Below are 54,770 nucleotides of genomic sequence, written 5' to 3' on the forward strand. Positions count from 1 at the left end.
GCGCATCCGGGGATGGTCGCCGGGGCCGGGCGCGATGTCACCGCGCTGATGGAGGCGGTGCCCGGACTGCTGGCCAAGGACGGGTTCGAAGGCGTGCAGATCGCCGCGCTGCCCGACGGCCACGCGGTGGCGGTGAAGATCGCCGCCGGTACGGACCGGGCCAGGATGCCGGCGACGGCCGCCGCCCTGCTGCGCTGCGGAATCGATTCCGCGGTGCTGGAACCGTTCGCCGAGGCACCGGTGTACGGGGGCACGCGCGTGGTCGGACGGCTGCGGGCGGCGACCGGTGAGGAACAGCTGTCCCGAGTGGCGTCCTCGCATTGGGCATGACATTCACCGGGCCGTCGCCTTCCACGACGTGCCGGCGAGGGGCCGTACCGCTGCCGCACGCGTGAGCGCGCGGCTCGGCCCCGCGCAGCCGGCGGGCGGCGACCCGCGGCCGTCCGGTTTGGCCTACGCTGCACCCGCATCATCATCAATGAGCACGCCGACGAGAGGTCTGCATTCATGGCGCAGGAAGTACGCGGTGTCATCGCACCGGGCAAGGACCAGCCGGTGCGGGTCGAGACCATCGTGATCCCCGACCCCGGCCCCGGTGAGGCTGTGGTGCGGGTGCAGGCGTGCGGCGTGTGTCACACCGACCTGCACTACAAGCAGGGCGGCATCAACGACGAGTTCCCCTTCCTGCTGGGGCACGAGGCGGCGGGTGTCGTGGAGTCGGTCGGCGAGGGGGTGAGCGAGGTCGCGCCCGGCGACTTCGTCGTCCTGAACTGGCGTGCGGTGTGCGGCCAGTGCCGGGCGTGTGAGCGCGGCCGGCCCTGGTACTGCTTCAACACCCACAACGCCAAGCAGAAGATGACCCTGACCGACGGCACCGAGCTGTCGCCGGCGCTGGGCATCGGGGCGTTCGCCGAGAAGACGCTGGTGGCCGCCGGGCAGTGCACCAAGGTGGATCCGGCCGTCTCCCCCGCCGTGGCCGGGCTGCTGGGCTGCGGGGTGATGGCCGGCATCGGCGCGGCCATCAACACCGGCCAGGTGGGCCGGGGCGACAGCGTGGCGGTCATCGGCTGCGGCGGGGTGGGGGACGCGGCCGTCGCCGGTTCCCTGCTGGCGGGCGCGGCGAAGATCATCGCGGTGGACATCGACGACCGCAAGCTGGAGACCGCCCGCACGCTGGGCGCCACCCACACCGTCAACTCCCGCGAGAGCGACCCGGTGGAGGCCATCCGGGAGCTGACCGGCGGGCACGGCGCCGATGTGGTGATCGAGGCGGTGGGCCGCCCCGAGACGTACCGGCAGGCGTTCTACGCCCGCGACCTGGCCGGCACCGTGGTGCTGGTCGGGGTGCCCACCCCGGAGATGAAGCTGGAGCTGCCGCTGCTGGACGTCTTCGGGCGCGGCGGCGCGCTGAAGTCCTCCTGGTACGGCGACTGCCTGCCCTCGCGGGACTTCCCGATGCTCGTCGATCTGCATCTGCAGGGCCGGCTGCCGCTGGACGCGTTCGTCACCGAGACCATCGCGCTGGACCAGGTCGAGGCGGCGTTCGACCGGATGCACGCGGGCGACGTGCTGCGTTCCGTGGTGGTGCTGTGATGGCGGCGCGGATCGACCACCTCGTCACCTCGGGCACGTTCTCGCTGGACGGCGGCACCTGGGACGTCGACAACAACGTGTGGATCGTGGGCGATGACCACGAGGCGATCGTCATCGACGCCGCCCATGACGCGGACGCGATCCGGGCGGCGCTCGGTGACCGGACGCTGCGCGCCATCGTGTGCACCCACGCGCACAACGACCACATCGACGCGGCACCGGCCCTGGCCGCCGCCACCGGAGCGCCGATCCTGCTGCATCCGGAAGATCTGCCGCTGTGGAAGCAGACCCACCCCGACCGGCTGCCGGACGGCGAGCTGGCGGACGGCGAGCGGATCGCGGTGGCCGGTACGGAGCTGACGGTGCTGCACACGCCGGGGCACGCGCCCGGCGCGGTGTGTCTGTACGCGCCGGAGCTGGGCACCGTCTTCACCGGTGACACGCTCTTCGCGGGCGGTCCCGGCGCCACCGGACGGTCGTTCTCGCACTTCCCGACCATCATCGACTCGATCCGGGACCGGCTGCTGCCCCTGCCGGCCGACACGGCGGTGCGCACCGGCCACGGGGACGGGACCACCGTCGGCGCCGAGGCCCCCCAGCTGGCGGAGTGGATCGCCCGGGGACACTGAGCGCACCGCCCGCGCCTGCGCCCGTACCGGTGCCCGCCGTGCGAGCCTTCCGCCATGAACGCACCTGCGGAGGGCCTGAGCACGTCGAGCCCCGGCGGGCGCCGGGTGCTGGCGGCCGCCGTGCTCGGGTCCGGGATGGCGATGCTGGACGGCACCATCGTCGCGGTGGCGCTGCCCCGGATCGGTGAGGGGCTCGGCGCCCCGCTGGCCACCCTCCAGTGGACGCTGAACGCGTACATGCTCACCCTGGCCGGGCTGATCCTGCTGGGCGGCGGGCTCGGGGACCGCTACGGGCGGCGCCGGGTGTTCGTGTGGGGGGTGGTGTGGTTCACGGTGGCCTCGCTGCTGTGCGGGATCGCGCCCAACGGTGGCTCGCTGGTGCTGGCGCGGGGCTTGCAGGGGGTGGGCGGGGCACTGCTGACGCCGGGTTCGCTGGCGCTGATCCAGTCCTCGTTCCGGCCAGAGGAGCGGGCGAAGGCGGTGGGGCTGTGGTCGGGTCTGGGCGGGGTGGCGATCGCCTTCGGCCCGTTCCTGGGCGGCTGGCTGGTGGACGGTCCGGGGTGGCGGTGGATCTTCCTGATCAATCTGCCCCTCTCGCTGGTGGTGCTGGTGCTGGCCAAGGGCGTCCCGGAGAGCCGGGACTGGGAGGCGGCGGGGCGCTTCGACGTGCTGGGCGCGGGCCTGGCGGCGGTGGCGCTGGGGGCGGTGGCCTACGCGCTGATCGCCGCGCCGTCGGCGGGGGCGGCCACGGCGCTGGCGGTGGCGGCCGGCGGGGTGCTGGTGGGGGTGGCGTTCGTGGTGCGGGAGCGGCGCGCGGCGCGTCCGATGCTGCCGCTGGGGATCTTCCGCTCCCGGCTGTTCACCGCCACCAACGGGGTGACGCTGTGTCTGTACGGGGCGATCGGCGGGGTGTTCTTCCTGCTGCCGGTGCAGTTGCAGAACGGTCTCGGCTACGACGCGTTCGCGGCGGGGATCGCCACCTTGCCCATCACGCTGCTGATGACGGCGCTGTCGGGGCCGGCCGGGGCGCTGGCGCAGCGGATCGGGCCGCGGCTGCCGCTGACGGTGGGGCCGCTGGTGGCGGCGGTGGGGCTGCTGTTGCTGCACCGGGTGGAGCCGGGCAGCGGCTACTGGCACGACGTGTTTCCGGCCGTGCTGGTGCAGGGCCTGGGGATGAGCCTGTTCGTGGCGCCGCTGACCGCGACCGTGCTGGCCTCGCTGGAGGTGCGGCGGGCGGGCATCGCCAGCGGGGTGAACAACGCGGCGGCGCGGGTGGCGCAGTTGCTGGCGGTGGCGGCGCTGCCGCTGGCGATCGGTCTGTCCACCGATGAGTACCGGTCGGCCACCGAGGTGAACGCCGCGTTCGGCAGGGCGGCGTGGATCTGCGCGGGGCTGATGGCGGTGGGCGGCGTGGTGTCCTGGCTGCTGATGCCGGCCACGCTTCAGGCGCTGCCCGGCGGTGCTCCGGTGCGCCGTCCCGAGTGCACCACGCACTGCGCGATCACCTCGCCGCCGCTGGAGCCGGGAGACGGCCGCCACCGGGGACGGCGGCCGTCTGCGCCGGCGTGAAGCGTCCCGGCCGCCCGGGTCAGTGGGCGGTCAGGGTGTCCTGGTACTGGAAGGCGAGCAGCGCGGCCTCGATCCGGGTCGGGATGCCGAGTTTCCGGGTGAGGCTGGTGATGTGGGCCCGTACGGTGCGTTCCGAGATGCCGAGTTGTCTGGCCAGGGCGCGGTTGGGCTGACCGCTGGCGAGCAGGGCCATGACCTCGGCCTCACGCTTCGTCAGTAACGCGAAGTCGGGTTGTCGGGTGCCACTCTCCTGAAGGTCCCCCGCGGATGATGGGTACACGTGCTCTCCTCTTGGGATTCATGGGCCGGTGCGGTGCACCGTATCCAAACACCTGTTCATCTCCCCTGTTCCGGGTCGCCTCTCCCCGTGACGCACATCACGTCCCTTCCGTGCCCGGCGGACTTGTTCTAGCATGATGCGAACAAATTGTTCGCCCGTGTTCCGCACTGGAGGCACCATGAGCGCGATGACATCCGCGGCCCCTCCCGCCCAGAACCGACGCGGCTACCCGCTGCTCGCCGGCGGACCGCCGTTCCTCGCGGCCGTGGTGATCGCCGCCGTGTCCGCCGCCGTGTGGTCCCGGCTGCCGGAACGGGTCGTCACCCACCTCAGCGGCGGCGAACCGGACGGCTTCGCCCACCCCGCCGTCCTGGTCGGCGTGGCCATAGCGGTGCTGGCCGGCTGGGCGGGGGTCAGCGCCTGGCTCGCCCGCACCGCCACCCTCTCCGCCCGCGCCCTGTACGCGACCTCGCTGTCCTCCACCGTCGCGCTCGGCTATCTGTTCACCGCACTGCTGCTGGCCAACGCCGCCGCCGACCGGGCCGACGACGTACGGTTCCCGATGTGGCACCTGGCCGTCGCGGCCGGCGGCGCGCTGCTGGCCGCCGCGCTGGGAGTGCTGCTCCCCAGCCGGGAGCCGGCCCCCGGCGGCCCCGGCTCCGACACCTCGCCGCGTACCAGCACCCTGGGACTGCGCCCCGGCGAGCGCGTGGTGTGGCAGCGCACCGTGCACTCGTGGCTGCTGACCGGCCTGCAGGCGGCGTTGCTGGTCTCCGCCGTGGTCACCGCGGTCAGCGGTTCGAGCCCCGGGGCGTGGATCGCCCTGCTGGCGAGCGCGGTGCTGCTGTCCCTGATGACCCGGGTACGGGTGAGCGCCGGCGCGGCCGGCCTCTTCATCCGCCCCGCGCTGCTCGGCGTTCCCCGGCTGGGCGTTCCGCTGGAGCGCATCCGGTCCGTGGAGGTACGGCACACCAGCCCGCTCAAGGACCTGGGCGGCTGGGGCTACCGGGTCTCGGCCGGACGCCGCGGCTTCGCGGTGCGCTCCGGCGAGGGGCTGTGGGTGCGGCAGACCAACGACAAGTGGTTCGTCGTGGTGGTGGACGACGCGCACACCGCCGCGGCGCTGCTCGGCGATCTGATCGCCCAACGCGCCGGACGCGAAGGCTGACCATGTTGATCCGCATCGATCCGGCGTCCTCCCGGCCGCTGTCCGCGCAGATCGCGGCCTCGGTACGGCGGGCCCTGACCGCCGGTGAACTGCGCACCGGCGACCGGCTCCCGGCGGCCCGGGACGTGGCCCGCTCACTGGGCATCAATATGCACACGGTGCTCAAGGGCTACCAGGAGCTGAAGGCCGAGGGGCTGATCGACCTGCGGCCGGGACGCGGCGCGGTGGTGACCGTCGCCGCCCCCCGGTCCCGGGCCCGGCTGCTGGAGGCGGGGCATCACCTGGTGGCGCTGGCCCGCGAGTCGGGGATGTCGGACGAGGAGACGCTGGCGCTGGTGCGGGAGTGCCTGGCACCGGCGGCGCCCCCTTCGTCCTCCGCCACCGGCTCCTCCACCGGCTCCACGGGGCCCGCCTGACGACGGTACAGCCGCGCACCGAGCGGGGCGCAGAGCAGCAGCACCCCGCCCCACATCGCCAGGGCGAAGCTCCACAGGCCCATCAGCACGGCGATGGAGGCGTGGAAGCCGAGGCCGGCGGCCAGCAGCCCCCAGCGCACCCGCTGCGGGAGCAGCAGGGCCACCGCGAGCGTGATCTCGATCGCCAGCGGCACCCAGGTGAGCAGCGCCGTTCCCAGCGGGGAGGAGACCAGCGGGTGCACGAGCGGCTGGAGCCAGCCGGGGGCGCCGAAGTTGAGGCTGTGGCCCCAGTAGTACATCGCGGATCCGTCGGCCCACTCGGTGTGCGGGAGCTTGGCGACCGCCGCCTGGAAGTAGAGGAAGGACATCTGGAGGCGGACCATCACCAGGGCGCCGGCCCCGGCCAGTACCCAGCCGGTGCGTTCCGCGTCCCCCTCCAGCGGCGGCTGCCAGTGCCAGCGGCGGCGATCGCCCAGCGTGGGGAGCACCAGCAGCAGGGCCAGGACGGCGGCGATCTGGTCCCCGCCGTCGCCGATCGCGATGCCGGTGTACACGCTGAAGGCGACGTAGGCGTGCGGCAGTCCGGTGAACCGGGGGCGCCAGCCGGAGGCCACCACCAGCAGGACGGCCACGGCGGCCCACTGGATCCAGCCGAGTTGCTCGCGCGGCACCAGGCAGAACGCCCCCGCCGCGGAGACGCCTTGGCACACGGGGTGGTCGCCGGTGCCGACCACCGGCCGGAACAGGGTGTCGGTGCCGGAGAAGAGCAGGGTGCCGGCCATCCCGGCGGCGATGAGGGTACGGGCGAGACCGTACAGATTGGTCCAGGGAACGGGTACGCGGCTCAGCATGTGACGTCCAGGACGGTGAGTCGGTCCGGGGTGTGGGACCCCGCGAGGAGGTCCCGCCAGGCGAACGGGACGGGCTTCTGCTGGATGACGGCGACCGTGCCGCACAAGGTGGGGGCGGGGGTGCGGTTGACGGCGGGGCCGGGCGGGGCCGCCGAGGCCAGGCACCCGTCCAGGGTGCCGCGCTCGCAGTCGGTCCAGGTCAGGCCCGGTGCCTCGTTGATGAGCAGGGCCATCTCGATGCCCTGGGAGCGGGAGCGCCGGTCGAAGCCGAGCCAGTGGCGTGGCTCGCCGTGCGGGGCGAGGGAGGCGTTGACCCACGCGCCGTCGCGCAGGACGTACGGCTGGAGCTCGATCTCGCGCGGCGACTTGGTGAAGAAGCCCCATCCCTGCGGTGCGATCGAGCGGACGGCGGGGGTCACGGTGTGCTGGCCCGGCAGGGTGATGACGTTGCCGGGGAGGTGGGCCTGCGCCACGTACAGGACGGCCAGCGCCCACGCGGCGGCCACCGCCCACAGCCGCTGCCGGGGAACGCGGGTGGTCAGCGGCCCGTCGACGCCGAGGGGCAGCCGTCGCTTCCACGCGTCGGGGGTGCGTCGCATCGCCAACTCTCATCCTGGGAAGCCGGTGGGGGGGAGGATCGGAAGGGTGCGGGGCACCCCCGGGTGGCTGCCGGGGGTGCCCCGCCGGGGCCGCGGAGGTCAGGCCGCGAGCTGCGCGGTGAGCAGCGCGACGGCCTCCTCCTGGGAGAGGCCGGCGCCGTTGGCCGGCGGGGCCTCGATCCAGAAGTTGACCTGGGTCAGGACGTTGGCGACGCTGGCCACGTTCAGGGCCACCGCGACGTTCGCGGCGGCGGCGACGTTCACGATGCACAGCGCGCCGGAGCCGAAGTCCTCGCTCCGCTCGACCTCGACGACCGCGGTCAGTTCCTCGGCGGCCTCGGCGACGGCCGCTTCCACCAGGCGCGGGTCACCGCTGCGGACGTCGGAGGCGAAGCCCGCGAAGAACTCCGGGGACGCCTCCTCGACCAGGGCGACGATCTCCGCGATCGCGGCGCGGCCCTCGGCGGTCGCGTTGTGGGCGAACTCACCGGTGTCGTCACCGGCGAACAGGCCGCCGGCCACGAGATCGTCCGCCACCGGGCCGATCCCGAAGAACAGGCCGGTGAACAGGTCCTGACCATCGGTGGCGGCGTCCTGCGCGACGGCCACCAGGGGGGCCGGGGACGGGGTCGCGGAGGCGGAGGCCACGCCGATGCCACCGGCGACGATCGCGGCGGCTGCGGCAGCGGCTATGAAGCGCTTTCTCACGGAGAACACCTTTCTCGGTGTGATGTGGGGCCGGACGCGTGGTGCGCGTCCGGTGTTCACGGGAAAGGCCTTTTCCCTTTCGGGCAACCGGTTGTACGGCACGACCGCCCGCTTTGTCCGGTCACGGTGCGATCGCCGGACCATTGTGCGGCGCGAAGCCGGTCTCCACCATTGCCCAATCGGGCATCGCCGGGACGGGCATTGCCCAGCTGGGCAGCGTCCGGAGGCGCGGAAGGATTCACCCGCGCAACTGGCGTACGCCGTACGCCCTCTGATGCGCTGGCAAGCGGACGGGTGGCGGACCGGGAGTGCGGGCGCTCAGGCGCACACCGCGCACGGCCGATAACCCTGACGACGCACGCCCCATCCCATCGAACCCGAGGAGCCCGTCATGTCCCCTCCCGTGAGCCGCCGCGGTCTGCTGGCCGGCACGGCGGCGGTGGCCGCCGCCCCCGCCCTGATGGGCGCCGCCGGGGCGCCGCACACCGAGGCCACCGGGGGGAGGCGCCCGGGCGGGCGGCTGGTGGAGGTGACCATCGACTCCCCCGCCCTGGGCGGCCCGGGGGAGATCGCGCTGCTCACCCCGCGCGGCTGGGACCGGCGCCGCCCCGGCGACCGCTGGCCGACCCTCTACCTGCTGCCGGGCGGAGACGGCGACCACCACGTGTGGACCGGGGAGTTCGCGATCCAGGACATCCCCGAGCTGGCCGAGGTGCTGGTGGTGATGCCCTCGATGCCGCTGTTCGGCTTCTGCACCGACTGGTGGAACCACGGCGCCGGCGGCCCGCCGGCCGTCGAGACCTTCCATCTGCGCGAGGTGATCCCCCTCATGGAGCGGGAGTACGGGGCGGGCCCGGTCCGCGCGCTGGCCGGCGAATCGCAGGGCGGGTACGGCGCGCTGTCGTACGCGTCCCGCCACCCCGGGATGTTCGGCGCGGTGGCGGCATTCAGCAGCCCCGTCCATCCGCTGGCCCACCCGGAGGTGTGGCTGGCGGGGGCCCGGCTGGTGGGCGTGGACCCCCTCGCGATCTGGGGCGACCCCGTCGCCCAGCGCCGCAACTGGATCGCGCGCGACCCGTACCACCACGTGCGGGGGCTGCTGGGGACGCCGGTGTATCTGTCGGCGGGCGACGGGACCCGGGGCGAACGGGAGGGCCCGGACTGGGAGGACGAGACCTTCATCCCCGGCACCGAGGAGTGGATCGAACGCCTCCCGGACACCGTGGTGTCCGTGACCGAGGCCATCATCGGCAGGGAGACCCGGGCCCTGACCGACCGGCTGATCTCGGTGGGGGTCCAGGTCGAGGCGCACTTCCACCCCGGCACCCACACCGGCGGCTACGGACCGGGCGAGCTGCGCCGGGCCCTGCCGGTACTGCTGGGCGCTCTGTAGGCAGCGCCCCGAGCGGCACGGCCCGGGGTCAGCGGGCGGGCGGCAGACCGTGGGGTATCGGGGTGCCGTCCCGGGGGTCGCTGCGCGCGGTGCCGCCGGACCGGGGCCCCGGGGCGGGCCTCACCGGACGGTCTCCCGGAGCCGGCGGGCTCCCCGCCGGCCCCTGGGGCGGCGCGGGCCCGTCGCTCTCGCGCCCTCCCGCGCCGTTCACCGGGGGCTTCGGCAACTCCATGGTGATCTCCGAGGACAGCCCCGCGCCCTGGTGGGCGGTGGACGGCGGCGAGCCCGTCACCGGGTCCCCCGGCTGCCGTGCGGGCGCCGCGGGCAGCCCCGGCGCCCCGTCCGGCGGTTGGCGCAGCCGGGCCAGTTCGGCGTTGAACTGGGCTCCCGCCAGCAGCGACAGATTGGTCAGCCACAGCCACACCAGGAAGACGATCACCCCGGCCAGAGGTCCGTACAGCCGGTTGTAGGTACTCACGTGCGAGGCGTACAGCGCGAAGCCGGCCGAGGCCACCAGCCACAGCAGCATCGCCAGCACCCCGCCCGCCACACCGCGCCCCGGCGCGCGCCCGGCCGGTGGCCCGGTGTGGAAGAGAATCATCACCAGGCCGGCCACCAGCAGCATCAGCAGCGGCCACTTCAGGGCGCTCCAGCCGGCCGCGACCGCCTCCCCGGTGCCCAGCGCCCGCCCTATGGTGCGCACCGCCCCGCCGGTGAGGATCAGCGCCGTGGCGGAGACCACCAGCAGTCCCAGCAGGCCGAGCGCGGTGAGCAGCGTGCGGTGGATGTGCCGCCAGGCCGGCCGGTTGTCCTGCACCCCGTGCATGGCGTGCTGCACCCGCCGGAAGACGCTCAGATAGTTGTACGCCGAGACGACGGCGCTGACCGTGGCCACCACGATCAGTACGGAGGCCGCGCCGCGCTGGTCGGCCAGGTCGCGCAGCGCGTCGTGCACGTCCGCCCGCGAGTTGGCCGGCACCAGCGCCGTGACGTGGCCGATCAGTTCGGGCGCGGCGCCGGGCCAGGTGAGGCTCATCACCGACAGCGCGACCAGCAGCCCGGGAAAGAGCGCGAGCACCGTGTAGTACGTGAGGGCCGCCGCCCAGTGGTCGATGTCGTCGCGCCACAGTGACACCGGCGTGCGCCGCAGCGCCTTGCGCCAGTGTGTGGGCGGACGCCGGTGGATGAGCCGCCTGATCCGTGCTCCCCGCATCGCGTTCACCCTGCCTGTCGTACGGCCTCGATCAGGGCGCCGAACGCCCACTGTACGCAGGATAGGACCAGCTCAGCGGTACTGCCGCTGCCGGTTACCCCTCCGCTTGAGTGTTCTGCCGGCAGCGCCGGGCGGGCCGCCGCCTGGACCATGTGCAGGGTCCAGACGACGAGCCCGGCCACGATGACGCCCACGGCCGGTGAAGTCCGTTGCGTCCAGTGGCGTTTGGCGTGGCTCACCGCACCCGCGCCTCGTCGTCCGGGTCCTCCTCGTCGGGCAGCCGCACGTCGACGATGGAGAGGTTGACCTCGACGACTTCGAGGCCGGTCATCCGCTCGACCGCCGCGATGACGTTCTCCCGCACCTCGTGCGCGACATCGGTGATGGGCACCCCGTACTCGACGACCACGTCGAGGTCGACGGCGGTCTGCTTCTGCCCGACCTCCACCTTCACCCCGCGGCTGACCCCGGAGCGCCCGCCGGGCACCCGGTCCCGGACGGCGCCGAGCGTGCGGCTGAGCGAGCCGCCCAGAGCGGCCACCCCGGGCACCTCGCGGGCGGCGAGGCCGGCGATCTTCTCCACCACGCCACCGGCGATGGAGGTCTGTCCCCGCTCGGCGGCCGGCTCCTGCGTGCCGCTGCGGCCCTCGCTGAGGCTGGTGGTGCCGTCCGAGGGCTCCGCCGCCTGCTGCTCGGTCGCGGGGGCCGGAACAGCGGTGGGGGAAACTGTCTTGGCTGCCATGGCGTACCTTCCCGTCATGCGGTGTTGTCGTGCTGACATCCGGTTGGACACGGCGCACGGCGGATCGTCACGCGGTCGCGGCGGATTTTTTTCGGAAGGGGGCGGTGCGTGTCCGGGAACGGGTCGGCCGGTCACGACGACGCGCTGCTCGCGGTGCGGGCGGGAGAAGGTGACGAGGATGCCTTTGAGGTGCTGGTACGGCGGCACGGACCGGTGCTCCTGCGGCTCGCGGAACAGCTGCTCGGCAGTGCGGCCGAGGCGGAGGACGCGGTGCAGGAGGCGCTGGTGAGCGCCTGGCGCCGGCTGCCCGAGTTCCGGCGGGAGGCGGCGTTCGGCAGCTGGATGTACCGCATCGTCACCAACCGCTGCCTGAACGTGCTGCGGGCCCGGCGTCCCCTCACCCCGCTGGAGGCGGTGGCCGAACCGGCCGCGCCGGAGAGCACCGCCTCCCCCGAGGGGGCGGCCGTGACGGGGGCGGCGGTGCACGCGCTGCGCGAGGCGCTGTCGGGCCTCTCCCCCGAACAGCGGGCATGCTGGGTGTTGCGGGAGTTCCACGATCTGTCGTACGAGGACATCGCGAAGGCGGTCGGAATCAGTCAGCAGGCGGTGCGCGGCCGGATATTCCGGGCCAGGCGCGCTCTGACGGAGGCGATGGCGGCATGGCGCTGAACGACGGGCCCCAGGAGGAGACCGAGGACGAGCTGCTGCCCTGCGGGCGGTCCCTGATGGAGCTGTGGGACGACGCCGGGAGCGGCTCCGCGGCGGTGGCGGGGCATCCCGGCGACTGTCCGCACTGCGCCCGGGCGCTGGAGGAGCTGCGCGCGCTGGAGGGCGTCGTCTCGCGTTCGCGCGCCGAGGAGGAGGCGGCACCGCGCCGCGAGCTGTCGGTGACACGGGTGATGGACATCGTGCGCATGGAGCTGCGGCCGGGACGGACGCTTCCGCTGGGCGAGCCGGACGAGGACGCGTGGATCGTGGAGGCAGCCGCCGCCAAGGTGTTCCGCGGGGCGGTGGACGCGCTGACGGGGGTGACGGCCGGGAGCTGCCGGATCGCGCCGCTGGGCGCGGGCGGCCGGGGCTCGGTGACACGCGGCCCGGTGCGGGTGCGGCTGGAGGTGGTGGCGGACCTGTCCTGGACGATTCCGGCGCTCGCGGCGACGGTGCGGGACGAGGTGGCCCGGGCGGCGGACGAGCGGCTGGGGCTGCGGGTGCACGCGGTGGACGTGGTGGTCGTCGATCTTCGGGAAGCGGACGGGGAACGGGGGCGTGGCGCATGGTGAACGGTGAACTCGCCGAGCGGGTGCGACGGGCGGCCTTCGCGGCGGCGCGCGGCGTGGAGGGGGTGGCGTTCCTGCGGCCGGGCCTGGCCGATCTGCTGCGTCCCACGGGGTCGGGGGCGCGGCGCGGTCCGGCGGGGGTCCGGGTCCGGCCGGGCCGGACCGCGGGGAGCTGGGAGATCCGGGTCGAGCTGGCGGCGGAGCGCGGCCACCGGGCAGTGGAGGTGACGCGGGCGGTACGGGCGGCGGTGACCGGGGCGGTCGCCGAGGTGCTGGCGCCGGGCGGTGCCGGGGCCGGCGGCGCCACGACGGAACGGGTCGCGGTGTCCGTCACGGTGAGCGACATCGCCTGACCGGGCGGTTCATTCGCTCCATTTGCACCATCTTTTGGTCAAGTCTGCAACGCTCCCGGTCCCCCGGGCTGTCTTTGAAGATATGAAGATCTCCTTCCTCCTCCATAACGGCTATGGAATCGGAGGAACCATCAGAACCACGTTCAACCTCGCGGGGGCACTGGCCGGACGGCACGATGTCGAGATCGTCTCGGTGTTGCGGCACCGGGAGCAGCCGCACCTCACGCTCGACCCCCGGGTACGGATGCGCACCCTCGTCGATCTGCTCACCGAGCAGGACGACCCCCGGCACGGCCGGCCCTCCCGCGTCTTCCCCTCCGGGGACACGCGGCGCGCGCAGTACAGCGAGCTGACCGACGAACGGATCGCCGCCGCGCTCGGCTCCCTCGACGCCGATGTCGTCATCGGCACCCGGGCCGGGCTCAACGTCCACCTGGCGCGGCAGGCCCCGGACCGGGTGGTGAAGGTGGCCCAGGAGCATCTGACGCTGGACAGTCACCCCTCCCGGATGCGTACCGCCATGCGCCGTGTCTACCACCGGCTGGACGGGATCACCACGGTCACCGAAGCGGACGCCGCCTCCTACCGCCGCAAGATGCGGCTGCCCCGGGTCCGCGTGGAGGCGCTGCCGAACTCCGTGCCCGAGCCGGTGCTGCCGCCGGCCGACGGCCGCGCCCGGGTGGTGATCGCCGCCGGGCGGCTGCACAAGGTCAAGCGCTACGACCGGCTGATCGAGTCCTGGGCGCTGCTCGCCGAGCGGTTCCCCGACTGGCAGCTGCGGATCTACGGGCACGGCCCGGAGCGGGACCGGCTGCGGCAGCGGATCGACGAACTGGCACTGAACGACCAGGTGTTCCTGATGGGCCCGGCCACCCCGCTGGAGGCGGAGTGGGTCAAGGGCTCCATCGCCGTGATGACCTCGGAGTTCGAGTCGTTCGGCATGACCATCGTGGAGGCGATGCGCTGCGGACTTCCGGTGGTCTCCACCGACTGCCCCAACGGCCCGCGCGAGATCATCGAGGACGGGGTGGACGGCCTGCTGGTGCCGGTCGGCGATCCGCGCGCGCTGGCGGCCGGCCTGGAACGGCTGATGGCGGACGAGGCCCTGCGGCGGCGGATGGGGCGGCAGGCCCTGGAGAACGCCACCCGATTCGATCCGGTGCCGGTGGTGGACCGGGCCGAGGCGATGTTCGAGGAATTGGTCGCGGCCCGGCGCGGCGGTGCGCCGCGCCGGGCGGGCGGCGGACGGCGCGGTTTCGGCGCGGCCCTGGTCAGCCGTGGCCACGCGGTGCGGGATCTGACGCTGGCGGCGGGCGCCGCCACCCTCAAGACGGTGCGGAGGGAGCGGTGATGGGTGCGAGCGGGAAGAGTGACGAGGCCACTGGGGCCGTGACCGGGGCACAGCAGACGGAACCGCCAGTGGCCGACTGCGCGGTGGACGCGGCCGGGGTCTTCACCGTCCAACTCGACCTGCCCGGCGGGATGCCGGACGGCACGGCGCGGGTGCTGCTGCGGCGGCGCCCCGGCACGGGCGAACAGGCTACGGACGTGACGCTGGAGACGACCCCGGTGCCCGGACGGCCCGGCCGGGTACGGGCCCTGCTGCCCGCCGAGCCGGTGCTGGCCGAGGGGCACTGGGAGGTCCGCCTCAGCGGTGACGGCGTGTCGCTGCCGGTGGCGGCCGGGATACGCGATCTGCGTGCCCTGGTGGACCGGACGCTGCCCGTGCCCGCCGGGCCGCTGGCGGTACGGGTGCCGTACGCCGGCAAGGAGGGCCACCTGGTGCTGCGGGCGTGGCGGCGCGAGGGGCATGTGGAGGCCGGCGGGCTGCGGCTGGCCGACGGTGCGCTGACGGTACGGGCCCGGCTGGTGGGGGTGGCGCCGGAGCCCGGTGCGCGGGTGCTGCTGCGGCGTCGCGGCAAGGGCGGGCCGCAGCACGTGGTGGAGCCCCGCACGGACGCCGACGGCGGCATCGTGTTCACGGTGGAGCTGGCCGGGCTGCTGGAGGAGGAGCCGCCGCGCGCCGCCTACTGGGACCTGTTCTGGCTCCCCTCCCCCACCGCGCCCAGGATCCGGATCTCCCGGCTGCTGGACGATGTGGCCGAGCGCAAGCGGGTCTTCGTCTACCCGCACACCCAGGTGGCCGGGCAGCGGGTGTTCCCCTACTACACGGTGGACAACGACCTGTCGATCGAGGTGAACGCCCCGGCGGGATGATCACCGCCGGGGCCGGCCGGGGGCGTACCCGTCGCCCCCGGCCGGTGCCGTCACAGATAGCCGAACAGGGAGAGCCAGCGCCGCTGATCGCCCTCGGCGGCGGCGAGCAGCTCCAGCGGCGGGATCCGGACGATCAGCCCGGACTCCACCGTGGGCAGTTGGTGCCCCAGGATCTCCGGCGGGCTGACATCGGTGCGCGCGGGGAACTCGCCGATCTGGCGGAACACGTCCTGGCCGCGCTGGGACAGGTTCCAGTCGAGGAACAGCTCGGCGGCGGCCTCGTGGCGGGCCGAGGAGGTCTTGCCGACGAAGTAGTCGTAGGCGGCCATGCCTTCCTGGGGGACCACGAAGTCGACCGGTGCGTTCTTGGCCGCGGCGATGTTGACGCTGCTCACCACGGCGGTGGCCACCGCGACCTCGCCCCTGGCCAGGGATTCCAGCGCGGCGCTGGAGGAGTCGAAGATGCGCGGCTGCTGGTCGGCCAGGGCGGGCAGGAAGTCCGGGCCCAGCTGCTCCTCCTGGAACCGGGTGAGGGTGAGCGAGGAGCCGCCCGCGCCGACCTGGGTGATGCCGAGCCGGCCCTTCCACTCGTCCCCGGTCAGCTCGTCCCAGGAGGTGGGCGCCTCCTGCGGATCGACCAGCACCGTGTTGTAGGCGAAGGTGTACAGCGGGTTGAAGACCCGGTAGAACGCCCCGTCCTGGTAGGTGACGGTGTCGTCCAGGGTGTCGTAGCCGGGCACCTCGTGGCTGGTGAACACCCCGGCGTCGTACATGCGCATGGCGATGTCGTAGTCGGAGGTGCGCACCACGTCGGCGCCGAGCCGGCCGGCGCCCTGTTCGCTCAGGACGCGTTCGGACAGCCGGTTGGGCACCAGCCGCACCAGGTTGACCTCGATGCCGGTGTCCCGTTCGAAGGCGGCGATGACCTGCTTCTCGGAATTCTCGACATAGCCGCTGTACAGGGAGAGCGAACCCTCGGCGCGGGCCGCCTCGAACAGGTCGGCGTCCGCGATGCGTTCGCCGTCCACCACCAGGCCGTCGGCGGTGTCCACGGTGGCGGACTCGGCGTCCACCACGTTCACGGACGGGGGTGCCGCGCACGAGGCGGCGGCCAGAGCGATGGGGAGGGCGAGCGCGGCGAGGGCGTACCGGGGGGTCGTTCTCATCGGGCACCGTCCACGGTCCGTGCTCCCAGGGATTTGGCCAGCAGGGCGATGATCCCGATGACGCCGCAGTACAGCAGGCTCACCGAGGCGGCGCCCTGCATGGCGCCGTTGTCGTAGTTGTCGAAGATGAGGATGGACAGCAGCCGGGTGTCGGAGGTGAACAGGAAGAGCGCGGCGGACAGTTCGCGCATGCACAGCATCAGCAGGAGCAGCAGGGTGGAGACCATGCCGACCCGCATCAGCGGCAGGGTGACCTTGGTGACGGCCTTGACGCGGTGGGCGCCGAGCAGCACGGCGCTGTCCTCCAGATCGCGGTCCACCTGGAGGATGGAGGCGCTCACGCCCCGGTAGCCCTGGGGCAGGAAGACGGCGAGGAAGGCGACGATCAGCACGATGACCGTGCCGTACACCGGCAGCGGCATGACCAGCCAGGTCCACAGCAGACCCAGGCCCAGCACGATGGCGGGCACGGCCAGCGGCGCCATGGCGGCGAACTCCAGGACGCGGCGGCCGGCGGCGCCGGTGCGGTAGACGGTGTAGGCGAGGGCGAAGCTCAGGGCGGTGCCGATGAGTCCGGCGAGCACGGCGGTGAGCACGCTGTTGCGGGCGGCCTGGAGGAACTCGGGCGAGGTGATCATCTCGCCGAGCGCGTAGAAGGACAGCGCGCCGGGGTCGGTGAGCTGGCCGAGGGAGGCCACGTACGGGGAGTTCTGCAGCGAGGCGATCAGCAGCGCGCCCAGCGGCAGGACCACGGCGAGTACGAAGTAGGTGACGGCGGCGGCGAGGGCGGGCAGCCGCCAGCGGCCCAGCGGCACCTTCTTGGGCTTGACGCCCTTGCCGGTGACGGTGGTGAACTTGCGGCGCAGGACGGCGCGCTGCTGGATCGCGGTGACGATGAGCAGGACGCCGGTGAGCACGATGGCGACGGCGGCGGCCTCGTTGCCCCGGGAGGGCGAGGCGTTCATCAGCCGGTAGATGAAGCTGGGCAGGGTGTCGATCTGGGCGGGGTTGCCGATCACCTGGGCGACGGGGAAGTTCTCCATGGTGAGGGCGAAGATGAGGATGCCGGAGCCCAGGATCGCGGGGAGGGCGAGGGGGAAGGTGACCCGGCGCAGGGTGCGGCGGCGGGTGCCGCCGTGCACGAAGGCGGCTTCCTCCAGGTCGGGGTTCATGAGGGAGAGCGCGCCGTGCACCAGGAGGAAGGCGTACGGGGCGTAGTACAGCGCCAGGACCATCACCAGGCCGGGGGTGCTGTAGATGTTGAGGGTGATGTCGAGTCCGGCGCCGTGCAGCAGCAGGTTGAGGAATCCGGTGGCGGGGCTGCCGAGCAGGGACCAGGCCAGCGCCCCGACCAGCGAGGGCAGGAACATCGGGGCGATGCCGGCGAAGTAGATGAAGCGGCGGCCCGGGGCGTCGGTGCGGGCGGCGAGGAAGGCCAGGCCGCAGCCGATGGCGAGGGCCAGCACGGAGGCGGAACCGGCGATCAGCAGGGAGTTGCCGACGGCGCCGAGTGCCTGGCTGGAGCCGAAGATCGCGAAGTTGTCGAAGGACAGGCCGCTGAGGCCGATGGAGCCGGGCCGGGGTATCTCGGAGCTGAACGCGGCGAGCGCGATGAACAGCATGGGGACGATGACCAGCACGCCCAGGACCAGCAGCAGGACGGAGGTGGGCAGGCCGCGGCGGAGTCTGCCGATGAGGGCGCTCATGCGGTCACCTCGGCGGGGAGCACCTGGATGGCGGCGGGGTCGGCGGTGGCCCACACGGGTTCGCCGACGCCCAGCAGGGAGGTGCCGCGGCGCGGGACGATGGCGTCCAGGTCGGGGCCGTCCTTGAGGGCGACGCGGTAGCGGACGTAGGAGCCCTGGAAGCTGACCACGTCGACGCGGCCGGGCCAGGTGTTGGTGCCGGTCAGGGGCTCGGGGGTGAGCTGGATGTCCTCGGGGCGGATACAGGCCCGGGGGGCGGTGAGGCCGCCGGCGGGGGTGGGGGCGGCGCTGGTGACCTCGGTGGCGTGGCCGGTGAGGCGGAAGGTGCTGGTGGCGGCGGGCGTGGTGGTGCCGGTGGCCGGGGCGGCGGTCCCCGGGTCGCAGGGGAAGATGTTGGAGACACCGAGGAAGTCGGCGATGGCCGCCGAGGACGGCGCGTCGTAGATCCGCTCGGGGCGGTCGATCTGGACGATGCGGCCGCCCTGCATCAGCGCGATGCGGTCGGCCAGGGCCAGCGCCTCGGACTGGTCGTGGGTGACGTAGACGCAGGTGAGGCCCAGACGTTGCTGGATGTCGCGCAGTTCGACGCGCAGCCGGTCGCGCAGCCGGGCGTCCAGGTTGGACAGCGGTTCGTCGAGCAACAGCACACTGGGACGCATGACGAGGCTGCGGGCGAGGGCGACGCGCTGCATCTGGCCGCCGCTGAGGAGGCTGGCGCCGCGCTCGGCGTAGTCGGTGAGACCGACCAGTTCGAGGACCTCGGCGACGCGCTCGCGGATCTCGGCCTTGGGCAGCCGCTGCTGCTGGAGGGGGAAGGCGACGTTCTGGAAGATCGTGCGGTGCGGCCACACCGCGTACGACTGGAAGACCATGCCCACGTTGCGTTTGTTGGGCGCCGTCCGGATGCCGCGTTCGCTGTCGAAGACGACGGTGTCGCCGATGGTGATCCGGCCGCGGGTGGGGGTCTCCAGGCCGGCCACGCAGCGCATGGTGGAGGTCTTGCCGCAGCCCGACTTCCCCAGCAGCACCAGTGACTCGCCGTCCTCGACCGTGACGCTGAGCCCGTCGATGGCGGTGGCTTCGCCGTAGGCGAGGGTGATGTTCTCCAACTGGACTTTCACGACAGCTCCTTTGCTGCCCAGACAACGTGTGCGGTGCCGCTCACACGCTTTCCTGGAGTAGTGCGGGGACGAGAAGTTGAGCGGTGGCGATACGGCGGGCGGCCCGGTACAGGGTGATGAGCCGGACGGTGCCGGCGGAGTCGGTCTCCGCTTCGGCGGTCACTACTCCGGCCGGGGTTCCCAGCCGGATGACGGAGGCGGACGGCCGGTTTTCGGCCAACTGCGCCGGGATCGTGCCGGGCGTCAGCACCGCCGCCGCGACGGCCACTGCGGAGGTCAGCCCGATGGCCGGGTGCGGCGCGTGCATGGAAACCATGCGAACGGCCACATCGTAATCAGACCCCTTCACCTGATCACCCAGCGTGGTGAGGTAGTCGCCGGGCGGCGCCACGACCCCCACTTTGGGGATGGCGTGGCTGACGGGGTCACGGTCGGTGGCCAGGCCCATGCGCAGTGCCGCCGCCCGGCGCAGGGTGGCGAGGGCGGGCACCAGGGCGGCGAACGCCTCGGGGTGCTCCAGTCCCGTGGCGCCGAGCGCGGCGGCGTCGGCGAGGACGGCGGGGGCGCCGGCGTCGACCAGGGTGGCCGGAATCCCACCGTCGAGGGTGTCCACGGGGGTGCCGGTGGGCAGCAGGGCGCCGGTGCTGGCCCCCGAGGGGCGCCGGAAGCCGAGCCCGACGGGGACGCCGGTGGCCAGCGAGCCGGGCACGGTCGCGGTGCCGAGTTCGGGGACGGTGCCGTGCGGGGTGGGGACGGTGGCGGAGAGCCGGACGCCGGTGTTGCGGTTGCGCATGACGACGGTGCTGTGCGGCGCGGTGGCGGTGGCGAGCCCGTTGAGCAGGGCGTACAGGCCGACCGCGGTGGCGCAGTTGCCGCAGTTGCTGCCCCACTCGACGCCGGGGGTGCCGATGCCGACCTGGGCGAACAGGTACTCGACGTCGACGCCGTCCTCGGTGGAGGGGCGCACGATCGCGGCCTTGGAGGTCGTGGAGGTGGCGCCGCCGACGCCGTCGATCTGGCGCGGGTCACGGGCGCCGAACGCTGAGGCGAGCACCTCCTCCAGCCGGCCGCCGGCCTCCGTGGCGCCGGGGGGCAGATCGCGGGCGTCGAAGATCCAGCATTTGCTGGTCCCGCCGCGCATGAGGGTTCCTGGCAGTCGCAACACCCGACGTCCTTCCGTACCTGGTCCGAGCGATGTCGAGCATGGACGCCGGGGAGGTTCAGTACAATCTCGGAAAAGTGGATGCCCCTTCAGCAAAACTTAAGGCTGGCCCCGATGAGACTCGATGTACGGCGGATGCTGCTGCTCGCCGAGGTGGCCGCGCACGGCTCGCTGACGGCGGCGGCACAGGCCATGGCGTTCACCCCGTCCGCGGTGTCGCAGCAAATCGCAAAGCTGGAGTCGGAGGCCGGTCAGCCGCTGCTCGAACGCCATGCCAGGGGCGTGGCCCTCACCCCGGCGGGAGAAGCTCTGGTACGGCACGCCCAGCGGATCGGTCGGCAGCTGGGCGCGGCGGCGGCCGAGCTCGACGAGATCGCCGGACTTCGCTCGGGCGAACTGCGCATCGGGTCCTTCCCGACCGCCGGATCCTCACTGCTTCCGCTGGTGGTCCGGCGCTTCGCGCAGGCCCATCCGGGCATCCGACTCGTGGTGCGCAGCGCCGTCCTCGACGGGCTGCGGGCGATGCTGGAGAGCCGCGAGATCCAGCTGGCGCTGCTGTGGGACTACGACTGGAGCCGGGTGGACGATCCGGCGCTGGCGCTCACCCCGCTGCTGGAGGACGCGACCGCGCTGATCGTCTCGGACGGGCACCCGCTGGCGCACCGCGCGTCGGTGACCATGGCGGAGCTGAGCGCGGAGGAGTGGATCACCCGGGCCGACGAGCACCCGGTGGCCGATGTGCTGGCGCGCAGCTGCCGCGCGGCCGGTTTTCAGCCATCGATCGCGTTCTTCGCCCACGACTACCAGGAGGCGCAGGCGATGGTCTCGATCGGGCTCGGCGTCGCGCTGGCGCCCGGTCTGGCGCTGACGAACCTGCGCTCGGGGATCAAGGTGATCGCCCTGGAGCCCTCGGCACCCACCCGCCGCATCCTGCTGGCGCGGCTGGCCGACCGCCGTCCCACCCCGGCCGAGGCGGCGGCGGAAACCCTCTTCCACGAGGCGGCGGACACCCTGCGCCGTGACCGCACCCGACCGACCGCCGGTTAGCCGGCGACGAAGCCGAGGTCGATCCCGGCCGGCGGTCGCCGGAGCAAAGCGGGCAACTGCGGTGGCCACAGCGCTTCGGTGGCCCCGGCCAGCTCCGCCGGTGCCCACCACCGCCAGCGCAGGATCGCGTCCGCCGCATGGGACGCGGTCAGATCACCGACCGGCTCCCGGCGCGGCCCGGCGGCGACCCAGATGTGCTCGTGCTGGCGGACCGGGACGCCGGCGCGGGTGAAGTCGTGTTCCCAGGTGCACAGCAGCGGCCCCGGTTCGAGGTCGGTCCAGCCGGTCTCCTCCGCGAGCTCCCGGAGCGCACCGGCACGTGCCTCCTCGCCCGGCTCCAGCCCGCCGCCGGGCATCGCCCAGTGGACGCCGACCTCCGGGTTGTCGTAGCGGAACAGGAAGACGGCGCCATCGGGAGCGAGCACGGCGATCCGGGCGGCACGGCGGGGAAGACGCATCCGGAGAGCCTAGTACTCCAGTCGCAGATCGTGATCTTCCTGGGTGAAGGGCGGCTTGGCGGCGGCAGTGACTGCGGCGGGCGCGGCCTGGTGGCGTCGGCGCCGGGTTGACCATCGCAGTCGGCGGGCGGTGTCGCGGACCGTGTGAACGATCAGGGCGATGAACAGTGGCTGTGGGCGCCGAGGAAGGACTGCCCTTCGAGGGCGTGCTGCGGTTCGCGTTCCCGCGTCCGGGTTTCACCCCTTGCACGTGGCTGACCATCGTGTCCCGGGGCGACCTGGTCGAGCGGGCAAGCGTGCTGCCCTCCGTGAAGCTCGGCGAGATTGAAGACGCCCTCCGTGTCGCTGGGGGACCGCAGGCGTGGACCGCGACGACAGCCACGAAGCTGAGCGGGATGAAGGGGCGCCCTCCGCGCCAGTGGACCGGGGTAAGCCGGTAAGGACGAACGCCGGCTGTGTGGGTATCTCGTCCAGGTGATCAACACCGGCCACCTCCCCGACATCCCACACCAGCGAGATCACGATCTACGGCTGGAGTACTGGGCCCGCCTTTCTCGGCCTCCGTGGATCGGGCCGCGTCGTCGGGTGCCGTGCATCGCCGGGCCCCGGCGCGGCTCCGCGGACGTCCGAAAGGGACGGCCCGGCCGCCCACCGCGCGGGCCCGGCCGGCGGTACGCTCCCGGCCATGAACGCCACCGCACCGCACACCGACTCGCCGCCCCGCATCCCCGCCGGGTTACTGCCCCGCCGGGTGGCGGTCGCCATGGACGGCAACGGCCGCTGGGCCCGGGAGCGCGGCCTCCCCCGCAGCGAGGCGCACCGGGCGGGAGCCGGACGACTGCCCGAGCTGACACGGGCGGCGCTGGAGGTCGGGGTGGAGCAGGTGCTGGTGTACGGGTTCTCCACCGAGAACTGGCGCCGCTCCCCGCAGGAGGTGTCCGCGTTGATGCGGCTCGCCGGGCAGGCCCTGGGGGCGCAGCGCGCCGAGCTGCATGCCATGGGCGTACGGGTGCGCTGGTCGGGGCGGCCGGGGCGGCTGTGGAAGGGCGTCGTCAGGGAGCTGCGGGCCATCGAGGAGCTGACCCGCGACAATGAGCGGCTGACCCTGGATCTGTGTGTGAACTACGGCGGCCAGGCGGAGCTGGTGGACGCGGTGGCGGCGATCGCGCGGCAGGTCGGGGCGGGCACGCTGCGTCCGGAGGCCGTGGACGAGGCGACGGTCGCGCGGCATCTGTACCAGGGCGACAGCGGCGACGTGGAGCTGTTTCTGCGGCCCTCGGGCGAGCGGCGGACCTCCAACTTTCTGCCCTGGCAGCTCGCGCACGCCGAGCTGGTGTTCATGGAGGTTCTGTGGCCGGATTTCGAACGGCGGCACCTGTGGGAGGCCGTACAGATCTATGCGGATCGCCACAAGCGGCGCGGCGGATGAACGTCCGACCCGCCATCCTTCCCCGTCCGGCTCGGTCTTAATCGGGCCGGGTGGGAAATGCGTTGGTAGCCTGGGGCGAGTGCCCAGGACTGTCGTGTCCGGGCTTCTCCTCAGGGGTTTCCTTCTTATGGTTTCTCTTGCTCTCGGGCCGCAGTGGCTGGACCCGGACTGGCTCATCCCGACCTTCGGCCTCATCGGCATCCTGGTGATCGTCTTCGCCGAGTCGGGTCTGCTCATCGGATTCTTTCTCCCCGGTGACTCCCTGTTGTTCACCACGGGACTGCTGGTCGCCACCGACCAGTATCTCGACTACCCGCTGTGGCTGGTGTGCACCCTGATCGTGATCGCCGCCGTAGCTGGCGACCAGGTCGGCTATCTCTTCGGCAGAAAGGTCGGGCCCGCGCTGTTCAACCGGCCGGATTCCCGGCTGTTCAAGCAGGAGAACGTGGCCAAGGCGAGCGAGTTCTTCGCCAAGCACGGCCCCAAGTCCCTCATCCTGGCCCGCTTCGTGCCGATCGTCCGCACCTTCACCCCGATCATCGCCGGGGTGGCGCGCATGGAGTACCGCGTCTTCGTGCTCTACAACGTCATCGGCGGCGTCCTGTGGGGCGCCGGTGTGACGCTGCTGGGGGCGGCGCTGGGGCAGATCGAGTTCGTCCGGGCCAACATCGAGTTCATGCTGATCGGCATCGTGGCCCTGTCGGTGCTGCCGATCGTGATCGAGCTGTGGCGGGCCCGCAGGTCGAGCAGGCGTACGGGCGAGGCCGCGCTCGCCGGTGCCGGTGACGGCGACGCGGAAAGCACCGCGCCCCCGGCCGATGGCCGGGGGCGCCATGCGAAACGCTGAGCGTCGCGCGCGCGGATCAGCGACCCGCTGAGGCGTGCTCTTCCTCCGGTTGCCGCTCGGCCTCTTCCTTGGCCGTGCGGCCGCCGGGGAGGATCCGGGCCACCCAGTGGGAGCGGCCGGCCACCAGTGGTGCGACCACCGCCAGGATGAGCACATAGCTGGCGATGAAGGGCGACAGCCGGGGATCGAGCCCGGCCGTGGCGGCCATGGTGGCGAGGATGAGGGCGAACTCTCCTCTGGCGAGCAAGGTGGTGCCCACATTGGCCGTGGGTTGCGGTCCGAACCCGTAGATCCGGGCCGCGACGATACCGGCGGTCAGGTTCATCGCGACGGTGATCACGACGGCGATCAGCACCGGAACGATGACGGATCCCATGTCGCCCGGGTCGATGGACAGACCGAAGGCGAAGAAGAAGATCGCGGCGAAGGCGTCCCGCAGCGGATGCACCAGATCGCGGATCCGGCTGCCCGAAGCGGTGCTGCCGAGGATCAGACCGACCATGAAGGCACCGATGGCGTCGGCCACCCCGAACTTCTCGGAGATGCCCGCCACCAGGACGGCCGCGCCGAGGAACGAGATGACCAGCAGCTCGTTGTCCTTGATCGCGAACAGTTTGCCGATGACCTTGGTGCCGAAACGGGCGGCCAGGGCGAGCAGCAGCAGGAAGCCGAAGGCCTTGCCGATCTGCAGGGCGGTCTCACCGAAGCCGTCGGCCCCGGAGATGATCGGCTGCAGGGCGGCCAGGTAGAGGGCGAGGAAGATGTCCTCCACCACGATGATGCCCAGGATCGGCTTGGTCTCGGGGTTACCGATGCGCCCGAGGTCCACCAGGATCTTGGTGACGATCGCGGATGAGGAAATTCCGAGGACACCGGCGAAGACGAACGCCTCCGAGGTGCCCCAGCCCATCATGAAACCGAAGGCGAGACCCGCGCCCACGTTCAGGGCGAGATACATCCCACCCGCGATGGCCATCTTCTTGCCACCGGTCTTGAGGTCGTCCATGTGGAACTCAAGGCCGAGGTAGAACAGCAGGAGAACCAGCCCGAGGGCGGAGAGCATCTCCAGGTCGTGCGGGTCGTCGAGCAGGACAAAGCCGGGGGTATTGGGTCCGAGAAGTATTCCGGCGAGGATGAACAGCGGGATGGTCGGCAATCCGATGCGGCTGCCAAGGCGAGCCAGGACCGCGGCGGCGACGAAGGCGCCACCCATGGCGAGCAGAGTGTCAGCATGTCCCATGGCCGTCACCTGGGGGGTGTGACGGTCGGGAGCAACGGGAAGCCGATGCGGGCGGGCGTCGTCAAGTGGATGTCTCCTCCTGGGCGTCCGGACGTCTCGGTCAAGTGAGCGTCAAGAAAGCGTTAATAGTTAGCTTACCAAACCATTTTTTGGTCTGGTTTTCTTCCCGTGACCTGCGTCACGGGTCAACGGACGCTCACAGGGAGAGACGGGCGTCCGCACCGCACCCGGGGATCGCACCCCATGTGCACGGGATGCCCCGATGTGGGCGGCCCGGCCCGCGTACACAGGGAAACACACACCATGGCCGAAAACTTCCGCGCGCCCGTGCGACGGGAACGGCGACGCGGTGCAGGTTAGTTGTGTTCGTGCCCGGATGTGCAGTCCCCCCGGGGACGGACGCTCATCCCTCATGAACAACACGAAGGAGAGAACGCCGACATGGTGTTCAAGAAGCTGCTCGGAGCCCTCGGAGTGGGTGGCCCCACGGTGGACACGGTCCTGGACGGCGGGCCGCAGGGCCTCGCCGTGCTGCCGGGCGGCGCCCTGACCGGACGGGTCGAACTGCGCGGCGGCTCCGCCGAGACGGACATCAATCACATCACCCTCCACCTCGTCGCCCGCGTCGAGGCCGACGGCCAGGGCGTCGGGGGCCGCGACGCCGAGGGCTTCGTCGCCTTCGACCAGATCACGGTCGGCGGCGGATTCCGTCTGGGCCAGGAAGAACAGCGCTCCATCCCCTTCACCGTCCATCTCCCGTGGGAGACCCCCATCACCGAGCTGTACGGGCAGCCGCTGGGGGTCGTCCTCGGCGTCCGTACCGAACTGGCCGTGTCCGGCGCCAAGGACAAGGGCGACCTCGACCCGATGCGGGTGGCCCCGCTGCCCCTCCAGGAGAAGATCCTGGAGGCCTTCGGCACCCTCGGCTTCGGCTTCCGCACCGCTGACCTGGAGTTGGGACACATTCCGGGTACCGGTCAGAGCCTGCCCTTCTACCAGGAGATCGAACTCAACCCGTCGCCCCAGTACGCGCACGTGATGCGCGAGATCGAGGTGACATTCCTCACCACCCCGGGTGGCGTCGAGGTCGTCCTGGAGGCCGACAAGCGCGGCGGCTTCTTCGGACAAGGCGGGCAGGACACCTTGCTGCGCTTCGGCGCCTCGCACGCGGACGCCGAGCAGCGTGACTGGACGGCCGAGGTGGCGTCCTGGATCGAGCAGCTGGCCACCCGCCAGCAGCAGCGCGGCGCGATGGGGTACGGCGGCCAGCAGGGCGGCTTCCAGCAAGGGGGTTACCCGCACGGTGGCTACCAGCAGGGCTACCCGCAGGGCGGCTACCCGGGGCAGCAGCCGCAGCGCTCCGGGCCCGGGATGGGCGGGGTCGTCGCGGGTGCGGCGGCCGGTGTCGCGGTCGGCGCCCTCGGCGCCTACGCCATCGGCGAGATGATGGACGGCGACGACGGCGGCGACGTCGAGGCCGCCGAAGAGGACTTCGGCGGCGACGAGGAGTAAGCGGGACCGGCGTGTGGAGGCACGGGGCGGCGCGAACCGCTCCGTGCCCCCGCCCCCGGCCGGCCGGATCGCGCCGGCCGGCCGGTCAGCCATCAGCCGGTCAGGTCGTCCGCGAAGGACGCCACCCAGGCCAGCGGCGCGTTCCAGTTGATGGTGACCTCGTTGGTCGCGTACGACTCGATGTGGTCGATGTAACACATCGCCGGGGCGCAGCCGGCCAGCCGCTCCTCCGCGACCGGGTCCTGGAGCTCCTGGTTGGGGCCGCCGGCCACGCTGCCGGGCGGCGGGTTCGGGAGCGCGGGGTTCAGCTGGTTCGCCCAGAACCGGTGGTGCTGGTTCTGCGCGTACCGCTCGCCGTACCCGGTGACGTACGACAGGTTCAGCGGGTTGGCGCCCAGCAGGTAGTCGAAGCCGCGCAGCAGCGCGTCCCGGTGGGCGGGATCGCCGGCCAGATCGTAAGCGGTGCCCAGCACCACCATGTTGTTGAGGACCTGGCTGTTGGAGCCCCAGAAGTAGCCGCCGCCGTCCGGCGAGTCGTAGGGCACCCCGTACGCCGAGCCCGCCGAGTCGGCCGCGAACCCGTCCGCCGCCTCGATCAGCAGGCCACGGATGTCCGCCAGTTCGGCGGCCGGCAGCTCGCTGTCCACGGTGGCCAGGCTCAGCGCGCCCAGACCGGCCGTGGACTGCCAGGAGAGCCCGTTGCGCGGGAAGACCGCGTCGACGTCGCCGTGCAGCTCCGACCCGAGCAGCGCCTGACGGTAGGCGTCCTCGCCCGTGGTGACGAAGAGTTCGGCCGCCGCCCAGTAGAACTCGTCCCGGACGTCGGAGTCGTCGTACGCGCCACCGCCCTGCCCGTCGGTCGGGGAGGCGTACCGCTCCGGGTTCGCCAGCGCCGCCTGCCAGGCGGAGGTGGCCGTGCTCGCGCAGCGGTCGGCGAACTCCGCGTCGTAGGGCGCGTACAGCCGGGCGCACTGCGCCGCCGCTGCCGCCAGGTTGAGCGTGGCGGCGGTGGACGGCGGGGCCAGCTCGCGCGGCTGCGGGTCCTGGTCGGGCCGCAGCGGAAGGCCCGTCCACTCGCGGTCGTGCAGCTTGTGGTGCGCCATGCCGGCCAGCGGCTCACCTGCCGGGACCTGCATCCGCAGCAGGAACTCCAGCTGCCAGCGTGCCTCGTCCAGGATGTCCGGGACACCGTTGCCCTGCTCGGGGATGGCGAGGCTGCCGTCCCCCAGCGCGTCGCCGTCGGCGCCCTCGGCGGTCAGGGTGCGCTCGTAGGAGGACATCAGCTGGGCCACCGAGATGCCGCCGTTGACGACGTACTTGCCGTGGTCGCCCGCGTCGTACCAGCCGCCGTGCGCGTCCAGGGTGTAGTCGCACTGGCCGGGGCGGCAGGGCACCTCGAAGTCGCCCTGGTTGGCGCCCTCGTTCAGGTGCCCGGCGGGGCGGGCGTACTGCTCCCCGACGTACTGCGCCTCGATCTCGATGCCACTGCGGTTGTGGTAGAAGTACGCGAGCGCGTCGGTGCGCAGCGTCGAGTAGAGGTCGTCGCCGATGGCGAACGGCTCGCTCACCTCCCCGTCGACCGCGACCGTGTACCCCTCCCCCGGTTCGGCGAACGCCCCCAGGTCGAAGGTGTGGACGTGCTGCTCGGAGGTGGGGTCGACGCCGACGGGCGTGGTGCTGCCGGTGGCCAGCTCCGTACCGTCCGCGTCACGCAGGGACCAGCTCAGGGGCGAGGTGGCGTCGCTGACCAGAGTGCCCCGCTTGGGCCCGTCGGTGAGGTAGCCGACCTGATTGACGCGCACCGGCGATCCGGTGTCCGGCTCGTACACGGGGGGTTCGGCGCCACCGCGCAGCGAGACGTCATCCAGACAGAAGGTGTACGGCTGCTGGTGGCCGCCGAGTTGGAAGGCCAGCTGGGCGGCGGTGTGGTCGTTCTTGGCCGTGAAGACGTGGGTGACCGGCTCGGGGTCGGACCCGATGGGGTCCACCGCGGCCAGCTCGGTGGTCCAGGGCTCCTCGGCCAGCTGGACGAGGCTGCGGATGGCGACCGGGGCGGAGGCGGTCGCGGTGTAAGTGAGGGAGTACGTCTCGCCCTCGGTGAGCGGAAGATCGTCCTGCCCGATGATGGCGTCCCAGGCGTTCAGGGTGCCGCCGGGCACGTCGGCGCACAGCTGTCCGTCGAAGACGGCGGCGGGGCTATCCGGGGTCCACCACCAGGGGGCGGTGCCGTTCGAGAAGTCGCCGTTGACGATGAGTTCGGGCGGCTCCTCGGCGCCGGCGCTGGTGGTGACGGCGGTGAGGGCCCCGGCCAGCAGGGCGGTGACGGTGACGGCCGCCAGCGGCAGCCGGCGTCTGCGATGGCGTCCGGAAGGTGCTGAGGACACGGCTCTTGTCCTTCCACGGATCGGTGGGGGGTGGGGGGAGCGGTCCCCTTGGATGGGAGCGCTCCCATCGCATCGTCGGGGTGCTCCGCCTCCCCGTCAAGGCATCGGACGCCCCCCGGTGCGGACTCCGTTGACCGTTCCATACGGCGACAGCCGTCTCACCTGCCCCGACCGTCGGCTGCCCCGCCGCACCGGATCGTCGACGCCCGGGCTCCGGCACGACGTCTCGGTGTCGTGCTGCGGTCCGGAGCGTGCGGCCCGCGTCCTTGCGGCCGCGGACCGTGACTCATGCCGCCGTGGTGCGGAACGTGCTGGGGCTGAGGCCCTTGTGGCGCTTGAAGGCGGCGCTGAAGCCAAAGGCGTCGGCGTAGCCGACCGTCTTGGCGATCTGGGCGATGCTGAGGTCGGTGTCGGCCAGGAGTGACTCGGCGTCGTCCATGCGGCACTCGGTGAGGTAGGTGAGGGGCGGACGGCCCATCAGCTCGGTGAAGCGCCGGGCGAACAGTGCCCGGGAGACGCCGGCTTGAGCGGCCAGCGACGCGACCGTCCAGCTCTCGGCGGGCCGCCCGTGGAAGGCGTGCAGGGCGGGGGCGAGGACCGGGTCGGCGAGGCCGCGGTACCAGCCGGGCGCGTCGGCGCCCGCCCGGTCGAACCAGGTGCGCAGCGTGCAGACCAGCGCCCAGTCGAGGAGCCGGTCCATCAGCGCCTGCGAACCGGCGGAGAGCCGGGCGGCGTCGGCGGCGGAGCTCTCCAGCCAGGCGCAGACATCGGTGTCGTCGGCGATGACCAGGACGGGCGGCAGGGCGCGCAGGAGCCGTTCGTGGCGGTGCCCCGAGGCGCGGTAGGCGCCCACGATCAGGGCGGTCGCTCCCTCCGGTCCGGCGCCCCAGTGGATGCCGTCGAGTTCCTGGGCAGTGCACGCGGCGTCCGCGGTGAAGCAGTTGACCTCGTACGCCGTGTGGGGGCGGTGGACAGTGGCGGGCTTGTCCGCAAGGCGGAACCGCGCGGGGCCCCGGACGATGGCCGTGTCGCCCGCCCCGATCGCCCGCTCGGTGCCGTCGGACAGCAGCAGCGTGCCGCCACCGCGCAGCATGCTGACCATGGTGAGCGGAGCGGCGTCGGCGAAGGTGATGCTCCAGGGCTCCGTCAGGACGGCATTGCTGACGACCGAGCCCTCGGCCCGGATACCGCTCAGCAGTGAACTCAGGGGATCCACAGCGTGATCGTAGACGATCTCCTATGTCCTGGAGAGTTTCTCCCATGGATCATCCACGGGGCCACGGCTGTACTGGACTCACCGCACAGATTGAGCCCTCGGGAGACACCGTGCCGCAGCACAGCAGTGACACCAGGACGGCCCTCGTGGTCGTCGCGCACCACCGCAGCGATTCCCTCACCGCCCACACCGCCCGCCGCGCGGCTGCCCAGCTCGAGGCCGCCGGGTACCGCATCGACCTCCTCAACCTGCACGCCGAGGGGTTCGACCCGCGGATGAACGTGGAGGACCAGCCGGAATGGGGCAACCGGGAGAAGCCGTACTCGGACGAGACGCACGCCCACATGCGGCGGATCCTCGACGCCGATGTCGTCGTCGCCGTCTTCCCGGTGTACTGGCAGAGTGTGCCCGCCGTCCTCAAGGGATGGATCGACCGCGTATGGAACTACGGGTTCGCCTACGGTCGCAGCAAGCCCCGCCTGGCGGGCAAGCGCGTGCTGTGGCTGGGCCTGGCCGGCGCCACCGCCGACGACCCCAGCGCGGAGTCGATGCAGTCCGTCCTCGACACCAACCTGAACGACAGCATCGCCTACTACTGCGGCTTCTCCCGCTCCACCGTGGGTTTGCTCCTTGGCGCGGAGGAGCGACCGCAGCGCATCGACGCCGAGGGCAATCTGCTGGTCGGCGAAGCGGTCTCCGGGGCCGAGCGGGAGGCGCAGTACACCGATTTCGACCGTCGGGCACGGAAGTTCGTGGAGGAGTTCCTCGCGGACGAACCAGTCGCGGCCTGACGGCCTCCGGATCCGAGGGTCCGAGCCCTTCAGGCGGTCGGTGCCGGTACCGGGTCCGGGGTGGGAGCGGGGAAGGCGGGCAGTTCGGGGCGGAGGTGGCGCAGGAAGCCATCGGGCACGGGATAGGGACGTTCCTCGGGCAGCAGAGCACGGGCCGCGTCCAGCTCTCCGGCCCGTACGTGGGCGTGGACGGTGTGCGCGAGGTCGGTGACGTCCGTGATGGAGACCGTCCACGCGTCCGCGTAGCGGCGGGCGGCCTCGCCGGTGAGGCCGAGTTGCAGAGAACGGTGGGGCAACGGGTTCAGCCACAGGTCGCGTTCGGGGTCCCACTGCACCCGGGCCGGAGTGTCACGCAACTGCCGTTTCCAGGTGGCGTGGTCGGGGTGGATCCCGGACGCGTAGTGGGAGAGGCAGGCGTGCTCCAGGGCCCATGCGAAGCCCTCGCGGGTGATCTCGACGGCCAGGACGGTCTCCTGATCGTTCTTGGTGCCCCAGCCGCAGCGGTACATCATCCACAGGAAGGACGGTTTGATCCACGTCATCCGGTCCCGCTTCCAGGTCGCGGGGAAACGTCCGTCCCGGGCGGCGGGCAGGCCGATGGCTGGTGCGTACGCCTGGTAGACGGTGACCGTGGTGACGGTGTGCTGGGCGCGGATCTCGTACCTGGGTGTTGTCACCCGCCCAGCCTTGTGACATCTGGCGGCCCACGCCATCGATTTACCCGGTGCCCCTGGTGCCCGGGCCTGCGGGCGTCCGTGTGGGGAGCCGACCCATGGGGCCGGCTCCCCACACGGCGCACGGGAGCACGATCAGACGGCCTGACCGGCAACCCCGGCGACAAACGCCGCCCAGGCGTTCGCCCCCACGATCAGCACCGGGCCGCTGCCCTCATGCTTGGTATCCCGCGCCGCGACCCGGTGGCCCACGAAGGCCGCCTCCACGCAGCTGGACTGGCCGTTGCTGTAGCTGGACGTGAACCACGCCGCAGTCCTCAGATCAACCTCGCTCATAACTCCCTGCCACGTCCGAGATCAGGCGCCGGGACGCCTGCTCGTCAAGTGAAGCGGTCCAGATGTCGCTGAAGGCGCCGGCGTACCGCTCCACTTCCGCCGGCTTGTCCAAGTACAAGTCTCCCGTGAAACCGTCTGCGTACACGGTGGGCGGCTCAGTCTCCTTGCCCTCTCCGTTCCCCGGAAAACGCAGGATCGTGAATTGACCCGTCAACGCGCCCATGTGCATCCCAGCCGAGAACGGCACGACGCGCAATGCCACGTTGGGCAACTCAGAGGCTTCCCCGATGCGTGCGACCTGCTCCGCCATCAGTCGGTTTCCGCCCACCGGACGGCGCAACACGGCCTCGTTGATCACAATCTGCAGCGCGGGAGCCGCCACGACTCGCGTGAGCAACATCTGGCGGGCCTTGCGGAGGGTGACTCGCTTGTCGATCTCCTCCGGGGTCGCTGCGGGGTTGTGGGTGCGCATCACAGCCCTCGCGTAGTCCTCGGTCTGGAGCAGCCCCGGCACAAGTTCGGGCTCGTACCAGTCGATCCGGTCTGCGGCCTCCTCCAGCCCGATGTAGAGGTCGAAGGTGTCGGGCACCACATCACCGTAGGCGTGCCACCACCCTCGGGATTTGGTCTCCTTCGCCAGTCCCATCAGGATTTCGGTCATCTCGGCGTCCGCGCCGTAGATTTCGCACATCGCCTTGGCGTCGAGACTGCGGAGCGAGGTCTGCCCCGTCTCGATGCGCCACAGTTTGGGTTCCGACCATTCCAGAGCGCGAGCCGCTGCCCTGACCGTAAGGCGTGCCTGCCCCCGCAGATCCCTGAGATACCGACCGAGTTGCCGCCTCGGCACGGTCGAACCAGTGGTTGCCGCTGGCATCGGGCCCCCTTTCCGTCCTCGTTGTGCAAGGCTGCCGGCACTAAAAATGAAGGACCCATTGAGCCCTATTTGAAAGACACGTCAACCTAGCGAAAAAGAGAATCTGAAGTCTTGCAATTCCACTTCCCCAGAGGGCACTCTAATGGCGCCGTCGCTCGGTGTACAAGTGCCGTGACTTCGCGTCACTTTGACGCGCCATCGGTGCCGCACTGCTCCGCGTCGGCCGGCACGTGCCCGGCTGCGCCGGGCTGATCCATGGCAGGTGAACCCTGGTGCACACCGTGAATCCGGAGCGAGTACAGGACGGCGAAGAGCCGGACGAGGCCGAAGAGCTGCCGCCGGAGGATGACGACCACACCGAACTGCGGGAGAAGGTCCGGCACATCAACGCTTCCAGTGAGACCGGGCTCGGCATCAAGAGCGGTGGCCGGGCGCTCGGTGGGGGTGCGCGGTGAGCGGGTGGCCCGAGGCGGTGGAGATCACCGCCGAGACCGTACTGGTCGGGGATGTGATCTCGGTCGGCGGCCGGATGCTGGTGGTGGTCGACCTGGTGCTGACGACCCGGGGCGGGCGGCGGCTGGAGTTCGCCACCGGGGAGGCGCTGACGCTGCACTCCCGGTCGCGGCTGAACGCGACCCGCACGAGCCGCCGGGGACGCCGGTGATCACGGCGGCCGGCACCCGGCCCGTCCCACCACGGCTGGGGGACCGCTCGGAGTGGGTGCTCGGGCGCTGCTGGCTGTGGTGCGGGAACCGGCACACCTGGGTGCTGTGGCTGGGACAGGCGAGGACCACCGGCCACCACGCCCCGCTGTACGCCTGCGAGGAGTGCGTGGACCGGCTGCACCACACGATCATCGACTACGGCGAGGCCATGACGGACGCGCCGGTGGACGGTTCGGGGATACGGGTCCCGCTGTACCTGGCAGCCGATGAGACGCCGTGGCCGGGGCCCGTACGGTATCGGCGCGGACGGCACCGGCGCCCGCGTACGGCGCTCGGACGGCTGTGGGAACGGGTCATCACGGGGCGTTCCGCGCGGTGAGAAGGCCGCCGGGCCGGGAGCGCGCACGCTCCCGGCCCGGTGCCGGCTCCGGAGGCGATGTCCGGTTCAGGAGACGATGTCCTTGGTGCGGAAGCCCCGGAAGGCGAGGGCGAACAGCACCAGCGCGAAGGACACCGACACCGAGGCGCCCTTGAGCATGCCGGTCCACTCCAGTTGCGGCTGGAGGGCGTCCAGCCAGGCGAAGGCCCAGTGGGCGGGCAGGAATTCACGCCAGTCGCCGAGCGCCGTGATGGCGTCCAGGATGTTGCCCACGATGGTGAGGCCGATGGCGCCGCCGACCGCGCCCAGCGGGGCGTCGGTGACCGTGGACAGCCAGAACGCGAGCGCGGCGGTGACCAGTTGGCTCACGAACACATAGCCGGTGATCAGCGCGATCCGGCCCACCGATTCGCCCGCCGCGATGCTGCCGCCGGTGGGCAGCTGGAGCGGTCCCCAGCCGTACGCCGCCGTTCCCACGCCGAGCGCCACCAGGGGCAGCAGCACCATCGCGGCGGCGCTGAACAGCAGTGCCACGGTGAGCTTGCTGGCCAGCAGCCGCGAACGCGGCACCGGCGCGGCCAGCAGGTAACGCAGTGAGGACCAGCCGGCCTCCGAGGCGACGGTGTCGCCGCAGAACAGCGCCACCGGCAGCACCAGCAGGAAGCCGGCGGACAGGAAGAGGCAGGTGATGGCGAAGTTGGGGCCGGAGACGGTCGCCACGTCCATGATGCTGGGCGCGGAACGGTCCTCCCGGCCGCCGCCGATGGCGAAGGCGATGGCCACCACGAACGGCAGCGCGATCAGAATGCCCGCCACCACCTGGGTGCGGCGGCGGCGCAGTTGCCTGGCGGCCTCGACCCGCAGCGGGAGGGTGCGGCGGGGGCTGTAGCCGGGGGCAACCACGGTGTCGGTCGGGGCGATCACGCCGCGCCTCCGATCAGGGTGAGGAAGGCGTCCTCGAGACGGCGGTGCGGGCCGATGGCCGACACCGGGACCTCCAGCCGGACGAGTTCGGGCAGGAGTTCGGTGGAGGTCATGCCGTCCAGCCGGATGAGCAGACCGTCGTCGGTGGACCGGACGTCGGCCACGCCGGGCAGGTCGGCGATCTTGTCGGTCAGGGCGTCGGGCACCGGGCGGGCGAGGGTGGCCAGCACGGTGTCCCCGGTGCCGGTGATGTCGGCGACGGGTCCCGCCTGGACGAGCTGTCCCCGGTCCATGACGACCAGATGGGTACAGGTCTGTTCCACCTCGGCCAGCAGGTGGCTGGAGACGATCACGGTGCGGCCGGCCGCCGCGTAGCGGATCATCACCTCGCGCATCTCGCGGATCTGCGGCGGGTCGAGGCCGTTGGTGGGCTCGTCGAGGATCAGCAGGTCCGGCAGCCCGAGCATGGCTTGGGCGATGGCGAGCCGCTGCCGCATGCCCTGCGAGTAGGTGCGCACCGCCCGTTCCAGGGCGTCGCCGAGGCCGGCGATCTCCAGCGCCTCCGCCACGTGGGCGTCGGCGGCCGGGCGGCCGGTGGCGCGCCAGTACAGGTCGAGGTTGGCGCGGCCGGAGAGGTGGGGCAGGAAGCCGGCGCCCTCGACGAAGGCGCCGACCCGGGAGAGGACCGGGGCGCCAGGGGTGATGCGCTGTCCGAAGACCCGGATCTCCCCGGCGTCGGGGGTGATCAGGCCCATGAGCATGCGCAGGGTGGTGGTCTTGCCCGCCCCGTTGGGGCCGAGCAGGCCGAGGACCTGTCCGCGTTCGACCGAGAAGCCGAGGTCGCGCACGGCGTAGCGGTCGCTGGCGCCCGCGTAGCGCTTGGTGAGACCGGTGATGCGCAGCGGTGCGGGTTCGGTGCCGGCGGGCGTGCCGGGCGCGGTGTCGTGGGTGCCGTGGGCGTCGTGGGCGTCGTGGGCGGCGGTGGCCGGGGCGGGCACCGGTGCGGCGGGTGCGCCGGTCGCGGTGGCCGCCGTCGCGTCACCGTCCCTCGCGTCGTGGTCCGCAGCGTCGCCGTCCGGCGTGCCGCTCGCCGCAGTGGCCGGGGCCGCACCGGCGGGCGGCGTGGTCGTGCGGCGGCGGCCGGTCAGCAGCAGGGCGGCGGCGATCGCCGCGGCGATCAGGGGCAGGCCCCAGGTCCACCAGGTGAGGGTGGCCGGCAGCAGGGCGGTCTGCGGCGCGGTGGGGACGGTCAGGCCCTGGTCGCCGGCCAGGGCCACGGTGTGGATCGCCGGGTCGGCCGGGGAGGCGTAGCCGAGGTCGGTGGTGGAGACCACCAGCCGCATGCGGTGGCCCGCCTCGAAGGGGTAGTCGATGGCGGGGAGCGGCAGGTCCACGGTGGTGCCCTCCCCGTCGGTGCCGCTCACCCGCACGGGGGTGACGAGCTGGGCGGGCAGCGACTGGGTGCTGCCGTCCGGGGAGACGTCGTACACCTTGAGGAAGAGCACCGCCTCGGGGGCGTCCGAGGCGATGTGCAGGCGGACGCCGGGCGAGCCGGTGACCCGGACGGTGTCGGTCAGGGGTGCGGAGTCGAAGCTCGCGGTCTGGCCGGGGAAGTCCAGGGCCAGGCCCAGGCCCAGGGTGGACAGCCCGCTGAGCGAGCCGAGGCCGGGGACGGCGGAGATCGAGGGCGGGGTGCCGCCGGCCGGGTTGGCGAAGGTCTGGGGCTCCCCGCTCAGCTCCACCTGGCGCGGGTCGCCGTGCAGGCCGGGGTAGGTGTCGGCCTCGGCGCCGCGCAGGTTGGTGTCGCCGTTGGTGGTGTCGATGCCGGAGATGCGGGTGACCCGGAAGGCCGGTCCGGTGTCGGTGCCCTCCTCGCCCTTGAGGTAGTGGTCGAACCAGGCGGTGACGCGGTCCTGGATCCGGCCGCTCTCGGAGACGCCGCCGTCGTGTCCCGCCCAGGTCCAGTCGACGGCGACCGGGGCGCCGTTGGCCTCGATGGCCTCGGCCATGGCGTCCGCGTGGTCCAGGGGGAAGAGTGAGTCGTGCTGGCCCTGCACGATGAGGGCGGGGACGTCGATGCGGTCGGCGACGGCGGACGGGCTGCGTTCGGTGAGCAGCGCGGTGGCCTCGTCGTCGGGGGCGCCGGTGACGGCGACGCGTTCGTACATCGCGCACAGGTCGGCGGCGAAGTTCCCGCAGCCGGGGGCGCCGTTCTCGCTCGCGCCGGTGGTGAAGAAGATCCCGGCCCACAGCTTCTTGAAGACGCCGTCGGGGAAGAGCGCGTCGGCGAGGTTCCAGTAGGTGATGCGGGGCGCGATGGCGTCGACCCGGTCGTCGTGCCCGGCGGCCAGCAGCGAGATGGCGCCGCCGTACGAGTCGCCGCTGATGCCGACCCGGGGGTCGCCCTCGGCGTCGAGCTGGACCTCGGGCTGTTGGGCGAGCCAGTCGATGAGGCGGCTGACGTCGGCGACCTCGGCGTCGGGGTCGTTCAGGCCGATCTGCCCGCCGGAGTCGCCGAAGCCGCGCGCGGACCAGGTGAGGACCGCGTAGCCGTCGCGGGCGAGTGCCTCGGCCTGGCCGCGCAGGTCGTCCTTGCTGCCGCCGAAGCCGTGGGCCAGCAGGACGGCGGGGCGGGGGGTGCCGGGGTCACCGGCGGTGAAGTAGGAGGTGTCGATCCCTATGGAGTCGCCGTCCCCGTCCGGCATCTCGGCCATCCGGTCCTGGCGGTGCACATCGGGTCCGCCGTCCCCCGCGGCGACGGTCCAGGTGCCGGCTCCGACGAGGACGGCGGCCAGGGCTGCGGCACCCGCGAGCAGCCGCCCGCGCCGCCATGGCCTAGGAGGGGTCATGGGCACGGGGTTCCTTCCACGGGCGGATCACCAACCTAACCGATCACCCGGAGGGACCCCGCCCGCCCCCTGCTGGTTGATCCGCCGGGTGATACTCGGGGGACATTACGGATCATCACGGGCTATTCCGGGAGGCCGGGCATGGGTCAGGGTGTGCACGTCACGGATCTGCCGGGGGTCGGGAAGCGGTACGACATCGATCTGGAGCGCGAGGACGAGCGGGTGTCGGTGGTGATCAGGTCCGGCGGGATGCGTGATCTGTACGTCTTCACCTCCCGCTCCGCCGACCCGACGGCGGTCCTGGAGCTGACGGAGGAGCAGGCACGCAAGGTCGGGGCGGTGCTGTCGGCGACGTTCTTCGAGTCGTGAGGAGGCGGCGGGCGGGTGCCGGAAGCTGATCTGCTCGGCCTGGGTGCCGCCGTACTGATCGCGGGGCTGCTGGCGCGGCTGGCCCGCCGGTACGGGCTGCCGTCCGTGCCCTGCTACATGCTGGTGGGCATCGCGCTGGGCCCTGGTACGCCGGGCCCGGTCGTGATCGCCCACCCCGATGATCTGGCGCTGATCGCCGCGCTCGGGCTGGTGCTGCTGCTGTTCCACCTGGGCGTGGAGTTCCCGGTGGACGAGGTGCTGGGCGGCGGGCGCCGCCTGGTGGTGGCGGCGGGCTGCTACATCGGGCTGAACATGACGGCCGGGCTGCTCTTCGGCTTCGCGCTGGGCTGGGGCGCGTCCTCGGCGCTGGTGATCGCCGGGGCGCTGGGCATCTCCTCGTCCGCGATCGTCACCAAGCTGCTGATCGAGCTGCACCGGCTGACCAACGCGGAGACCCCGGTGATCCTGGGGATCATCGTGCTGGAGGACCTGTTCCTGGCCTTCTATCTGGCGCTGCTCGCCCCCGTGCTGTCGGCCGGCGACACCCCGGGCCGGATCGCCCGGGACATCGCCATCAGCTTCGGGATGCTGGCCGGGCTGCTGCTGGTGGCGCGGTTCGGGGCCCGGGTGGTGGGGCGGGTGCTGGACTCCCGGGAGGACGAGGTGCTGGCGGTGGTCACCATCGGCCTGGTGGTGCTGGTGGCCGGTACCTCGCAGGAGGCGGGGGTCTCGGACGCCGTCGGGGCGCTGCTGACGGGTCTGGTGGTCTCCCGCACCCGGCTGCGGGAGCGGGTGGAGCGGCTGGTGACACCGCTGCGGGACGTGTTCGCGGCGGTGTTCTTCGTGGCGTTCGGGCTGAGCATCGACACCGGGCACCTGGGCGCGGTGGCGGTGCCGGTGGCGCTCGCCGTCGTGGTGACCGTGGTCGCCAATCTGAGCGCGGGCATCGTCACGGCGCGGCTGTTCGGCTTCAACCAGCGCGGCGCGGCCAACATCGGCCTGACGGTGCTGGGGCGCGGCGAGTTCTCGCTGATTCTGGCCACGCTCGCGCTGGCGGCCGGCCTGGACGCGCGGATCGGCCCGTTCGTGGCGCTGTACGTCCTGGTGCTGGCGGTGCTCAGTCCGCTGTTCGCTTCGCATTCGCGCTATCTGGCGCGGGTGATGCCGGACTGGCTGCTGCGCCGTGACTGGACGTATGTGCGTGAGGAGACGATCAGCACCTCCTGCACGCATCTGGATCAGATCCGGGTCACCGGGACGGATGCCGAGGAGTGCCCGGAGTGCGTGGCCGCCGGGAGCGACTGGGTGGCGCTGCGGCTGTGCATGACCTGCGGTTACGTGGGGTGCTGCGACGACTCCCCGCACCGGCACGCCAGCACCCACGCGGCCCGGGCGCGCCATCCGATCATCCAGTCGGCGCAGCCGGGTGAGGACTGGCGCTGGTGCTTCATCGACGAGACCCTGGTGCGGGCGCCCCTGGGCACCAAGCGCTGACGAAGCGCCGGTCAAGCTTTCACCAAAGCATTTACATGTAGCAAGCAACTTGTCGTACGGTCGAATCCGTGACCGAGCAAGCAACGAGTTCCTACGCGGAGCTGGGCCGCCATCTGTGGGCCGTGGGAGCGATCAACCGGGAGATGGGGCGATCCCTGCCGCACGACTGTCCCCCGGCGACGCTGGCGTTGATCTCGATCCTGGCGCGGAAGGGGGAACTGCGCATGGGCGGGCTCGCCGACCTGATCGGGGTCGACATCTCGGTCGCCAGCCGCTACGCGACACACGCGGTGGAGCGCGGCTGGGTGGAGCGCACGCCGGACCCGGACGACAAACGGTCCCGGCTGCTGCGGGTGACCGACAGCGGCGAGGAGCTGCTGGCCGAACTGACCCAGCGCTACGCCGAGGCGCTCTCCCGCTATCTCGCCGACTGGTCGGACACCGACGTCAGACACCTCATTGAACTGCTGATCCGCCTGCGGACAAGCTTCGACAGCTGCCGCACCAAGCCGGCGGAGTAACCAACCAGGGAAGAAGCACCCGAAGCGTTATGTCCTCACCTCGTCCTGCTCCCGCGCGTCACGACGCCGCCCCCGCCGCCGCCCCGCACGGGGCCGCGCCGGAGGGCGCCGCCATGACGCACCGGGAGATCCTGCGGGCGCTGTCCGGGCTGCTGCTCGGCATGTTCGCCGCCATCCTCTCCTCCACCATCGTCACCAACGCGCTGCCGCACATCATCGCGGACCTCGGCGGCGGCCAGAGCGCGTACACCTGGGTCATCACCGCGACGCTGCTGGCCATGACGGCCTCCATGCCGCTGTGGGGCAAGCTGGCCGACCTCTTCAACAAGAAGCTGCTGATCCAGCTGGCGCTGATCATCTACATCACCGGCTCGGTGATCGCCGGGCTCTCGCAGAACTCCGCGACGCTGATCGGCGTGCGGGTGGTGCAGGGCATCGGCGTGGGCGGGCTCGCCGCGCTGGCGCAGATCATCATGGCCGCCATGACCACCCCGCGCGAGCGCGGCCGGTACGGCGGCTACTTCGGCGCCACCTTCGCCGCCGCGACCGTCTCCGGGCCGCTGATCGGCGGGGTCATCACCGACACCCCGGGGCTCGGCTGGCGCTGGTGCTTCTACATCGGGGTGCCGATAGCCGCGGTCGCCCTGGTGGTGCTCCAGCGCACCCTGAAGCTGCCGGTGGTCCGGCGCAAGGTGCGCATCGACTGGCTGGGCGCGCTGCTGCTGTCCGGCGCCGTCTCCCTGCTGCTGATCTGGATCACGCTGGCCGGCGACTCGTACGCCTGGGCCTCGTGGCAGACGGCCGTGATGACCGGCGGCTCGGTGCTGCTGGGCCTGCTGTTCGTGCTGGCCGAGTCGCGGGCCAGTGACCCGATCATGCCGCTGCGGCTGTTCCGGGACCGTACGATCACGCTCTCCTCGCTGGCGTCCCTGTTCGTGGGCATCGCGATGTTCAGCGGCACGGTCTTCTTCAGCCAGTACTTCCAGCTGGCGCGCGGCGAGTCCGCGACCATGTCGGGGGTCATGACGATCCCGATGATCCTGGGCCTGTCGCTGTCCTCCACCGTCTCGGGGCGGATGATCTCGCGCACCGGGCAGTGGAAGAACTGGCTGGTCGCGGGCGGTCTGCTGATCAGCTCCGGGATGCTGCTGCTGGGCACCATCCGGTTCGACACCGCGTACTGGCAGGTCGCCGTCTTCATGACGCTGCTGGGTCTGGGCATCGGCATGATGATGCAGAACCTGGTGCTGGCCTCGCAGAACCAGGTGCAGCCCTCCGACCTGGGCGCCGCCAGCTCGGTGGTCAACTTCTTCCGCTCCTTCGGCGGCGCCCTGGGCGTCGCGGCGCTGGGCGCGGTGCTCGCCAACCGGGTGGGTCAGTACACCCGGGACGGTCTGGCGCAGCTGGGCGTGGACCCCGGTGACGGGGTGGTCGCCGGCGGTGGCATCCCGGACCTGAGCCAGCTCCCCGATCCGCTGCGGGCGGTGCTGGAGACGGCGTACGGGCACGGGGTCGGGGACGTGTTCCTCTTCGGCGCCCCGGCGGCGGTGCTGGCCTTCGTGATCACGCTGTTCATCAAGGAGGTCGCGCTGCGCGGCAGCCAGCAGGCGCCGCAGGCAAGCGGGACCGCCTCCTCCTGAGCGGCGGCGGTGCCGGGAGGAGACGGTCCGGTGGCGGGTGCGGGCCCCTGGATCAGCGGGTGGAGGCGGCGGGCGCGTGGGGCGCGGACACCGGCCCCTCCCCCGCCTCCCCGTCCGGCTCCAGCTGCGCGGACCGCTCGGCGCGGGGCACCTTCCAGCCGGTGATCGCGTACAGCAGCGAGAACGCCATCGACAGGAAGACGAAGAAGTAGAACGGCAGATACGTCAGGGTGGACACACCCAGCACTCCGGCGACGAAGACCCCGCCGCTGGACCACGGGAAGACCGGGTCGTTCGCGGTGCCGGAGTCCTCCAGGATCCGGGAGAGGTTCCTGGGGTCGAGGCCGAACTTGTGGTACAGCGGCAGCAGCAGCGATCCGGACATCACGGCGGCGAAGCTGAACGAGCCGCCCAGCGCCACCAGCGTGGGCACCAGGAAGATGCTGGAGACCATCAGCCGGCGCGGCGTGGTGATCCAGCGCAGCGTCGGGGTGATCAGTGCCAGCAGCATCCCGGAGCCGGTGAGCAGCCCGGCCATCCCGATGGCGAACAGGAACAGGGCCACCATGCCCATCATCGACATGACGCCGCCGCCGGAGACCAGCGAGTCCACGGTGGCGGTGCCGGTCTCCAGGACGAAGCCGTTGTACAGGACGGACAGCGTGTCGCTGACGGAGGCGCCCTGGTAGAGCACCGCGACCAGGGCCCCGGTGAGCGCGCCGACGAAGATCGAGGGCCAGGCCGGTTTGCGCATCAGCAGCAGCACCAGGACCACGACGATCGGCAGGAACGCCGGCAGGCCCAGGGAGAAGTTCTCCGCCAGCGCCGCGTTGATGGCCTCGGCCTCGGCGACGGTGCCCCGGCCGTGCGAGGTGGTGAACCCCAGCACCGTGAAGATGCCGCCGCACAGCAGGATGGTCGGGACGGTGGTCCAGGTCAGATGCCGGATGTGGCTGGTGAGGTCGGTGCCCACCAGGGCGGCGTTGAGGTTGGTCGAGTCGGAGAACGGGGACATCTTGTCGCCGAAGTAGGCGCCGCAGACGATGGCGCCGGCGGTCATCGCCACCGGGTAGCCCATCCCCTCCCCCACCCCCATCATGGCGACGCCGACCGTGCCGATGGTGCCCCAGGAGGTCCCGGTGGCCATCGACGCGAGAATGCACAGCAGCAGCGTGGTGGGCAGGAAGAACTGCGGGGAGAGCACCGACAGGCCCAGGTGCACGAGGGCCGGGATGGTGCCGGATTCCGCCCAGGAGCCGATGAGCGCGCCCACCGCCATCAGAATCATGATGAGACCGAGCACGCTGCGTATCGCTCGGAATGCGAAATTCTCGGCGTCCTCGAAGCTGTACCCCAGACGCATCACCAGGGGGACCAGCGCGACCATGGAAATGAACAGCAGCAGCTGGATATCCGCGTCGAATGCCAGGGATCCGACGAGAAGTATGGCGACAACGATAAGGACGGAACCGGCGGCATAGGCGAATCCCGGCTCCTTCGCGGTGGCCGCCGTCGCCGGTTCCCCGGAGGTCTGCGTACTCATAAGAGGCACCACTTTCGTTTTCCGCACCCGGAGACGCGTTACCAACAAATTAACGGGTGGGGTGTCTTTGATAGACCGGTACGCTACGGGCAGCCTGGCCCCCGGCACAGTCTCAATCCACAGCGCTTCCTCAAGGGATGACCTATGGCACAGCCGACCCTGATGCAGTTGAGCTACTTTCTCGCGGCGGTCAGCCATGGCTCCTTCTCCGCCGCGGCCGATGCCCTGCACATCGCCCAGCCGAGCCTGTCCGAGCAGATCAGACGCCTGGAGCACACGCTGGGTGTGGTGCTGTTCACCCGCACCAACCGCCGCCTGCAGCTCACCGACGCCGGCCGCACGCTGCTGCCGCACGCCGAGCGCACCCTGGCCGGCGTCCGCGAACTGGGACAGGCGGTGCGCGAGGTGCGCACCCTGTCCGGCGGCACCGTCTCCTTCGGCGCCTTCAACAGCGCGCACCTGTATCTGCTCACCCCGCTCATCCGCGACTTTCACGAGCAGTACCCGCAGGTGCTGGTGCGGGTGGTCGGGCTGAACTCCGCCGAGGTCGCCGACGCGGTGCGCGGCGGGGAGCTGGAGGCGGGCCTGGTCCAGCTGCCGATCAAGGACCACGGCCTCTCGGTCGGGGCGCCGGTGCTCACCGACACCGTGGTGTACGTCAGCGCCGACCCGGAGCGGGCCCGCGTGCCGGTCGGCATCGAGGCGCTGGCCGCCGCCCCGCTGGTGCTCTCCGAGGCCCGCTGGGAGGACGAGGACCCGCTGCGCCGGGCCCTGACCGAACGCGCCCAGCGGGCGGGGGTGACGCTGCGCCCCTATGCCGAGGTGGAGTTCCAGACGCACGCGGTGGAGCTGGCCGCGCACGGGGTCGGCGACTCCCTGGTGTCCTATCTGGTGGCCCGCTCCCAGGGGTACACGCGGCGCCTGCACTGGGCCCAGCTGGACCCGCCCGTGGAGGAACACTTCGCCTTCATCACCCGCTCCGGCGGAGCGCTCTCGCCGGCCACCCGGATGTTCATGAAGATCGCGCACAAGCACATCGCGGCCCTCCAGCGGCGCGCGAAGCGCGGCCTGGCCCAAGGCTGAGGCTATCGGTGGTGCTGTAAATCAAGCATTTACCGGAGATGGCCGCTGTCGTGATACTCCGCACATGGGAACCAATCACCGACAGCGGGTGTGCGTCATCGGCGCCGGGGCCGCCGGGCTCGAAGCGCTGCGGGTGCTGCGGGCCGAGGGCCTGGAGGTGGACTGCTTCGAACGCACCGGGCGTGTGGGCGGCCACTGGCACACCGACTACGAGGCGCTGCACCTGATCACACCGCGCGGCAGTTCGGGCTTCGAGGGCGCGCCGATGCCCGCCGACTATCCGCTCTTCCCCAGCCGGGACCAGGTACGGGACTACCTGGAGGACTTCGCCGACCGGGAAGGGCTGCGCCCGCACATCACCCTCGATACCGAGATCACCGCGGTGGAACGCGAACCGGACGGCCCGGGCTGGCTGGTGCGCACGGCGGACGGGACGGAGCGGGCGTACGACGCCGTGGTGGTCGCCAACGGCCACCACTGGGACCCGAAACTGCCCAAGGCCGCCGCCGACTTCGCGGGCCGTTCGCTGCACTCCGGCGAGTACCGCAACACCGGGGACATCGACGGCGGGCGGGTTCTGGTCGTCGGCTCGGGCAACTCGGGCTGCGATCTGGCGGTGGACGCGGCCAACGCCCGGCTGCGCACCGACATCTCGGTGCGCAACGGCCATGTGTTCCAGCCCAAGACGTTCTTCGGGCGCCCGCGCAACGAACTGCCGCTGGTGCCCCGGCTGCCGGGCCGCCTCGCCGAGCGGGTGACCAGGACCCTGGTGAAGATCTCGGTGGGCACGGCCGAGCGCTACCCGGGGCTGCCCGCCCCGGCCACCGAGAACCTCAACGAGCAGCTGCCGGTGGTCAACGAACTGCTGCTGTACTGGATCCAGCACGGCCGGATCGCGGTCCGGCCCGGCATCGAGGCCATCGAGGGCCGCACGGTGCGCTTCACGGACGGCACCCGGCGTGAGTACGACACGGTGCTGTGGGCCACCGGCTTCCGGGTGAGCCTGCCGTTCCTGTCGACCGAGCTGCTGACCTGGCAGGGCGGGGCACCGTTGCGCACGGCGGGACTGACCGTACCGACCGGGGTGCGGGGGCTGTACTTCGTCGGTCTGGCGAGCCCGCGCGGGCCGCAGTTCCCGGTGTTCTCCGCGCAGTCGCGGCTGGTCGCCCGGCTGATCACGCTGACCGACCGGCTCTCGGGCCGGCTCGCCCGGCCGCTGCCGGACATCCTGGAGCGCCGGTTCGGCGCCGATGACCGGATCGACATCCTGCGGCCGGTGTGGAGCGAGCAGATGCGGCGGGTCAACCGCTTCCTGGACGACCTCGAACGCGGCGCGCACGCGCGGGGGATCCGGTGAACCACGACACAACGCGCACGACAGCGACGACCCACACGCATACAGGTACGAACACGAACACGAGGGAGAGCACCGTGGACAGGACCGTACTGGTAACCGGCGCCGCCAGCGGCATGGGGCAGTCGGTGGCACGGCGGTTCGCCGCCGGGGGCTGGCAGGTGCTGGCCGTGGACCGGGACGCCGCCGCGCTGGCCGAGGGCGCGCGCGAGGTCGGCGAGTCGTTCATCCCGCTGGCCGCCGACGTCACCGACCGGGCCGGGCTCCAGCAGGGCCTGGTCGGGGCGCTGGGCACCGCCTCGCTGCGGGCCGTGGTCAACGCCGCCGGCGTCTACCCGCCCACCCGGCTCGATGACTTCACCGAGGAGCTGTACCGGCGGATCTTCGACGTGAACGTGCTCGGCACGCTGAATGTGACGGCCGTGACCACCCCGCTGCTCGCGGCGGCGGGCGGCGGCGCGGTGGTGAACTTCGCCTCGGTGGACGCCTTCGCGGTCTCCCCCGGGCAGTTGCTGTACAGCGCGTCGAAGGCGGCCGTGGTCTCGCTCACCAAGTCCCTCGCCATCGAGCTGGCACCGGACAACATCACGGTGAACGCCGTCGCTCCGGGCTGGGTGGACACCCCGGGCAACGCGGCGACCGGACGGATGGCGGACGTGGCGGAGGGCATCCCGCTGCGGCGGGTGGCCCGTCCCGAGGAGATCGCCGACTGGGTGTGGGCGCTGGTGCACGGCGGCTACGTGACCGGCGAGTCGCTGGTGATCGCGGGCGGCAGCGTCATGCGGTGACGCTTACCGCTTGAGCCTGCCGCGCCTCACGAGGTACGGCTCACGGCGTGCGGCGCGCCCCGGGCGCGCCGCGTGGGGCGGGCGGTCTGCTCCCCCGCGCGGGCGGCTGCCGTTGTGCGGTCCGGCCGGACCTCACCCGGCCGTCCGGTCCGGACCGTGGCGGCCCGGACCGGTCACACCGGCGGGGGTGCCGCGGCTGCCGCACCCCCGCGGGTGGTTCACGTCAGCAGGAAGTCCGCCTCGCCGTGCTTGGCGCCACGGATGAAGGTCTCGATCTCGTGCGGGGTGTAGATCAGCGCCGGGCCCTCGGGGTCGGTGGACTGACGCAGGGCCACCCGGCCGTCGGCCAGCTTCATGGCTTCCACGCAGTTGCCGCCATTGGTACCGCTCCAGGGCTTGCGCCAGCCCGCGTTGCCGAGTTCCTTGGCGGGCATCCCGTTGTAGATGTGGGGGGGAGGAGGGGGCGATATACCCATGAGTCACAGCTCCTTGCGAATCTCACCGAGGATGGCCACGGTGTCCTGTACAGACGCGGCCTGCGCGCCCATGCGGTCCAGCACCTCCAGATAGGCGATGGTGTCGGGGCGTTCATCGTGGTACACCGCGCCGGTGAGGCTCTCGGTGTAGATGATGTCCGGCAGCTCCGGGATCTCGAACCGGAACAGCTGGAAGGGCCCGAACATGCCGGGGTGGGGCCCGGCACTGAACGGCATGATCTGTAGCGTCACGTTCGGCAGGGACGTGATCTTGAGCAGATGGTCGATCTGCTCCCGCATGACGGCCGGATCCGGCAGCCGTCTGCGCAGTACGTGTTCCTCCATGACCGCCCACACCAGCGGCGGCCTGGCGCGGGTGAGCAGGTCCGCGCGCTCCATGCGCAGCGCGACCCGGCGGTCCAGTTCCTCCTCGCTGCCGTGTGGGAAGCCGGTCCGCAGCAGTTCGCGGGCGTAGGCGGGGGTCTGCAGCAGTCCGGGAACACAGTGCGGTTCGTAGGACCTGATGAGGCGGGCCTCGCCCTCCAGGGAGACGTAGAGGCTGAACCAGTCGGGCAGCACGTCGCGGAAGTTGTGCCACCAGCCGGGCTGGTTGGCCTCCTCGACCAGGGTGAGAAAGGCGTCCGCCTCCGCGCCGCCGACCCCGTACCGCTCCAGCAGCGCCTTCACGTACAGCGGCTTGAGGCCGACCTCGGCCTTCTCCATGCGCCGCACGGTGGTGGTGTTGACGCTCAGCGCCCCGGCGGCGTCCGCGAAGGTGCAGCCGGCTCGCTCACGCAGATCCCGGAGGCGCAGACCGAGGACGATCTGTCCCACGGTCGGCCCCGAGCGCGCTTCCGCCACGGTGTCTCCTCCAGCGCCCTGTCAGCCACGCCTTGTTGGTGTACGCAATGCGACCGGTCCCGGCCCTCAGGGCGTAAGTGTGCCACAGCGGTAATGGCATCGACAGAGATCGCTTCGCGTTCTGCGAATCGCAGAACTCCCCTTGCGCTCTGCGCACATCAGCGCTCATAGTGAACACGTGACCCGGCTCACGCTGGCCCCGGTTCCATGGAAGGCGCACCCGCTCGTGTTCTCATCCCCCCGCACGACGCCGCTCCCGGTATCCCACCCGTTCCCCGCCGCACCCCTGGCGGACCCGCCGGGAGAGAGATTCGAGCTGCCGTCCCGTCCGGCCTCGGTCGCCGCCGCGCGGGAGGTCGTGCGGCACCGGCTGAGCGGCTGGGGGGTGCCGCGCGACCTGATCGACACCGCGCGCCTGGTCATCTCCGAGCTGGTCACCAACGCCCTGCTGCACACGGACAGCGAGCGCATCGTGTGCCGGATCGAGCGCCGCGGATTCCAGGTGCGGATCGAGGTCGCCGACCAGGGGCCCGGCATCGACCCCTGTGCGCCGCGCTGCTGTCCGGCGGATCCGGACGCCGAGGGCGGGCGCGGGCTGCTGCTGCTGGACGCGATGGCCACCCGGTGGGGTGTGATCTCTCCGGACCAGGGCGCCGGATGTACGGTCTGGGCGGAAATCGCCCCCTGATTCGCAGCCGGGACGTTTTGCTAGTGTCCCTGGCGTCAGTGGCCTCACCCAGGGCCCCGTCCGCAGCAGCCATCGGGGAGATCCGTGTCGTACTCCATACCCCCGCCGCCGGCCCAGCCCCCCACGGTGCACCGGCGGGGCATCGGGCGTCGGCTCGCGGCCGTTCCCCGGCCGGTGCTGATCAGCGGCGTGGCGTTCCTCGCGCTGGCGTCCGCCGGGGCCACCGGGTATCTGCTGATGGGCGACGGCATCGCCGAGGGCACCACCGTGCAGGGCGTGGACATCGGCGGGCTCTCCGCGCAGGAGGCGCGCGAGAAGCTGGAACGTGAGCTGGGCGCGCTGGGTGAGGCACCGCTGACCGTCGTCATCGGCGAGGGAGCGGACGAGGACGCCGACGCGGACTCCTCCGAGGCCGACGTGCATGAGCTGGCGCCCGCCGAGGCCGGGCTCTCGCTCGACTTCGAGGCGACCGTCGCCCAGGTCGCCGACCCGTCCCTGCTGGACCGCCTCCTGGGGCGCGGCGGCGGCGAGATCGAGCTGCTGGTGCACCAGGACGAGGAGCAGGGCCGGGCCGCGCTCACCGAGCTGGCGGAGGACTCGGACAGCACGGTCCGCGAGGGCGCCATCACCTTCTCCGAGGGGGAGCCCGAGGTCACCCGGCCGCGCGCCGGGGTGGCGCTGGACGTGGAGGGCTCACTGGGCCGGCTGCGCGAGGGCTTCCCGGCCCCCACCGGCGACGGCGCGCAGCCGGTGCCGCTGCCGGTGACCCGCGCCGAGCCGCTCACGGGGCAGGCGGAGATCGAACAGGCCCTGGAGGAGTTCGCCGAACCGGCCGTGTCGGGCCCCGTCCTGCTCACCGCGGGCGAGCGGACCCTGACCATCTCCCCCGAGCTCATCGGCGACCACCTCACCCTGTCCGCCGACGGTTCCGGCGCCCTGCTGCCGGAGTTCGACGGCGCGGCGCTGGGCTCCGACGAACGTCTCGACGCGGCGGTCGCGGCGGTGGAGACCGAGCCGGTGGAGGCCACGCTGCGGCTGGACGGCGGCGACGTGGTGGCGGCGAGCCCCGGCAGCGTGGGCTCCACGGTCAGCCGGGAGGCCATCGGCCCGGCGGTGGAGCCGCTGCTGTTCGCGACCGGTGAGGCCGCCCGTACCGCGCCGGTGGCCACCGAGGAGGTGGAGCCCACCATCAGCCCGGCGAACTACAAGGACCTGGGCATCGTGGAAGAGATGTCCTCCTTCACCGTGAACTTCGACGCCGCTCCGTACCGGATCACCAACATCGGGCGGGCCGCCGAGCTGATCAACGGCTCGGTGGTGGCGCCGGGCGACGAGTGGAGCTTCAACCGCACGGTCGGCGAGCGCACCGAGGAGAACGGCTTCGTCGAGGGGATCATCATCCTCGACGACCAGTACACCACCGCGCAGGGCGGCGGGGTCTCGGCGGTGGCCACCACCATGTTCAACGCGATGTTCTTCGCCGGGGTCAAGCCGGTGGAGTACGGCGCGCACTCGTTCTACATCGAGCGCTATCCGGAGGGCCGGGAGGCCACCGTCGCCTGGGGCAGCCTGGATCTGCGCTTCCTCAACGACTCGGGCAACACCATCTACATCCTCGCCTCCTCCACCGACACCTCGGTGACCATCACCTTCCTGGGCACCAAGCGCTACGACGAGGTCCGCTCGGAGACCGGCCCGCGCACCAACGTGCAGGAGCCGGGCAGCCGGGAAGGCGCGGAGGGCGACGAGTGCGTCCCGCAGCCGCCGCTGGAGGGCTTCGACGTGGAGGTGACCCGGATCTTCGTCAACGGCGGTTCGGAGGCCGGGCGCGAGACGTACAACACGACGTACGTCCCGCGCGACGAGGTGGTCTGCGAGGACTGAACCGCCGGACCGGGGGCGCCGGCCCCCGGTCAGCGGTCCTCACACCCGCAGGGCCTCCCGTACCGTCTCCTCCGCGCCGTCCTCCCCGGAGCCCGAGGAGGTGATCCGGCCGGCCTCCAGGACGTAGTAGCGCTGGGCGGCGCGCAGGGCGAAGCCCACGTGCTGCTCCACCAGCAGGACGGACAGACCGCCGCGGCCGCTCAGCTCGATGACGGTGCGCTGGATGTCGGCGACGACGGAGGGCTGGATGCCTTCGGTGGGCTCGTCCAGCAGCAGCAGCCGGGGGCGGGTGATCAGGGCGCGGGCGATGGCCAGTTGCTGGCGCTGGCCGCCGGAGAGCAGTCCGGCGCGGCGGGTGCCGAGCGTCCGCAGCGCGGGGAAGAGGTCCAGCGCCTCGGCCAGCGCCGCCCGGCCGTCCCCGCGGCCGTCGGCGACCAGCCGCAGATTCTCCATCGCGGTCAGCTGCGGGAAGCTCTGCTGACCCTGCGGGACGTACGCCATGCCGCGCCGTACCCGCCGGTGGGCGGGGAGCCGGGTGATGTCCTCGCCCTCGAACCACACCCGCCCGGCCATGGGCCGCAGCAGGCCGAGCGCCGCGCGCAGCAGGGTGGACTTGCCGGCCCCGTTGTGGCCGAGGACGGCGGCCACCCCGTCCTCGGGGACCTCCAGGCTCACGCCGTGCAGGACGCGGCTGCGGTCGTAGCCGGCCGCCAGTTCCTCGATGCGCAGCATCACGCCTCGCTTCCCGCCGGTGCGGTGACCACCGGCTCGCCGAGATAGACCTCCTGGACCCGGGGATCGGCCCGGACCTCGGCCACGGTGCCCTCGCTGAGCACCCGGCCCGCGTGCAGCACCGTGACGCTGTGGGCGACGGCCCGCAGGAAGTCCATGTCGTGTTCGATGACGACGACGGTGCGGTCGGCCGCGATGCGCCGCAGGAGGGCGCCGGTGGCCTCGCGTTCGGCGTGGCTCATGCCGGCGACCGGCTCGTCCAGGAGCAGCAGCCGCACGTTCTGCACCAGCAGCATGCCGATCTCCAGCCACTGCTTCTGGCCGTGGGCGAGTTCTCCGGCGGGCCGGTCGCGGTGGGCGGTGAGCCCGGTGGTCTCCAGGGCGTCGGCCACCTCGTCGGGGATGTTCCGGCGCTGCCGCAGCAGGGTGCGGACGGGCCGGCCGGCGCCGGCGGCGATGTCCAGGTTCTGCAGCACGGTGAGCTGTTCGAAGACGGTGGCGGTCTGGAAGGTGCGGCCGATGCCGAGCCGGGCGATGCGGTGGACGGGGCGGCCGAGCAGTTCGTGGTCGCCGAAGCGGACCGAGCCGGTGGCGGGGGCGAGTCCGGTGACGGCGTCCACCAGGGTGGTCTTGCCGGCTCCGTTGGGGCCGATGAGGAAGCGCAGGTCCCCGGGGCGGATGTCGAGGTCGACGCCGTCGACGGCGGTGAAGCCGTCGAAGGTGACCCGCAGGTCGCGGATGGTCAGCGGTGCGTTCACGCGGGGGTTCCCTCCGTACGGGTGCGGCGGCGGGTGAGCAGCTGCCGCAGCGAGGCGAGGCCGCCGGGCAGGAAGGCGATGACGACGATGAACAGGCCGGCCTGGAAGTACGTCCAGGCGGCGGGGAATTCCTCGGACAGAGTGGTCTGGGCCCAGGCGACGGCGATGGCGCCGAGCGCGGCCCCGGCGAGCGAGGCGCGCCCGCCGATGGCGGCGCCGATGACGAACTGGATGGAGGGCACGATGCCGATCAGCGCTGGGGAGATGATGCCGACCGCCGGGACGAACAGCGCGCCGGCCAGCCCGGCCATGCCGGCGGACAGGGTGTAGGCGGCGAGTTTGACCCGGGCCGGGTCGTAGCCGAGGAACCGGACGCGTTCCTCGGAGTCCCGTACGGCTACCAGCAGTTCTCCGTACCGGGAGCGGAACAGCTGGCGGGTGAGGAGCAGCACGGCGAGCAGCGTTCCGGCGATGACGAAGTACACCATCCGCTTGTTGAGCGGGTCGGCGAGGGCGAAGCCGAAGAAGCCCTGGAAGTTGGTGAGTCCGTTGGTGCCGCCGGTGGTGGCCTGCTGGCCGATGAGCAGGATGGCGAAGGCGGCGGCCAGGGCCTGGCTGAGGATCGCGAAGTAGGCGCCGCGCACCCGGCGCCGGAAGACGAGGAAGCCGATGAGGGCCGCGGTGGCCATCGGGAGCACGAGCACGGCGGCGAGCGCGAACAGCGGGTTGCGGAACGGCTCCCACCACCAGGGGAGTTCGCCGCCGCTCCCGTACAGCAGCATGAAGTCGGGCACGGCGCCTGGCCCGGCGTCGGCGAGCTTGAGGTGCATGGCCATGGCGTAGCCGCCCAGGCCGAAGAACAGGCCCTGGCCCAGGGTGAGCATGCCGCCGCGTCCCCAGGCGAGGGCGATGCCCACGGCGACGATGGCGAAGCAGAGGTAGCGGGCGAGCAGGGAGAGCCGGAAGTCCGAGAGGACGGCCGGGGCGACGGCGAACAGCAGCGCGGCGGTGAGCGCGAAGCCGGCCAGGGTGAGGACGCGGGATCGGGTGTCGGTCATGCCAGGCTCCGGGTGCGTACGGTGGAGATGCCCTGGGGCCGCCACTGGAGGAAGGCCACGATGGCGACGAGCACCGTGACCTTGGCGAGTGAGACGGTGGTGGAGTACTCGACGACCGCTTGCAGCACGCCCAGGGCGAAGGCGGCGATGACGGCGCCGCGCAGCCGGCCGATGCCGCCGACGACGACCACCAGGAAGGCGTCGATGATGATGTTGGTGCCCATGGTGGGGCCGATCGGGCCGATGAGGGTGAGGGCGACGCCCGCGACGCCGGCCAGTCCGGACCCGATGAAGAAGGTGAGCCGGTCGACGCGGGCGGTGGCGATGCCGGAGGCCTCGGCGAGTTCGCGGTGCTGGACGACGGCGCGGATCCGGCGGCCGAGCGGGGTGCGGCGCAGGGTCAGGGTGAGGGCGACGACGGCGGTCAGGGCCAGGGTGAGGATGAACAGCCGGGCGTGGGAGAGGGTGAGCGGATGCTCGCCGCCGAACAGGGTGATGCGTCCGGTGAGCCATTCGGGCGCCCTGGTCTGCACGTTGGGGGCGCCGAAGATGTCGCGGGCGAGTTGCTGGAGCAGCAGGGAGACGCCCCAGGTGACCAGGAGGGTGTCCAGGGGGCGGGTGTACAGCCGCCGGATCAGGGCCCATTCGAGGAGGACGCCCAGGGCCCCGGCCACCGCGAAGGCGGCCGGGAGGGCGAGCAGCAGCGAGGTTCCGGCGTCCGTCAGGTGCTGTTGCAGGACATAAGTGGTGTATGCCCCAGATGCTATGAATTCACCATGAGCCATATTAATCACCCCCATCTGACCGAAGGTGAGGGAGAGTCCGAGGGCGATCAGCAGCAGGACGGCGCCGATGCTGATGCCGGTGAAGGACTGGCTGAGGATGACGGTCATCGGGCCAGGCCCTCGGCCCAGTCGTACTCCTTGAGGTAGGGGTCGGGCTTGATGGGCTGCTCGGAGGACCAGATCTCCGAGATGGTGCCGTCGGCCTCGATGCGGCCGATGCGGTTGGTCTTGTGGAGGTGCTGGGTCTCGCCGTCGACGGTGACGGTTCCCTCGGGGGCGTCGAAGGTGATGCCGTCGGCGGCGGCGCGCACGTCGGCGACCTCGAAGGAGCCGGCCTCCTCGACCATCTCCTTCCACAGGTGGACGGAGGTGTAGGCGGCCTCCATCGGGTCGGAGGTGGGCCGGTCGGCGCCGTACTTCTCCTGGTAGGCGGCGACGAACGCCTCATTCGCCGGGGACTCGGTGGTCTGGTAGTAGTTCCAGGAGGTCAGCTGGCCGGTGAGGTACTGGGTACCGATGCCCTTGACCTCTTCCTCGGCGATGGAGACGGACAGCACGGGCATGGTGTCGGCGGTGAGGCCGGCCGCGTCGTACTCCTTGAAGAAGGAGACGTTGCTGTCGCCGTTGAGGGTGTTGAAGACGGCGTCGGCGCCGGACGCCTCGACCTTGTTGGCGATGGTGGCGAACTCGGTGGAGCCCAGGGGGGCGTAGTCCTCGCCGAGGATCTCGATGCCGTGGGCCTCGGCGTAGGCCTCGATGATCTTGTTGGCGGTGCGGGGGAAGACGTAGTCGCTGCCGACGAGGTAGAGCGAGGCGACGCCCTGTTCGCGCAGGTACTCCAGGGCGGGCACGATCTGCTGGTTGGTGGTGGCACCGGTGTAGAAGATGTTGGGCGACTGTTCGAGGCCCTCGTACTGCACGGGGTAGAAGAGCAGCGCGCCGTGCTGT

55 protein-coding genes and 3 pseudogenes (2 of these 58 only partly in view) are annotated in these 54,770 nt (G+C 71.9%); 30 read left to right on the forward strand and 28 right to left on the reverse strand.

Annotation, left to right across the window (positions count from 1 at the left end):
• The 4 genes from ACTFAP_RS02655 to ACTFAP_RS02670 all read left to right on the forward strand — a co-directional run.
• Positions 1–330: the 3' end of an asparaginase gene (locus ACTFAP_RS02655; protein WP_500468117.1), read on the forward strand. 693 nt of this gene lie to the left of the window's left edge; only the last 330 of its 1,023 coding nucleotides appear in the window; its start codon lies beyond the left edge, outside the window; its stop codon occupies positions 328–330.
• A gap of 177 nt (positions 331–507) precedes the next feature.
• A complete protein-coding gene (locus tag ACTFAP_RS02660) occupies positions 508–1,593 on the forward strand; it encodes an S-(hydroxymethyl)mycothiol dehydrogenase (RefSeq protein WP_495683321.1) in 1,086 nt (361 codons plus the stop codon).
• A complete protein-coding gene (locus ACTFAP_RS02665; protein ID WP_495683322.1) occupies positions 1,593–2,222 on the forward strand; it encodes an MBL fold metallo-hydrolase in 630 nt (209 codons plus the stop codon). The genes ACTFAP_RS02660 and ACTFAP_RS02665 overlap by 1 nt, the downstream gene beginning before the upstream one ends.
• Before the next feature lie 54 nt (positions 2,223–2,276).
• Positions 2,277–3,791 carry a DHA2 family efflux MFS transporter permease subunit gene (locus ACTFAP_RS02670; RefSeq protein WP_495683323.1) on the forward strand — a complete coding sequence of 505 codons (1,515 nt, stop codon included), beginning with the start codon at positions 2,277–2,279 and terminating at the stop codon, positions 3,789–3,791.
• A 19-nt stretch (positions 3,792–3,810) separates the two neighbouring features.
• Here the strand turns inward: ACTFAP_RS02670 and ACTFAP_RS02675 are convergent, their stop codons facing one another.
• A complete protein-coding gene (locus ACTFAP_RS02675) occupies positions 3,811–4,071 on the reverse strand; it encodes a response regulator transcription factor (RefSeq protein WP_390119882.1) in 261 nt (86 codons plus the stop codon).
• A gap of 187 nt (positions 4,072–4,258) precedes the next feature.
• On the opposite strand from ACTFAP_RS02675, the gene ACTFAP_RS02680 reads away from it, so the two are divergent.
• Both ACTFAP_RS02680 and ACTFAP_RS02685 read left to right on the forward strand, forming a co-directional pair.
• Entirely contained in the window at positions 4,259–5,239 is a 981-nt protein-coding gene (locus tag ACTFAP_RS02680; protein WP_500468119.1) for a DUF1648 domain-containing protein, read from the forward strand.
• A gap of 2 nt (positions 5,240–5,241) precedes the next feature.
• Positions 5,242–5,655, forward strand: a complete 414-nt coding sequence (locus tag ACTFAP_RS02685; protein ID WP_400012589.1) for a GntR family transcriptional regulator — start codon at positions 5,242–5,244, stop codon at positions 5,653–5,655.
• 80 nt (positions 5,656–5,735) lie between these two features.
• Here ACTFAP_RS02685 and ACTFAP_RS02690 read toward each other — a convergent pair.
• The 3 genes and pseudogenes from ACTFAP_RS02690 to ACTFAP_RS02700 all read right to left on the reverse strand — a co-directional run.
• Positions 5,736–6,506, reverse strand: a pseudogene (locus tag ACTFAP_RS02690) (sporulation-delaying protein SdpB family protein); the annotation flags it as partial.
• Positions 6,500–7,105 (reverse strand): SdpA family antimicrobial peptide system protein, encoded by a 606-nt coding sequence (locus tag ACTFAP_RS02695; RefSeq protein WP_500468120.1) that lies wholly within the window; start codon positions 7,103–7,105, stop codon positions 6,500–6,502. The gene ACTFAP_RS02695 and the pseudogene ACTFAP_RS02690, both read right to left, overlap by 7 nt.
• Positions 7,106–7,204: 99 nt before the next feature.
• Entirely contained in the window at positions 7,205–7,813 is a 609-nt protein-coding gene (locus tag ACTFAP_RS02700; RefSeq protein ID WP_400012591.1) for a sporulation delaying protein family toxin, read from the reverse strand.
• A 391-nt stretch (positions 7,814–8,204) separates the two neighbouring features.
• Here ACTFAP_RS02700 and ACTFAP_RS02705 point away from each other — a divergent pair, with 391 nt between their 5' ends.
• Positions 8,205–9,206 (forward strand): alpha/beta hydrolase, encoded by a 1,002-nt coding sequence (locus tag ACTFAP_RS02705; protein WP_500468122.1) that lies wholly within the window; start codon positions 8,205–8,207, stop codon positions 9,204–9,206.
• A gap of 28 nt (positions 9,207–9,234) precedes the next feature.
• Here the strand turns inward: ACTFAP_RS02705 and ACTFAP_RS02710 are convergent, their stop codons facing one another.
• A complete protein-coding gene (locus ACTFAP_RS02710) occupies positions 9,235–10,419 on the reverse strand; it encodes a YihY/virulence factor BrkB family protein (RefSeq protein ID WP_500468123.1) in 1,185 nt (394 codons plus the stop codon).
• A gap of 235 nt (positions 10,420–10,654) precedes the next feature.
• Positions 10,655–11,161: an Asp23/Gls24 family envelope stress response protein gene (locus tag ACTFAP_RS02715; protein ID WP_390119900.1), complete on the reverse strand. Its 507-nt coding sequence runs from the start codon at positions 11,159–11,161 to the stop codon at positions 10,655–10,657.
• Positions 11,162–11,269: 108 nt separating this feature from the next.
• Here ACTFAP_RS02715 and ACTFAP_RS02720 point away from each other — a divergent pair, with 108 nt between their 5' ends.
• The 5 genes from ACTFAP_RS02720 (at position 11,270) to ACTFAP_RS02740 (ending at position 15,008) form a co-directional block, all read left to right on the forward strand.
• Positions 11,270–11,830 carry an RNA polymerase sigma factor gene (locus tag ACTFAP_RS02720; RefSeq protein ID WP_390119903.1) on the forward strand — a complete coding sequence of 187 codons (561 nt, stop codon included), beginning with the start codon at positions 11,270–11,272 and terminating at the stop codon, positions 11,828–11,830.
• Positions 11,821–12,441 carry a hypothetical protein gene (locus ACTFAP_RS02725; protein WP_500468124.1) on the forward strand — a complete coding sequence of 207 codons (621 nt, stop codon included), beginning with the start codon at positions 11,821–11,823 and terminating at the stop codon, positions 12,439–12,441. The genes ACTFAP_RS02720 and ACTFAP_RS02725 overlap by 10 nt, the downstream gene beginning before the upstream one ends.
• Positions 12,435–12,791 (forward strand): Asp23/Gls24 family envelope stress response protein, encoded by a 357-nt coding sequence (locus ACTFAP_RS02730; RefSeq protein ID WP_500468125.1) that lies wholly within the window; start codon positions 12,435–12,437, stop codon positions 12,789–12,791. Before ACTFAP_RS02725 ends, ACTFAP_RS02730 begins: the two co-directional genes overlap by 7 nt.
• 82 nt (positions 12,792–12,873) lie before the next feature.
• Positions 12,874–14,142, forward strand: coding sequence for a glycosyltransferase family 4 protein (locus tag ACTFAP_RS02735; RefSeq protein WP_500468126.1), 1,269 nt, complete (start codon positions 12,874–12,876; stop codon positions 14,140–14,142).
• Positions 14,142–15,008, forward strand: a complete 867-nt coding sequence (locus tag ACTFAP_RS02740; protein ID WP_500468127.1) for a hypothetical protein — start codon at positions 14,142–14,144, stop codon at positions 15,006–15,008. Before ACTFAP_RS02735 ends, ACTFAP_RS02740 begins: the two co-directional genes overlap by 1 nt.
• Before the next feature lie 50 nt (positions 15,009–15,058).
• Here ACTFAP_RS02740 and ACTFAP_RS02745 read toward each other — a convergent pair whose 3' ends face one another.
• Genes ACTFAP_RS02745 through ACTFAP_RS02760 form a run of 4 tightly spaced genes read right to left on the reverse strand, consistent with a single transcriptional unit; the run spans position 15,059 to position 20,166 of the window.
• Positions 15,059–16,174 (reverse strand): ABC transporter substrate-binding protein, encoded by a 1,116-nt coding sequence (locus ACTFAP_RS02745; RefSeq protein WP_500468128.1) that lies wholly within the window; start codon positions 16,172–16,174, stop codon positions 15,059–15,061.
• Positions 16,171–17,880 carry an ABC transporter permease gene (locus ACTFAP_RS02750; RefSeq protein ID WP_390119917.1) on the reverse strand — a complete coding sequence of 570 codons (1,710 nt, stop codon included), beginning with the start codon at positions 17,878–17,880 and terminating at the stop codon, positions 16,171–16,173. Before ACTFAP_RS02750 ends, ACTFAP_RS02745 begins: the two co-directional genes overlap by 4 nt.
• Complete coding sequence (locus tag ACTFAP_RS02755; RefSeq protein WP_495683333.1) at positions 17,877–19,001, reverse strand: ATP-binding cassette domain-containing protein; 1,125 nt, start codon at positions 18,999–19,001, stop codon at positions 17,877–17,879. Before ACTFAP_RS02755 ends, ACTFAP_RS02750 begins: the two co-directional genes overlap by 4 nt.
• A 40-nt stretch (positions 19,002–19,041) precedes the next feature.
• Positions 19,042–20,166, reverse strand: a complete 1,125-nt coding sequence (locus ACTFAP_RS02760) for a PrpF domain-containing protein (protein ID WP_500468129.1) — start codon at positions 20,164–20,166, stop codon at positions 19,042–19,044.
• 111 nt (positions 20,167–20,277) lie between these two features.
• Between ACTFAP_RS02760 and ACTFAP_RS02765 the strand changes: the two genes are divergently transcribed.
• Complete coding sequence (locus ACTFAP_RS02765; protein ID WP_390119927.1) at positions 20,278–21,210, forward strand: LysR family transcriptional regulator; 933 nt, start codon at positions 20,278–20,280, stop codon at positions 21,208–21,210.
• On the opposite strand, the gene ACTFAP_RS02770 is transcribed toward ACTFAP_RS02765, so the two are convergent.
• Complete coding sequence (locus ACTFAP_RS02770) at positions 21,207–21,668, reverse strand: NUDIX hydrolase (RefSeq protein ID WP_500468130.1); 462 nt, start codon at positions 21,666–21,668, stop codon at positions 21,207–21,209. The genes ACTFAP_RS02765 and ACTFAP_RS02770 overlap by 4 nt on opposite strands.
• A gap of 49 nt (positions 21,669–21,717) precedes the next feature.
• Positions 21,718–21,842, reverse strand: a pseudogene (locus ACTFAP_RS02775) (IS701 family transposase); the annotation flags it as partial.
• Between ACTFAP_RS02775 and ACTFAP_RS02780 the strand changes: the two are divergent.
• The 3 genes and pseudogenes from ACTFAP_RS02780 to ACTFAP_RS02790 form a co-directional block, all read left to right on the forward strand.
• Positions 21,836–22,108 (forward strand): annotated as a pseudogene (locus ACTFAP_RS02780) (type II toxin-antitoxin system PemK/MazF family toxin); the annotation flags it as partial. The pseudogenes ACTFAP_RS02775 and ACTFAP_RS02780 sit on opposite strands and share 7 nt — an antisense overlap.
• Positions 22,109–22,353: 245 nt before the next feature.
• Positions 22,354–23,097, forward strand: coding sequence for a polyprenyl diphosphate synthase (uppS, locus tag ACTFAP_RS02785; protein WP_500468131.1), 744 nt, complete (start codon positions 22,354–22,356; stop codon positions 23,095–23,097).
• A 127-nt stretch (positions 23,098–23,224) separates the two neighbouring features.
• Positions 23,225–23,944, forward strand: a complete 720-nt coding sequence (locus ACTFAP_RS02790) for a DedA family protein (protein ID WP_390119930.1) — start codon at positions 23,225–23,227, stop codon at positions 23,942–23,944.
• A 16-nt stretch (positions 23,945–23,960) separates the two neighbouring features.
• On the opposite strand, the gene ACTFAP_RS02795 is transcribed toward ACTFAP_RS02790, so the two are convergent.
• Positions 23,961–25,157 (reverse strand): cation:proton antiporter, encoded by a 1,197-nt coding sequence (locus ACTFAP_RS02795; protein ID WP_400012741.1) that lies wholly within the window; start codon positions 25,155–25,157, stop codon positions 23,961–23,963.
• Between the two features lie 468 nt (positions 25,158–25,625).
• On the opposite strand from ACTFAP_RS02795, the gene ACTFAP_RS02800 reads away from it, so the two are divergent.
• Positions 25,626–26,696, forward strand: a complete 1,071-nt coding sequence (locus ACTFAP_RS02800; protein WP_500468132.1) for a sporulation protein — start codon at positions 25,626–25,628, stop codon at positions 26,694–26,696.
• A 92-nt stretch (positions 26,697–26,788) separates the two neighbouring features.
• On the opposite strand, the gene ACTFAP_RS02805 is transcribed toward ACTFAP_RS02800, so the two are convergent.
• Positions 26,789–29,080 (reverse strand): glycoside hydrolase family 9 protein, encoded by a 2,292-nt coding sequence (locus tag ACTFAP_RS02805; RefSeq protein WP_500468133.1) that lies wholly within the window; start codon positions 29,078–29,080, stop codon positions 26,789–26,791.
• A gap of 286 nt (positions 29,081–29,366) precedes the next feature.
• Positions 29,367–30,296, reverse strand: a complete 930-nt coding sequence (locus ACTFAP_RS02810) for an AraC family transcriptional regulator (protein WP_500468134.1) — start codon at positions 30,294–30,296, stop codon at positions 29,367–29,369.
• Positions 30,297–30,406: 110 nt separating this feature from the next.
• Between ACTFAP_RS02810 and ACTFAP_RS02815 the strand changes: the two genes are divergently transcribed.
• Positions 30,407–31,087 (forward strand): NAD(P)H oxidoreductase, encoded by a 681-nt coding sequence (locus ACTFAP_RS02815; protein WP_390119941.1) that lies wholly within the window; start codon positions 30,407–30,409, stop codon positions 31,085–31,087.
• Between the two features lie 29 nt (positions 31,088–31,116).
• Here ACTFAP_RS02815 and ACTFAP_RS02820 read toward each other — a convergent pair whose 3' ends face one another.
• From ACTFAP_RS02820 to ACTFAP_RS02830, 3 genes are all read right to left on the reverse strand, one after another.
• Positions 31,117–31,800, reverse strand: a complete 684-nt coding sequence (locus tag ACTFAP_RS02820; protein ID WP_500468135.1) for a DUF4291 domain-containing protein — start codon at positions 31,798–31,800, stop codon at positions 31,117–31,119.
• 96 nt (positions 31,801–31,896) lie between these two features.
• Positions 31,897–32,097 (reverse strand): DUF397 domain-containing protein, encoded by a 201-nt coding sequence (locus tag ACTFAP_RS02825; RefSeq protein WP_500468136.1) that lies wholly within the window; start codon positions 32,095–32,097, stop codon positions 31,897–31,899.
• Positions 32,084–32,971, reverse strand: coding sequence for a helix-turn-helix domain-containing protein (locus ACTFAP_RS02830; RefSeq protein ID WP_500468137.1), 888 nt, complete (start codon positions 32,969–32,971; stop codon positions 32,084–32,086). The genes ACTFAP_RS02825 and ACTFAP_RS02830 overlap by 14 nt, the downstream gene beginning before the upstream one ends.
• A 272-nt stretch (positions 32,972–33,243) precedes the next feature.
• Between ACTFAP_RS02830 and ACTFAP_RS02835 the strand changes: the two genes are divergently transcribed.
• The 3 genes from ACTFAP_RS02835 to ACTFAP_RS02845 are packed head-to-tail and all read left to right on the forward strand — an operon-like array spanning position 33,244 to position 34,015.
• Positions 33,244–33,426, forward strand: a complete 183-nt coding sequence (locus tag ACTFAP_RS02835) for a hypothetical protein (protein WP_500468138.1) — start codon at positions 33,244–33,246, stop codon at positions 33,424–33,426.
• Entirely contained in the window at positions 33,423–33,635 is a 213-nt protein-coding gene (locus tag ACTFAP_RS02840; RefSeq protein ID WP_500468139.1) for a hypothetical protein, read from the forward strand. Before ACTFAP_RS02835 ends, ACTFAP_RS02840 begins: the two co-directional genes overlap by 4 nt.
• Positions 33,632–34,015 carry a hypothetical protein gene (locus ACTFAP_RS02845; protein WP_046722863.1) on the forward strand — a complete coding sequence of 128 codons (384 nt, stop codon included), beginning with the start codon at positions 33,632–33,634 and terminating at the stop codon, positions 34,013–34,015. Before ACTFAP_RS02840 ends, ACTFAP_RS02845 begins: the two co-directional genes overlap by 4 nt.
• Before the next feature lie 66 nt (positions 34,016–34,081).
• Here ACTFAP_RS02845 and ACTFAP_RS02850 read toward each other — a convergent pair whose 3' ends face one another.
• Both ACTFAP_RS02850 and ACTFAP_RS02855 read right to left on the reverse strand, forming a co-directional pair.
• A complete protein-coding gene (locus ACTFAP_RS02850; RefSeq protein WP_500468140.1) occupies positions 34,082–34,939 on the reverse strand; it encodes an ABC transporter permease in 858 nt (285 codons plus the stop codon).
• Positions 34,936–37,788: an alpha/beta fold hydrolase gene (locus ACTFAP_RS02855; protein WP_500468141.1), complete on the reverse strand. Its 2,853-nt coding sequence runs from the start codon at positions 37,786–37,788 to the stop codon at positions 34,936–34,938. Before ACTFAP_RS02855 ends, ACTFAP_RS02850 begins: the two co-directional genes overlap by 4 nt.
• 141 nt (positions 37,789–37,929) lie before the next feature.
• On the opposite strand from ACTFAP_RS02855, the gene ACTFAP_RS02860 reads away from it, so the two are divergent.
• From ACTFAP_RS02860 to ACTFAP_RS02875, 4 genes are all read left to right on the forward strand, one after another.
• Positions 37,930–38,157 (forward strand): cation:proton antiporter regulatory subunit, encoded by a 228-nt coding sequence (locus tag ACTFAP_RS02860; protein ID WP_030727736.1) that lies wholly within the window; start codon positions 37,930–37,932, stop codon positions 38,155–38,157.
• Positions 38,158–38,172: 15 nt separating this feature from the next.
• A complete protein-coding gene (locus ACTFAP_RS02865; protein ID WP_400012624.1) occupies positions 38,173–39,651 on the forward strand; it encodes a cation:proton antiporter domain-containing protein in 1,479 nt (492 codons plus the stop codon).
• 68 nt (positions 39,652–39,719) lie between these two features.
• On the forward strand, positions 39,720–40,172 hold the full coding sequence (locus ACTFAP_RS02870; protein WP_400012625.1) for a MarR family winged helix-turn-helix transcriptional regulator: 453 nt from the start codon (positions 39,720–39,722) through the stop codon (positions 40,170–40,172).
• 113 nt (positions 40,173–40,285) lie between these two features.
• Positions 40,286–41,812 carry an MFS transporter gene (locus ACTFAP_RS02875; RefSeq protein ID WP_495684872.1) on the forward strand — a complete coding sequence of 509 codons (1,527 nt, stop codon included), beginning with the start codon at positions 40,286–40,288 and terminating at the stop codon, positions 41,810–41,812.
• Between the two features lie 52 nt (positions 41,813–41,864).
• On the opposite strand, the gene nhaC is transcribed toward ACTFAP_RS02875, so the two are convergent.
• Entirely contained in the window at positions 41,865–43,355 is a 1,491-nt protein-coding gene (gene nhaC / locus ACTFAP_RS02880; protein WP_400012627.1) for a Na+/H+ antiporter NhaC, read from the reverse strand.
• Positions 43,356–43,499: 144 nt separating this feature from the next.
• On the opposite strand from nhaC, the gene ACTFAP_RS02885 reads away from it, so the two are divergent.
• The 3 genes from ACTFAP_RS02885 (at position 43,500) to ACTFAP_RS02895 (ending at position 46,580) form a co-directional block, all read left to right on the forward strand.
• Positions 43,500–44,438 carry a LysR family transcriptional regulator gene (locus ACTFAP_RS02885; protein ID WP_500468143.1) on the forward strand — a complete coding sequence of 313 codons (939 nt, stop codon included), beginning with the start codon at positions 43,500–43,502 and terminating at the stop codon, positions 44,436–44,438.
• Between the two features lie 64 nt (positions 44,439–44,502).
• Positions 44,503–45,795, forward strand: a complete 1,293-nt coding sequence (locus ACTFAP_RS02890; RefSeq protein ID WP_500468145.1) for a flavin-containing monooxygenase — start codon at positions 44,503–44,505, stop codon at positions 45,793–45,795.
• Between the two features lie 74 nt (positions 45,796–45,869).
• Entirely contained in the window at positions 45,870–46,580 is a 711-nt protein-coding gene (locus tag ACTFAP_RS02895) for an SDR family NAD(P)-dependent oxidoreductase (protein WP_500468146.1), read from the forward strand.
• Positions 46,581–46,798: 218 nt separating this feature from the next.
• Here the strand turns inward: ACTFAP_RS02895 and ACTFAP_RS02900 are convergent, their stop codons facing one another.
• Entirely contained in the window at positions 46,799–47,056 is a 258-nt protein-coding gene (locus tag ACTFAP_RS02900; RefSeq protein ID WP_400012632.1) for a DUF397 domain-containing protein, read from the reverse strand.
• 3 nt (positions 47,057–47,059) lie between these two features.
• The gene (locus ACTFAP_RS02905; protein WP_390119985.1) at positions 47,060–47,917 is read right to left on the reverse strand and encodes a Sco1979 family transcriptional regulator; all 858 of its coding nucleotides are present in this window, start codon (positions 47,915–47,917) and stop codon (positions 47,060–47,062) included.
• Positions 47,918–48,143: 226 nt separating this feature from the next.
• On the opposite strand from ACTFAP_RS02905, the gene ACTFAP_RS02910 reads away from it, so the two are divergent.
• Together ACTFAP_RS02910 and ACTFAP_RS02915 are read left to right on the forward strand one after the other, a co-directional pair.
• On the forward strand, positions 48,144–48,605 hold the full coding sequence (locus ACTFAP_RS02910) for an ATP-binding protein (protein ID WP_390119988.1): 462 nt from the start codon (positions 48,144–48,146) through the stop codon (positions 48,603–48,605).
• Positions 48,606–48,689: 84 nt separating this feature from the next.
• Positions 48,690–50,489 carry a VanW family protein gene (locus tag ACTFAP_RS02915; protein WP_500468147.1) on the forward strand — a complete coding sequence of 600 codons (1,800 nt, stop codon included), beginning with the start codon at positions 48,690–48,692 and terminating at the stop codon, positions 50,487–50,489.
• Positions 50,490–50,528: 39 nt separating this feature from the next.
• Here the strand turns inward: ACTFAP_RS02915 and urtE are convergent, their stop codons facing one another.
• The 5 genes in view from urtE to urtA are tightly spaced (each overlapping or abutting the next) and all read right to left on the reverse strand, a layout consistent with a single transcriptional unit that may run on beyond the window.
• Entirely contained in the window at positions 50,529–51,221 is a 693-nt protein-coding gene (urtE, locus tag ACTFAP_RS02920; RefSeq protein WP_400012635.1) for an urea ABC transporter ATP-binding subunit UrtE, read from the reverse strand.
• Positions 51,221–51,979, reverse strand: coding sequence for an urea ABC transporter ATP-binding protein UrtD (urtD, locus tag ACTFAP_RS02925; RefSeq protein ID WP_500468148.1), 759 nt, complete (start codon positions 51,977–51,979; stop codon positions 51,221–51,223). Before urtD ends, urtE begins: the two co-directional genes overlap by 1 nt.
• Positions 51,976–53,037, reverse strand: a complete 1,062-nt coding sequence (gene urtC / locus ACTFAP_RS02930) for an urea ABC transporter permease subunit UrtC (RefSeq protein ID WP_390119997.1) — start codon at positions 53,035–53,037, stop codon at positions 51,976–51,978. The genes urtD and urtC overlap by 4 nt, the downstream gene beginning before the upstream one ends.
• Complete coding sequence (gene urtB, locus ACTFAP_RS02935) at positions 53,034–53,930, reverse strand: urea ABC transporter permease subunit UrtB (RefSeq protein WP_500468150.1); 897 nt, start codon at positions 53,928–53,930, stop codon at positions 53,034–53,036. The genes urtC and urtB overlap by 4 nt, the downstream gene beginning before the upstream one ends.
• Positions 53,927–54,770, reverse strand: partial view of an urea ABC transporter substrate-binding protein gene (urtA, locus tag ACTFAP_RS02940; protein WP_500468151.1) — the 3' portion only. 407 nt of this gene lie beyond the right edge of the window; the window shows 844 of its 1,251 coding nt (coding positions 408–1,251); its start codon lies beyond the right edge, outside the window — the gene reads right to left on this strand; its stop codon occupies positions 53,927–53,929. Before urtA ends, urtB begins: the two co-directional genes overlap by 4 nt.

This window comes from Streptomyces sp. PH9007 (assembly GCF_059813725.1).

Excerpts from the sequence above, each read along its gene's own strand:
- ACTFAP_RS02660 (WP_495683321.1), top strand. The coding sequence starts at position 508 with ATGGCGCAGGAAGTACGCGGTGTCATCGCACCGGGCAAGGACCAGCCG.
- ACTFAP_RS02665 (WP_495683322.1), top strand. The coding sequence starts at position 1,593 with ATGGCGGCGCGGATCGACCACCTCGTCACCTCGGGCACGTTCTCGCTG.
- ACTFAP_RS02670 (WP_495683323.1), top strand. The coding sequence starts at position 2,277 with ATGAACGCACCTGCGGAGGGCCTGAGCACGTCGAGCCCCGGCGGGCGC.
- ACTFAP_RS02680 (WP_500468119.1), top strand. The coding sequence starts at position 4,259 with ATGACATCCGCGGCCCCTCCCGCCCAGAACCGACGCGGCTACCCGCTG.
- ACTFAP_RS02685 (WP_400012589.1), top strand. The coding sequence starts at position 5,242 with ATGTTGATCCGCATCGATCCGGCGTCCTCCCGGCCGCTGTCCGCGCAG.
- ACTFAP_RS02695 (WP_500468120.1), bottom strand. The coding sequence starts at position 7,105 with ATGCGACGCACCCCCGACGCGTGGAAGCGACGGCTGCCCCTCGGCGTC.
- ACTFAP_RS02705 (WP_500468122.1), top strand. The coding sequence starts at position 8,205 with ATGTCCCCTCCCGTGAGCCGCCGCGGTCTGCTGGCCGGCACGGCGGCG.
- ACTFAP_RS02710 (WP_500468123.1), bottom strand. The coding sequence starts at position 10,419 with ATGCGGGGAGCACGGATCAGGCGGCTCATCCACCGGCGTCCGCCCACA.
- ACTFAP_RS02715 (WP_390119900.1), bottom strand. The coding sequence starts at position 11,161 with ATGGCAGCCAAGACAGTTTCCCCCACCGCTGTTCCGGCCCCCGCGACC.
- ACTFAP_RS02725 (WP_500468124.1), top strand. The coding sequence starts at position 11,821 with ATGGCGCTGAACGACGGGCCCCAGGAGGAGACCGAGGACGAGCTGCTG.
- ACTFAP_RS02730 (WP_500468125.1), top strand. The coding sequence starts at position 12,435 with ATGGTGAACGGTGAACTCGCCGAGCGGGTGCGACGGGCGGCCTTCGCG.
- ACTFAP_RS02735 (WP_500468126.1), top strand. The coding sequence starts at position 12,874 with ATGAAGATCTCCTTCCTCCTCCATAACGGCTATGGAATCGGAGGAACC.
- ACTFAP_RS02740 (WP_500468127.1), top strand. The coding sequence starts at position 14,142 with ATGGGTGCGAGCGGGAAGAGTGACGAGGCCACTGGGGCCGTGACCGGG.
- ACTFAP_RS02745 (WP_500468128.1), bottom strand. The coding sequence starts at position 16,174 with ATGAGAACGACCCCCCGGTACGCCCTCGCCGCGCTCGCCCTCCCCATC.
- ACTFAP_RS02750 (WP_390119917.1), bottom strand. The coding sequence starts at position 17,880 with ATGAGCGCCCTCATCGGCAGACTCCGCCGCGGCCTGCCCACCTCCGTC.
- ACTFAP_RS02765 (WP_390119927.1), top strand. The coding sequence starts at position 20,278 with ATGAGACTCGATGTACGGCGGATGCTGCTGCTCGCCGAGGTGGCCGCG.
- ACTFAP_RS02770 (WP_500468130.1), bottom strand. The coding sequence starts at position 21,668 with ATGCGTCTTCCCCGCCGTGCCGCCCGGATCGCCGTGCTCGCTCCCGAT.
- uppS (WP_500468131.1), top strand. The coding sequence starts at position 22,354 with ATGAACGCCACCGCACCGCACACCGACTCGCCGCCCCGCATCCCCGCC.
- ACTFAP_RS02790 (WP_390119930.1), top strand. The coding sequence starts at position 23,225 with ATGGTTTCTCTTGCTCTCGGGCCGCAGTGGCTGGACCCGGACTGGCTC.
- ACTFAP_RS02795 (WP_400012741.1), bottom strand. The coding sequence starts at position 25,157 with ATGGGTGGCGCCTTCGTCGCCGCCGCGGTCCTGGCTCGCCTTGGCAGC.
- ACTFAP_RS02800 (WP_500468132.1), top strand. The coding sequence starts at position 25,626 with ATGGTGTTCAAGAAGCTGCTCGGAGCCCTCGGAGTGGGTGGCCCCACG.
- ACTFAP_RS02820 (WP_500468135.1), bottom strand. The coding sequence starts at position 31,800 with ATGGCGTGGGCCGCCAGATGTCACAAGGCTGGGCGGGTGACAACACCC.
- ACTFAP_RS02825 (WP_500468136.1), bottom strand. The coding sequence starts at position 32,097 with ATGAGCGAGGTTGATCTGAGGACTGCGGCGTGGTTCACGTCCAGCTAC.
- ACTFAP_RS02830 (WP_500468137.1), bottom strand. The coding sequence starts at position 32,971 with ATGCCAGCGGCAACCACTGGTTCGACCGTGCCGAGGCGGCAACTCGGT.
- ACTFAP_RS02855 (WP_500468141.1), bottom strand. The coding sequence starts at position 37,788 with ATGACCCCTCCTAGGCCATGGCGGCGCGGGCGGCTGCTCGCGGGTGCC.
- ACTFAP_RS02860 (WP_030727736.1), top strand. The coding sequence starts at position 37,930 with ATGGGTCAGGGTGTGCACGTCACGGATCTGCCGGGGGTCGGGAAGCGG.
- ACTFAP_RS02875 (WP_495684872.1), top strand. The coding sequence starts at position 40,286 with ATGACGCACCGGGAGATCCTGCGGGCGCTGTCCGGGCTGCTGCTCGGC.
- nhaC (WP_400012627.1), bottom strand. The coding sequence starts at position 43,355 with ATGAGTACGCAGACCTCCGGGGAACCGGCGACGGCGGCCACCGCGAAG.
- ACTFAP_RS02885 (WP_500468143.1), top strand. The coding sequence starts at position 43,500 with ATGGCACAGCCGACCCTGATGCAGTTGAGCTACTTTCTCGCGGCGGTC.
- ACTFAP_RS02890 (WP_500468145.1), top strand. The coding sequence starts at position 44,503 with ATGGGAACCAATCACCGACAGCGGGTGTGCGTCATCGGCGCCGGGGCC.
- ACTFAP_RS02900 (WP_400012632.1), bottom strand. The coding sequence starts at position 47,056 with ATGGGTATATCGCCCCCTCCTCCCCCCCACATCTACAACGGGATGCCC.
- urtE (WP_400012635.1), bottom strand. The coding sequence starts at position 51,221 with ATGCTGCGCATCGAGGAACTGGCGGCCGGCTACGACCGCAGCCGCGTC.
- urtC (WP_390119997.1), bottom strand. The coding sequence starts at position 53,037 with ATGACCGACACCCGATCCCGCGTCCTCACCCTGGCCGGCTTCGCGCTC.
- urtB (WP_500468150.1), bottom strand. The coding sequence starts at position 53,930 with ATGACCGTCATCCTCAGCCAGTCCTTCACCGGCATCAGCATCGGCGCC.